This is a genomic window from Veillonella sp. VA139 (assembly GCF_003992005.1).
In the GTDB taxonomy this organism is placed as follows: Bacteria; Bacillota; Negativicutes; order Veillonellales; family Veillonellaceae; genus F0422.
The window spans coordinates 171,153-228,823 of record NZ_RQVL01000001.1; the positions used below are offsets into that span (position 1 = coordinate 171,153).

The following is a 57,671-nucleotide window of genomic DNA, read 5'->3' on the forward strand; positions in this document are numbered from 1 at the left end:
GGTGCCAATGGGTGACTGCGACGTGTTTCTTTATACCGACGAATCAAAGTATCATCGCTAGCTTCCATAAATACAATTTCATAAGGCACATTCATCGCCGTCAAATCTTCTAAGGCACTGTTTACATCATCAAAAAATTCACGACTACGGATATCTACCACTAGTGCTACTTGACTCACTTTAGTACCTGCACTTTGACGACAAATTTCACTAAACTTAGGAATTAACACAGGAGGAATATTGTCGATACAAAAATATCCCATATCTTCCAAAACTTGCATCACTTGTGTTTTACCTGCTCCGGACATACCGGTCACGATGATTAAACGAAACCCTTCCATGAGGCCCTCCTACAAAATTTATAACACATGCGCTTCAATCCATTTAGCGACCCCATCATTTTCATTTGTGTCGCATACTTCTTTGGCAATTGTCTTCACATGATCCTCTGCATTTCCTACTGCCACAGAATGACCCGTCACTTGTAACATAGAAATATCATTCTCCGAATTACCAAAGGATACCATATCTTCTAAGCCGATACCCAATCGTTCGCCCATGAAAGCCAAGGCTTCTCCTTTGGACACGTGAGGCGCTACGATTTCTAAAAAATTTACCTTAGACCGAACTAAATCAACCATATGGCCAACTTCTTTGGAAAGAATAGCAATCACCTCTGTCATGCGTTCAGGTTCTTCCACCACTAATAATTTATTCGTTCCCTTTTGAGGTTCATAGATCGCATCTCCTACGTACACAGCCTTGGCACCTGTAATCTCTTCATAAAGACGAGAAAACTCTGTTTCACTGTGTACTAATAATTCGTCATCAATATATGACTGAATATAGATATTATGCTCTTTCGTGATGGCTAATACTTTACGCGCTACCTCTGGTGGTATAGCTCGTTCCCAAATAAGTTCCTTGCTTTCCACACGTTGGATAACTCCGCCAGAATACAATACCATCGGTACATCACCTAAGCCTAAACGATGTGCTACGGGATATGCCGTTTGGTACATACGACCTGTGGCAATGAGTACCTCAATTCCCTTGTGCTGTGTTTTTTTTAGCACTGCTTTTGTATAATCAGACACGGTATTATCATCACGTAACAGCGTATCATCTAAGTCTATAGCTAACAATTTCATAACATCACTCCTTCATCATATCTTTCATTATACCATATAACAACATATAACTACTGTATTAGTGTCACTAAGATATAAATCGTTCCATCCAAACTGGTACAAAAATAGCTTAACAGTCGCAACTCTAAGATGAGTAGCCACCACATTGGCGAAAAGCAAAAAAAACGACAGGTTATACAATCCAGTATGGTACTGGTATGCAAACCTGTCGCAATTTCATCACTCTATAGTTTAATACCCTATTGATACATTAGGAAAACAGATGATCTATACCATCCATATCCAGAATCGTCCCAATCGTAAATGGACCGAAGATACCAAAACGAGCGCTCACTTCATCAAAACGCATTTCATTGACGATTTTTTTAAACTGAATTGGATCATCACTCATCAAGGTAATGCCCCATTCCCAATCATCCATGCCAAACGCACCTGTAGTAAACTCTTTGATCGTATCCTCATATTTTTTACCAATTTGACCATGAGAACGCATCATGCTACCACGGCTTTGACGATCTAACATATACCAATTATCTGTCAAGTTGCGTTGCTTAGCCATAGGGTAAAAACACATACAAGCTAATCTTGGAATTTTAGGGTATAAACGGGCTTGTACTTTTGGATGGTCTTTCGGAGATTTCACATAATTACTTACTTCAATGACAGATACGAAAGAAGATTCTGGCTGTAATACACTAAAGATTGGTAATTTTTTTAGTGTCAATTCTACTTCGTTCAACTCTTGCAAGCTTGGTTGCAAGAACCAAAACATAATATCTCCCTTGTGACCATTAATTTGGTACATAGCATAGCTACTTGTATGGGCCTCATGAGCTGTTTCTAAATTCCCAATAAACGCTTTGAAAGATTGCAATGCTTCAATTTGTTGCTCACCAGACCAAATTCTCCATTTTTCAAAATTGATGGAATAATTAGCGTGTAAGCTAAACCAACCTTCGTACGTTTCAGGTACTTTTTCTAGTCCTGTTATTTCTGGACGTCCTTCCATAGACACTGCTCCATGATGACCATAATTAGGTTCTAGACGCCCCTCCACTGGACCTGCTCCATGATGTCCGTGGTTAGATTCTGTATGTGTATCCATAGGAACTACCTCCTTAGTTTCTTCTTTCCATGCTTCTACTAATTCATATGCTTGTTTGATGCCATCTGGCATACCTACCCCTTTAAATGGCGTGCCAATCAATGCCAATCCTGGGTAGTTCTGTGCCACATGTTCCATGATTGTTGCGATTCTATCTTTATGACCCACTTCATATTGGGGCATACTTTTTTGTAACCGCACTACTTCCATCCATTCTGGATTTCCTGTAAACTTCAATATATTTCGTATTTCTGAAAGCGCCAATTCACACAGTTCTTCTTCACTATGCGTATCTACCGTAGAGTCTGTAGGTTTTCCTAAAAAGACGCGAAGTACCACCTTGTCTTGTGGTGTCGTTTGCGGCCACTTACTAGAAATGTAAGTACATGCCGTTAATGGTATCTCTGTGCTGCGAGTAATCACAAAGCCTGTGCCTTGCAATGGTTTTGTAAACGCTGACTTCGGCAAACTCATAATCACAATGGCACAAGAAGATTGTTCCATATGGCGCAAGCCTTCAAAATTTGTATCATCTTTGAAAAATCTTTCATAGGCTTTCGGTGGCGTGGTAATCACAAGACGGTCGTAGGAGTCTGTACCGTTTTGTGTTTGCACTACATAGCGCTTATCTGTGTAAGATACGCCTAGCACCTCAGTCGATGTGCGCAAAGAAACGTTCTTCGACATTTGCTCCACTAGAGCATCTACTAAAGATTCTAACCCTCCCGTTAATTGGGCAAATTGTCCTTCGGTAGCCGCCCCAGATTGTTTGCGCATACCTTGCATAGCCATCATACCTTTGACCAAGTTTCCATGCTTTTGTTCTAATTGACGAAACTCTGGGAAAGTCCCTAATAAACTCAATCGTTTCAGGTCTCCGCCGTAGATGCCAGATAATAGAGGTTCAATTAATAAATTGACCAGTTCATCCCCTAAATGATACCGAAAAAAGGCATCGATACTCATATCCTCGTTTCCTGGATATGGTTTCTTAAAAATATCTAATCCAGCACGTACTTTACCAGACCAGCTCAATAAACTGGACATAGCAAAGGGAAGAAATTCTGTAGGGATACCAATGATAGAGCCTCCTGGAATAGGCTTCATTTGACCTTGATGATAAATATAGGATTCTCCCGTAGCATTACGCACCAAGGTGTCACCTAATCCCAATTCCTGCACCAAATCTGTCATAGCTGTTTTTCTTGCTAAGTAGGAATCAGGTCCCACTTCTACCACATAGCCATCGCGGCGTTTTGTTTGCACCTTACCACCCCAACGATTCGAAGATTCCAACACATGAATCTCCCAATCAGGAAATTCCTTACCCATATAATAGGCGGACGATAGTCCTGTTAAACCGCCACCAATAATTGCTACTTTCATATTATCCCTCCTTCCAGAGAGTTGTTACTACACCATGCGCCATAGCTTTCACAAAGAGCGTATCATGATCTGGCATAGGCACTCGCACATACGACATACCTAAGTGATCACATTGTTCACGACGTTCCACGTCTAAATCATAGGACACTTCCATATGGGTGCAAGTAAAGCCGATAGGAATATATACCACATGGGTATAGCCTTCTGCACCCGCTTGTTCTGTCACCGTTTCCACCGTAGGTGTTAACCATTCCCCACGAGTGCCTGCACTTTGCCAAGCTAGGGTAGCATTGGGCAACACCAATTGATCTGCTATAGATTGCATCACCCGTTGTAAGCTATGTACATATCCATCATAGGAAATTCCTTGCATCAGTGGCACACTATGGGCAGTAAAGACATACAGCGGTTTCGCTGTAATAGGCAATGTACGCATAGTCTTTTGTACTCGGTCTGCCCAAGATTGCACTAATGTAGGTCCGTCCGCCCAGTTCTGTACTACCTTCCATCGGTCGTTTATAAACGGTTGTAGTGGTTCTAAATAGGATGCATTTAATATGTCCGTTCCATAGGGGTTCATCATGAGCACCACCACCGTATCATAGTGATTCAATTCTTTGGCTACATCCGCGATGAGTGGTTCTATATATTTATGTGCTTGTACTACCGTTACCTTTGCAATGGGTAATTCATTTTGTAACTCTTCTTGTAATCGTGCTACTTGCCATGCGGTGGACTCCATTAATTGGGATTGTCCACCAATACACTCATACTTATGACGTAATCCTTGTAATTCTTCATCACTTGGTCTATGGCCTCTCCGTATGCGAGTATAATACTCTTCTATATCATTTAAAGAGCGAGGAGAACCATAATCTAACACCAATACACAAACTTCTTGTGTTGTTTTATCCTCTGTCATGTACATACTCCACAATATTTCGCAATACTTTAGGATTCGCATCTGGCACAACACCATGACCTAAGTTGAAAATATGTTTTCCATGGGCAGCACCTTCTTCTAAGATGCGGTCAATTTCACCTTGAATCGTTTTCCAATCTGCGAATAAATAGGCTGGATCTAAATTCCCCTGTAATGTCTGTGTAATCCCCATAGCGCTAGCTTCTGCAATGGAGCATCTCCAATCGCAACCGATTACATCTAAAGGTAACTCTTTCCAAACTGGGAGCAAGTGCTTAGTCCCTACGCCGAACATAGTGATAGGAATATGCGGGTAACGTTCTTTAATGGTCCCAATAATACGTTTCATATAGGGGAATACACCGCTTTCATATTGTTCCATAGAAAGGGCTCCAATCCAAGAATCGAAAATTTGAATCGCATTCACACCTGCCTGAATTTGACCTTCCATATAGGTAATAGACATGGTCGTCAATCGCTCCATCAAAGCATGCCAAATCTCTGGAGTTGCCACTAAACATTGACGAGTTTTCTGGTAATTCTTAGAAGGGCCACCTTCAATCATATAACTAGCTAATGTGAAAGGAGCTCCTGCAAAGCCAATTAAGGGAACTGCAAGCATTTCTTTCGTCAATATTTGGATTGTTTTCACCATAAAATCCAGCGATTCTTCTACTACAATATCACGTAAATTCGCTACATCTTCATGAGAACGTATGGGGTTTGCAATGACAGGTCCTACGCTAGGTTTAATAGTTACATCTACACCCATAGGTACCAAAGGAGTCATAATATCTTTGTACAAAATAGCCGCATCCACATCATATTCATGAACAGGCAGCGCCGTCACTTTTGCACATAATTCCGGTTGATGAGTAATCTCAAATAGGCTATATCGCTCTTTAATCTTGCGATACGCCGCTTGACTTCGCCCCGCTTGACGCATAAACCAAACTGGTCTGCGGGACACTGACTCACCTGCAATCATTTGCAAATAATCTTGTCGTTTTTCCATATGTAATTACACCTTACCTTTAACCAAACCAAACTTGGATTCTATATTCTATTGTAGCATATGATACGTGTAATTACCTATATATTCTATCACTACATATAGAGCATATATTGTTATTCATCTATAAGATAATAATTACCTAAAAATGTCTTACCTTCCACTACTATACCGCTCTTCATTAAAAGTATATTTTGTTATCCATACATGCAAAAAGAGGCGGTAACAACGATGTAAAACGTACATGTTGTTATCGCCCCTGAGTCCTTGTATAGGATATGTCCCTCATGTAATAAGGCACTATTAGATTCTATACCCTTTTGTTATATGTCTTGTATCCTTACATACTCTGACCCTAACATATGCGCAATCTCTTTGGCACGATTCATGCGAACAAAACTAGTATCGGTATCAATGACCGTCGTTTGTATTCCCTGAGTCGCAAGCCATCTACCGATGTCGTCTAGTCCCTGCAGTGCTTGCGAGGTGACCTTCCCATCTGTAATGATTACCACCTTTGCCTGTACATGCCCCATTTGATACATGTCGTTGCCTATCTGTTTGACCGCTTCCTCAATGCCTTTTACAAAGGGTGTTCTCCCCCCAATCCGAGCTGTTTTCAATGCTTTAGGGATGGTCTCGATGTGCCTTGTCAAGGGCACTACATATTGCGCCCCCTGCTTTTGAAATGTGATGAGCGATACATACTGTCGTTTTACATACATCATTTGTACCAATTGTGAAAGTAACTTCTCTGCCCCCTGTAATCGTTGTCTCTGTCCCATAGATCCACTTGTATCAACTACTAAATAGATGGCTTCTTTTGGTATTTCCTGATACATAGCATATCTGACATCTTTCATTGTTAGCTGAATCGGTAATTGCCGACTCCGTACAATCCCTTCTACTATCGTCGGAATCCATGCAATAGTTCTCCCCGTAGTTCCTTGACGATGTACCTTATGGCCTCGACCGTCATCACTGATGTCTATGTGTTTCTTTGCCGACCCAGATTGCAACATTCCATATAGATGTAATACCTGCGTTTCCACTGCTTCTGAAAGTGCAAAGGACTCCTCTACCTTACCTCTATGGGACTCACGTTGGTCCTCTCCGCTCGTATCTTTTTCTTTCGCTATTCCATCATGACTAGTGTCAAGTTCCTCTTCTGTCTGACCTGATTCCAAATCGCGTTCCTCTTTTGATTGTCCATCATGAGATTCATCGCTATCTGTTGTCATCCTCTGAGGCATTCTTCCTATTTGCTCATCACGGTCGTTCTCCCTATCCATCCCTTGTGAGCTATTGTCTTCTTGTTCTCGATTTAAACTCCCCTCTTTCGTTTTTTCTTGTTCCCTTCTTGTCTCATCGGATGGAGTTCGGTCAGAGGAAGCCTCTGCCTCTCCATCTTGCTGTGTTCGAGAGTTCACTAGGTTTTTCATTTTTTGTGGTAATGTCCAAGGGAGTACCGCTTCTACATCCATAGGCTCCACAAACTGATGGCCTGTTTCTCTAGCTAAACCTATGGCAGCTTTTAGTAAAATATATTCCATGCCCATAAAGGAAATGTTAAATCTCTCGACTAGACTGGAAATGTATGTATATATGCTATTATGCACCGTCGGGGTATTAGGTACGTCCCTTACTGTTTCCTCATGACCAATCCGTTCTTCTCTATGGGTTTCCGATGCAACCATTACTTTTCCTTCAGGACCAATCTGTTCTTCTCTGTGGAATCCATATACATCTGCTGATGTTCCCTCGTGAAGAGGTTCTAATCTATTGTAACTTTCATGAGCTTCACCTGTTTCCGCATCGTCTCTATCTGCTAGGACCCGCACTCTAGTGTTCATATCCGGTGATTCTATGGGTATCCACAAATCCATATCATAGACCCATTCTGAAAGCCCTTCTGCTCCTGTATAGGTCCCAATGATTTGTAATGGTCTCCCCACTTCGTATCGCCGATTTTGCTCGTAAAGAATCCGTAGCCACATGGACCGGTCAAAGTGATCTAATCCTTCGCAGATGAGCAAGTCATACCCATCCCAAGGATGTGCTTGTATTACAATTTGAGATGTTTCTAAGGTCCTTTGTATATCCAACACTTCCTGCATAGCACTCACATCTGTGTGTGATGTAATCGTCGTATAGATTCGACCCCCATCATGCAATGCTTGCAACAGCGCATATGTTTTTCCTGTACCCACTTCACCTGAGATAAGCAATGTGCGCAACAAAGGTTCTTGCAAAAAAAAGTGAATACCTGTATTTATTTGTTCACTCATACCATTCACCTCCTTTAACAAAATCTTTGATGATTCTACTACTTCTGTACCCCTTCATAGGTAGTCCATAGATTCTCTAACATACTTTCATCAAATTCACGTTGCTCAAAAGGTTTCCGTTTCATCCGATGGGCCACCACAAGCGGTGTCAACTGTTTCAGATGATCCATGGTCACATAGGGCTCCCCTTGTAAGGCTGCCAAAGCACGGCTGCTATTAAGCAAGGTAATATCCGAACGATGTCCCTCTACGCCTAGGGTAATCGATATATTAGCAATCAATTCTAATACATTCATATCTACCACAATCGCAGGCAACGCTTTACGAGCTGTTTCAATGATTTCACGCAACACTTCATCATCCTTACGGTAGAATTCAATAAAAGCTTGTGGATTATCTTCAAAAGCCAGTCGGCGGCGCAATACTTCCATCCGCAATGCTACATCTGTTTCTGCTTTCACAGTCACAGATAAACCAAAGCGATCTAGTAATTGTGGTCGAATAGCCCCCTCTTCGGGGTTCATGGTGCCCACCAAAATAAATCGTGATGGATGACTATGACTAATACCCTCACGTTCAACCCGATTCACCCCCATGGCCGCCACATCTAACAATGTATCCACTATATAATCCTCTAGTAAATTGACTTCATCCACATAGAGAATATTTTCGTGAGCCTCAAATAAAATGCCTGGAGAAAACTCTTGCTTCCCCTCTTGCAGCATCCGCTCAATATCCAAGGTTCCCACCAATCTGTCTTCCGTGCAATGCAATGGAAGGTCCACCACTTTCATCGGTGTCCCATCACGATGCATAGGCAGCACCTTGGCTAAGCCTCGTACGGCCGTCGATTTTGCCGTTCCCTTATCACCTTGTATCAACACACCACCTACCCGTGGATCTACGGCATTTAGCAACAATGCCAATTTCATTTGATCTTGTCCTACTAAGGCTGTAAAAGGATATATAGTACTCATGTTAATCTCCTTGCCAACGTCCTTTGGTAGGGATAATTTCTATACGCAACTGCCCATACCGTTCATCTCTGAATACATCTGTATCCATATCAAAGGCCCGTTTAATATACTCTGGCTGCAACACTTCTTCTGGCGTACCATCTGCAATGACACGATGTTCCCCAATGAGCAATAATCGTGTACAGTATTTAGCAGCTAATTCTAAATCATGTACAACGGTAATGATGGTTTTTCCTTGCTTGCACAAATGTTGAAAGAATCGGAACATGTCATCACTATGGCCTTTATCGAGGGCAGATGTTGGCTCATCTAAGAGCATAATATCTGTCTCTTGGGCTAGAGATTTGGCTAACAAAATACGCTGTTTTTCTCCACCACTGACCTGTTCCAATCGGTAATCTTTTAAATGTGATACGCCTGTATAGACCATCATCTCTTGCACAATACGACGATCCTCGTCGCTTTCACTATCCCACCAAGATTGGTACGCATAACGACCAGTCATGACGATTTCTTCAGCACTGAAAGCATAGGGAATCTCCACTTGTTGTTGCATATAACTCATCGTTTTAGCAATAAACGTATCCGACTGTTTCGCCAAATCTTGTCCATTTCCATAAATATGCCCCTCATAGGGTAATAGCTGGCGAATCGCTTTTAGCAATGTGGTTTTACCATTTCCATTCGCCCCAATGATACCGATACATTCCCCTTTGTAAAAGTCTTTGGTTACATCTTGAACGATTGGTTGTCCATCACGGTATACAGATACCTGTTCTAAGCGCAATACTACATCACTCATAGAGAACCCCCTTTCACTTTCAAACGATGCAAGAGGAATAAGAAATACGGCGTTCCTAATAAGGCCGTCATAATACCCACTCGTATATCTACAGGATGGAATAAGGTCCGTCCTAATGTATCGCACAACAACACAAAACAAGCGCCCCCTAAAGCAGAGGCAGGTATCACGAGACGATGGTCAGGTCCTACTAAGAGGCGCACCATGTGTGGCACCACGAGACCCACAAAACCAATGCTACCGCCTACGCATACAGAAATAGCCGTCATCATAGCAGACAGCAGCAAGAAGATCATACGATACCGATTGGTATTCATGCCTACAGCTCTCGCCTCTACTTCGCCCATCACTAAAATGTTTAAATGTTTACTCAAGGCTATAATAATCGCTGTTCCTACCGCAATGGCAGGAAGCGCAATGGCTACATGGTCCCATCGGCGATACTCTAAACTACCAACCATCCAGAATAGAAACTCTTTCAAGCGATATTCATTCATCAACGTTAAAATTCCAGATGTCAAAGACCCCAATAGCATGCTGATGGCTACACCTGCTAACAATAAAATGCGAGGGTCCATTCGCCCTTTATACCAACTGAGGAGCATCGTAATCCCCAGAGCTGTCAAGGCGCCGATAAATGCAAAGGATGGCATATAATAGGCACTCACTGAGGACAATCCCAAGGCTACCGCAATCACAGCCCCCGTGGAAGCCCCTGATACAACGCCCATAATGCCAGGATCTGCCAATGGGTTACCAAATACACCTTGGATTACCGCCCCTGCAATGGCCAAGGCCATACCAATAGAAATCGCCACTAAAATTCTAGGCAAGCGTATAAAATATAAAATTCGTTCTTGCTCCTCTGTTAAATGCAAGAAATCACTAGCACTGATGGGAATAATACCCATACACAAGGACACGACAATAAGCACCAACAGCACTATCATCATGCCAACCATATAGAACCACGGTCTATTCATGGGTGCCTTCTCCTTTCTCGCTCTCTCGTACGATACGTAAAATATCTTTCATAGATTCACCAATAAACTGATTCCCAGTATATAAATCCGCTGCTGGCATGGTGACCACTCGACCATCTCGAACGGCTCTAACCGTTTGTAGCCCTGGATTGTCACGGTACAAGGTTTGCCAAGCCATTTCGCTTTTATCGTACACCGGTATGAGAATCACATTCGGGTCCATTTCAATAATACGCTCTTCTGTGAAAGCTGTCCTAGGTGCATATCTTAAATGACTCGGTCCATTCACAAGTCCCATGACACGGGTCATATCATCAAATAAACTCCCTGTCCCCGCATAGCCATCCATAGATGACATAGAAATCACAACTTGCCCTTTTGTTTGTGAGGATAATACTTTTACTTCTTCTATGTCTTGTTTCATTTTAGTGGTCATATTGCGCGCGCTGTCCTCTGCTCCTACCACATGGCCCAATCGTTCTACTAGTTCAATCGTTTCTTGTACTGTTTTAGGACTGCTGATGATAACTACGGGGATTCCCATATGCTCTAGTCCATCTAATACGTCCCTACTTGTATACTCTGGAGCAATCACTAAATCTGGGTGTAAATATACAATTTTTTCCACCGCATAAGAGTATAAAGAGACTTTCACAGATTTTGCCAATTCATAATTCGGTCCATACCCCTTTGTTTTTGATAGAAAGCTCACTGCCCCTAATCGATTAGGTCCTACCATCTCTAATAAGATAGGTTCATAGGCAGAGGTTAAGGAGACGATTCGCTTTGCCTCTACAGGTACTGAGACGGAGCGCCCCCAATCATCAATGACGATACGCTGCGCCCCTTCTACTACACTCGATGCCTCACTATGATTATTCCCTACGATCCAAGGATGATACCCTACAAGGAGTCCTAGCACAAGGAATAGACTGGCTATCCACAAGGTTCCATTACGTTTCATCATAATACCCCTCTAGGTCATCTTCCAAGGACATTGCCACATCGCGCAATCCTTCTTTACGTTCCTCACTGGCCTTCCAAAGTCCTCGTTGTTCTGCTTCTAATAAAGTATGACAAATGGCCCCTAAGGCCCAAGGATTGACTTGGCGCATCCAATCCTGTACGTCCTGATTCATGACATACTCGTCTGTGTAAGCATCATACATCCAATCTTGCACCATATCGCTAGTAGCATCCCATTCGTACGTATGCTGCACATAGGAAGCCATATCAGCAGCCCCCTTGTAGCCGTGTTTCATCATCCCCTCTATAAAAATAGGGTTCATTGGTTCACTGCGGAATTGTCGTTGAATTTCATCTTCTAAAGAACGCACCAAAATATCTTTGCGGTACGTTGTATCACCTATAAAGGATTTCGGCTGTACTCCTTTAATAGATTCTACAGCAGCGATCATCCCACCATGGTAGGCATTGAAATCATCTGTACTCAACAAACTTACTTCTCTATTATCTTCATTTTTCACAGTCACTTCGATAGAGCCTAATCGCTTGCGAAACTGTTGATGGCTAGGGATAATCTCTCCCCGTTCATCATATCCATAACCGCCCCATGTGACATAGGCATTGGCTAAGTCTTCACGAGTCGACCAATTACTTTGTTCTAAAATTTGATTCACTCCTGCCCCATAGGCACCTGGTGCATCGCCAAAGACACGAATCGATGCCGCTTTGATAGCTTCTTCATAGTCCATGCCTTCTTCTACTAATGCAGCTGTATCTAGGTCTATATGTTTTTTCACATAATTTACACTATGATCCTCAGCAAGAGATCCCACCATTTGCACAGCTTTTGCAATCCACATGACACCAGATGGCATCATATCTCGGAATAAGCCACTAATGCGACTTGTCACGTCGATACGTGGTCGCCCTAATTCCTCAAGAGGTATGACTTCTAAATCGGATACACGACTTCCAGTATAAACTGGTCGTACACCCAATAAATAAAATACTTCACCAATACATTGTCCATGAGTACGTTGCGTATTGTCAGCCCACAAGACTATGCCGATTTCCTCTGGATATCGTTGTTCTTCTCGAATATATTCATTGAGCAACACATTGCCTAGTTCACAACCGATGGCATAGGCAGGCACGGTAGGTAACGTCCGTTCATCGATGCCATAAAAATTGCGCCCCATAGGCAGTACATCAATACCACCATTAGTAACAGCACCACCGATATTAGGTGGAATATATTTCCCTTCTAAACCTCGTAACAATTGGTACATTTCTTCTGTGGTTTGGCGCAACCCTGCGAGGTAGGTCTCACACAGCGTTTCTTTCTGTGTATCCTCTGGCACACCATGCATATCTATGAAAGCATCTATATACCCAACCTCTTCCTCTGTGGTTGGATTTTGCCCTAAAATATGCAAGCCACAACGAATATGACGATTTTGGATATCCATCAAATAATTATGAATATCCCCTAACAGTTCTTCTGCCTCATCTGCATGAATAGAGTCAGCTAAGGATCGCCATTCTTCTTCACTGACAGATCTATCTGCCACAAAGTGTACCTGACCGCCCTCTTGATACCAGTCGAAAGTTTCGCACAAGTACTCTAAATGGCAATCTTTCACAGAAGATAAAATATACCCCAGCACCACTTGCTCTTGGTTTGTTTCCTGGACTTTTATATGGTCGTACTCATCAAGGTACCGCTCCAATATTTCATAGTCACCATATAAGCCAGACCGCTTCATAGGTGGCGATAAATAACTAAGTAAGACCGCATGGCTACGCCGTTTTGCTTGGATACCTTCACCGACAATGGTCGTCCAGTACGGATAAAGATTGGGTATGTCTTCGATACCTAACTGAGGATAACAATAGGAACTTAAAGCCGTTCCCTTGCCAGGCAACCATTCTAAGTTACCATGGGTTCCCATATGGATAGCCACATCGGCTTGAAATACAGTACGCACCCAATGATATACTCCCTCATAATGATGCGTAGGAGGAATGTCCGGCGAGTGGTACAGTGCATCTGGATTATCACTAAATCCACGTGGTGGCTGTACTAAGACCCACACATTACCGAAGGCCACTCCGGGAATAATAAGCTCATCCTCTTCTACAAATATCTCCCCTATGGGCTGTCCCCAATGTTGTAGTAGTGATTCTTGGGTAGCACTATCCAGCTTTGAAAACCACGTCCTATACACTTCTTTCGGTAGTTTTGGGGCTTTCTCTACAGCTGAATCGGTCAAACAATCTACGTCATTCGTAGCATGTTTGGTCAATATCGTCATTAGATCTTCACTCGTTTGAGGAATACCATCTACTGTATATCCGTTCTGTTGTAATTCTTGTAACAACCGTAGTACCGATTCTGGAGTATCTAGACCGCATGCATTACCAATGTGCGAATTTTTCGGCGGATAATTATGAAGGAATAGAGCAATCTTTACTTCTGACCTATGTTTCTGTTGCAATGCAATCCATCGTTTGGCTTGGTCTACTAACTTTTGAATCCCCACAGGATATGGTTTGAAATAGTAGCCTCTTTCCTCTGAGTACGTTCTAGTCCCAACAATATGACCGTTTAAAATACCATCTATTTCTGGCAAAGACAGGGAAAAGGATATATCCATCGGCTCTAGCCCTTGTGAACGTGTTTGCCAGCTTTCAAGGGGAGTATAGGTAACAAAGCCCTGCAAGATCGGGATTCCTAACTCAGCCATTTCATCACGACTCGCCCCCTGCAAGCCAATGATGGAGAACTTGCATGTATTAATGATGAGACATATTGTCTCTTTCACTTGATGATCAAACAACGTGTGCCAACAATCGTACCACCGTAATTGTCCACCAGCTTTACTGCTGTATTGACCAAATACTAATACCGGAGATAACCCTTGTTCTAATGCACGATCATACAGTGCATAGGGATAGTCTAATTGTCCTTGCACCCATTCATCTCGATAAAAGAAAATCCCTACCACAGGACCGCTATGACGGTAGTCTGCACAATACGCCTCATAGGATGGATATACTTCCCCTTGTCTACCTAAAATGCCTTGGTATGGTAGTTCTTTCACTGGTTGTACTGGACCTGTATAGCCTTGTAAGGATAGCATATATTGGCACAGTCCATAAAAGTTTTCTGTTCCACCTTGGTGTAAATAAGCCTTAATTTGATCAATGTCCCCATCTGCAATACCATATCGCTGTACATCCGACGCAGAATCATGAAATAGTAATACATAAGTAACTTGTTTCTGTGTCATATATTTATGAATCCCTTTTACCAAAGGCGAATCTAACGTACTGCCTACATGAGTAAATAGAACTGTATCTGCCGTATCAATAGCGTGCTGAACATCTGCTAACTCTATATCGTTGCACGACAGAAAGACTATGCCCAAGGACATAGTCTCATCTGTATACTTCTGTTCTATTTCTTTAGCCCACTGCCAATGTTTTGTCATGGAGGTGATGAGTAAAATAGAATGTTTCATATGGTACCTGCTAGAAATGATAGGAATAGTTTACATAGTAATTACGTGGTAAATCCCAGTATTCCCATTCGCCTTGAGAGATGACATTTTTACGATTTAACAAGTTATTTACATAGAATCCAATTGTTTGTGACTCATTCGGGCTATAGTTTACATGGGCATTTATATTGATAAACTCTGGATTGCGTTGTTTGTCCCGATTATAGGCACGAACTCCCCAATAGGAAGCAGCTAATCCAGCTTGCCATTTATCTTTTTCATAATCTAACGCTAGATTTAACTCTAATTTAGGAGCTGTTTGTACCCAATCTTTTTTATTAACATCTTGTTTTTTAGGATTAGAATAGGATGCACCTAAGGTCATGATTATATCACTAGTTACATACGATTTATACTCTGCTTCAATCCCTGTATTGCGGAATTCTCCACCATTGATACGAATAGTTTTACGATTTCCGTCTAGGGGATTCTCCGCCCAATCAAAGAAATTTTTAAATTTCATGTGATACAGACTAACACGCCAAGAATCTCTCTTATTAGCTTGTTTATACCCAATTTCATAATTCCAACCTTCTTCTGGTTTTAATTTGCCACCTGGTATTTTCATATACTCAGAAGGTTTAATTTTTTTAGGATCTGTTACCCATTTAAAAGCATCATGAATATTCGGCATTGTAAACGCTTTACCTATATTCGTATAGATGGATTTTGAACCATCAATCTTGTACAAGGTTTGCCATTGTGGTGTAAACACTTGTTGATCTTTAATCGGATCATTAATAACTTGGTATCGACCACCAATAGTAGTGCTGAAAGATGGAGTAATCTGGAATTCATAATTACCATATAATGCTACAATATTACGTCCTGCTTTTACCATGTGATTCGCCTCTGATTTACCATGGTATGCTTCATGAATTGCCTGCACCCCTAACACTGCTTTATTTGTATCCTTATGCGCCTTCCAAGTATGCTGTGCCTCTACACCCACTTTATAAGCACCATAATTATAAGGACTTTGTACATACTGAGGCGTTTTCAAAGAATTACTTTCACCGATTAAACGACGTGTATTGAAAAATACACTAGCCTTAGTAATCTCATCATCATATACAATGGATCCATTATTTTTAATATCTCGATAATGCCAATATTTGGTTTCTGTTAAAGCTGATTTTTTCGCGGTCCATTTTGCCTTTGGTATGGTACTAATTTGTCCATATGTAGAATCGCTTTGTTGACGCATATAGTTAATTGTTACATAGTCATGAGGTTTCACATTCACTGCAATATTATGTGCATAGCCATTTTTTCGAGTATTATAATAGTCTTTTCCCGTTCTATCAGGAGATGTTCTAGCTTGTGCTCCATAATACTCTTTCGATGTAGAAATTTCAATTCTATCTGTGCCTACTGTTGTAGCATATTTTTTGTATCCTTCATTGCCGATACGTGTTTCAATAGTAGCATGGTTTTTAGTAGGTGCTTTTGTGATCACATTCACAACACCACCCAATGCTTCGGAACCATATTGTGCAGACGCAGCACCACGAACGATTTCGATGCGTTCCACATTATCCATCATCAAGCCATTTAAACTATTTTTACCATCTAAATTGATAGGTGCACCATTCACTAAAACCAAGGCACTCCTATCTAAGCCACGGATATTTGTACGACTTTCCATACCGCCAAACTCTAATCCTAACGGTCCATAACTAAAAGTTGTTATACCGGTAGCCTGTCCCACTGCGTCAAAAATACTCTTCGCTCCAGAGTTTTTCAAATCTGCTTGATCAATAACTGTAACAGATGCTGGTGTTTCTAAATCTTTTGTCTCAAAACGTTGTGCTGTCACAACCACTGGATTAAGTACAGTCACTGTATCCAAGTCTGTGGCAGATTGCGCACTTACAACACTCACCGTAGAACCTACGATGCCTGCCAGAACTGCTAATCCTAATGCCTTCCCTTTCATCATTACGCTCCTAACTGTAGCACTTGGCTACTAACCACGTGTGTCCACATGCCCATTGTGGAACACAACCTGTTACCTTTTTAGTTAAAGGATTTTACTATACATTTGTTTATACCCATCCATACCTATGAAAGAATATATTTCTAGTTTATCATACTATAGGTTTCATGTGGTAGTAAAATAAATTTTATTTATCAACTATCGCATTGTACAAAAAAGCACCGCCACAAAGGAAGGTGCTTTTCTATCCGCTCACCATGATGATTTTATTCCTTTACAGATAACATCGCTCTAAGAGCTTCGTATCCATAGGTCACCATTGGTATATCTTGTATTAAGTTTTGGTCTGTTATGTCCTCTTCCGATTCCGTTACGACACAGATGTCATTAGCACCCGCTAATCGCAGTAGGCGTACACTTTCACCAATCTGAGACGTATCTAATGCATCATTCATAACCACAACGCCTACTACATTGCGATTAAAGGCTCCTGCCGTAGCTGGTGGATAGGGATTGAATGGTTCCCCTAAGCGGTAGACCAGTACCACGGTATCCACATCGTAGGATGACACTAAAAGAGCAGAAAAATACCAAGGATTTTCAATGTACTCTCCGGGAGTTAGCACACAATTGCCTTCACGATACACCGCCATTGGCCGTGGCAATGTCTTCTTTCTGCCTAAAAGACATTGTACCACAATTTCCACGTGACTATAGGTGCTACCAGCCCACAAAGTACTACGCAAGGTATCCACGGTTAGCTCCTTGTAATAGGAACTACGCTAAACTGTAGCAATTCCGAGAATCCCTGTAATACACTAGAGAGTGATACCTCTACGCTAGAAACATCTCCTGATATTAACACAGCCCCTGAAAATCGATCGATAAATTCGATATGTACATTGGCTGCTTTAGAGGCCATATCTCCTGCAATGATAGCCGCTTCCCCTGGGGTAATCGTCAAAATACCTACAGCACTACGACCTTCGCTATCCAAGCCTAATTTACTGTATAAGTCCCGTTTTGGATTCGCCAACACATGAGCTAATGTGACTTGTTTTCCAGGTACTGACTCTTGAATGATACGTTGTTTATCTAGCATAGGATATAACCCCCTTTCCAATTATAAATGTAAAGTAACATGTAGCCAGTTAAATGCACCCACTGCTAACAACGCGCCAATCGTTGGTCCTACAATTGGTACCCAAGCATAACCCATATTGGCAGTTCCTTTGTTAGGAAGCGGTAAAATTGCATAGGCCAAACGTGGCGTAAAGTCACGAGCAGGGTTCAAGGCAAAGCCTGTAGTTCCACCAAAGGAGAAACCGATACTTGCCACAAGGAAACCGACAATAAGTGGTGCTAAACCGTCAGCCATAGGTCCTAAAAAAAGTACACAAAAGATGAATAAGAAAGTAGCAATCACTTCAGATAGTAAATTCCAAGCGCGTTCATCACAAGCTGGACCTGTAGCAAAAATACATACACAGTTTCCTTCATCTGGACCAGTAATCTTAAAGTGAGGATAATAGTGTAGCATCGTAATGCCTGCGCCTACAAAGCCACCTAACAATTGAGCGATAACGGCTCCCACTACTAACTCTGAAGGAAATAATCCACCTGCTGCGAAAGCAATCGTTAACGCTGGGTTCAAGTGTCCTACGCCACCTAAGTGAACGGCCACATAGACTGCAAATGTAACTGCAAATCCCCAACCAAACATCAAACCAATCCAGTTTGTTTTAATTGCGCTTGTAATTGTATTTTTAAGCAATAATCCTGCATTACAACTACTACCGAAAGCCATTAGAATGGCTGTTCCGATAAATTCACTAACATACACTTGTGTAGCATCCATATGTGTTACCTCATATAATACATGTTAATATACGTGTTAAATCTTCTTTTGTGGCTGCGTATGGGTTACCTGGATAGGTACGATCCACCATTGCCTGTTGCACTAATGTAGTGAAAGATTCCTTAAAGGAAACTTCATCAACACAAAACTCTTTCATTGTTATAATGCAACCCACTCGACGCGCTAAAGATTGTGCACATCGTACTAAAGCAGCAATTTGTGCACTTTCATCATCAGATTCGGTGGTTAAGGAGAGTTTTTGTGCAATCGAAATGTATTTTAATTTAGCCTCATTAGAGTTGGCTGCATTATACATAATGACATAGGGCAATAGCATGGAGTTAGCTAAGCCATGCGGTACATGGAATTGCCCTCCTAATTGATGTGCTAAGGCATGGGTAATACCAAGACCCGCTTGGTTAAATGCAAGACCTGCCATGCAGGATGCTTCATGCATCGCTGCTCGAGCTGCTTCATCTGTTCCACACTCTACACATATTGGTAAGTTTTTAATGACTAATTCTATCGCTTTTTCTGCTAATGCATCTGTAAAATGGTTAGCTTCTGTGGCTACTAATGCTTCCATAGCATGTACCAATACGTCCATTCCACTATAAGCAGTTACCTTGGCTGGCGCAGATTTCACAAAGAATGTTGTCAAAATCGCTTCATCTGGTAATAAGCTTTCATCTACCAAAGGATATTTTATCCCTGTTTTTGTATCTGTGATAACCGCAAAGGATGTAACTTCTGATCCTGTACCACTTGTTGTAGGAATGGCGATAAATTTTTTAACTCCTACACCATAAATAGTTTTACAGAAATAGTTGATTCCTTTCGCTGTATCAATAGCAGAGCCACCACCAATGACAATCATAACTGTGGCTTGTTCTTTATGTAGAACCTCTACTCCTTTGACAATAGAATCAATAGGCGGGTCCGGTACAACATCAGAATACACTACATATGTATTATTAGTATTCACCAAGTCAATTACTGTCTGTAATCCTGGTGTACCTTCTAAAAATGGGTCACAGATGATAAAAATACGTTCTCCTTCTAATATGCGAAGTCTTTCTAAGGCATCTGTTTTAGTGCCATTGGCAGAGTGTTCTGTTTGTCCTGTAAAAATTTGCGTTTTAAATGACCATAATTCCATGATTACGCCCCTTGTATATATGATTGAAAAGCTCGTAGTCCTGCGTTCACTATGAGCACATCTTCTTCTACAGTGCCACCACTAATGCCTAGACCACCGATGAGATGATTTCCTAGCATTAGTGGCTCACCACCTCCAAATAAGACTATGGGTCTTTTCACCATTGTCTCAACACCATAAAGAGGAGTCCCTGGTTGCACTATCTGTCCTAACTTCTCTGTTCCGCATTGAAAAGCGACTGCTGTATAGGCCTTGTTAGGGGCTAGTTCTATGCTCACACCTAAAGCTCGTTCCATACGCCGTTGATACACTAAGGATCCGCTAGCATCCACAATAGCAATCACTACAGGAATCCTCAATCGTTTCGCCTCTTGTTCGCAGGCTTCAACGACAGTATCCACCACGGATTCAACGGTAATTCCTGTATGTCTCGACCACTGTGTTACTCGTCCAATGGGGGCGATTCCCTCTTGTGTAGTGGATGGTACGCGCTCTATGTTTGCAATAATGTCTCGGACTGAATCATATATATCCATGTCCATCCTCCTTACTAAAGGCTATCCTACTATTTGGTCAACAATGTTTCTACATCGTGATGTGGACGAGGAATTACGTGAGTAGATACAACTTGTCCTACGTTACTAGCTGCTACTGCACCAGCTTCTACGGCTGCTTTAACAGCACCAACATCACCACGAACCATAACTGTTACTAAACCAGAACCAATTTTTTCATAACCAGTTAATTCTACATTGGATGCTTTTACCATTGCATCTGCTGCCTCGATAGCTGCTACTAAACCTTTTGTTTCTACCATGCCTAATGCATTATTCATGATAAACCTCCTTATTTTTTAGAACTACTTTTCTTTTTAGTTTTAGTCGATTTTGTTGATTTCTTAGATCCTGTAGCTTTTGGTGCTACTTCTGTTGTAGATGGTGTAGATTCTTCACCAATCACAATGTTTGTTAGCTCAGAAATGGTTTTTGCCATCGCTGTATCTGTTTCTTCCACTGTTTTTGCTGGCTCTGCCACGACAGTTTCCGCCACAGGTTTTGCAACCACCGTGTCTACCACTGGTGTTTCCACTTCTGTGGATGGAGTAGAGGGTGTATCTTCCTTCGCTTCTACTGTAGGTTCTTCTACAACTTCTGCTGTCGGCTCTTCCTTCGCAGGTACCGTTTCTTCTTGCAAGAATACATCGATAACGGTTTGCGATACTCTTGGAATCACTTTAGAACTTACAAAACAACCCAACTCTTTTGCCACCATAGCGCCTGCTTCAACAGCTGATTGTACAGCTCCCACATCGCCTACTACTTTCACTGTAAACCAACCAAAACCATTAGCTCTATCAATATTTACTACATGCACGTTAGATGCTTTTACCATGACATCTGACATGGTAATGGCGCCTAACAAGCCTTTTACTTCTAATAGTCCTAACGATTGATTCATATAAGCCTCACTTATCTCAAGCTAAATGCTTCACTTAATACACAACGACGGATACGACAGAATGATCTTGCACAAGTAATGCCTTCTCCTGTTGGTCCTGCAATGGTAAATGTAGTGTGACCTTCGCCACCTACACCAATACCTGCATAGGATGGAGCATTCTTAACAAAAATTGTAGTTTCTAGTAACCGTGCCATTTTAGATAATTTTTCTAAGTTTTGAGAGTGCATCATTGCTGTGTGACGATTTCCCAATTCTGCGCGGTATGCACATTCGATAGCAATGTCTACATTTGGAACTGCTACGATTGGTAAAATTGGCATCATCATTTCTTCTGTTACTAGGTGATGATGTTCTGATGTACGAGCAATGATTAAACGAATGCTGTCATCTACCACAATACCTACTAATGCTAATAAATCTTTAGCCGATTTACCTACAAAATCTGGATTTGGCTTACCATCTTTCTTAGTTACTTTTTCAACTAATGTATCTAACATAGATATATCAGTAATTTCATAAGCACCATTCTTTTTCATATGGTATACCAATTGATCTGCCACAGATTCCACAACAAATACTTCTTTTTCAGCAATACATGGTACATTGTTATCAAAACTTGCACCACTTACGATATCTTTCGCTGCTTGTTCAATATGTGCTGTTTCATCTACAACTACCGGAGGGTTACCAGCGCCGGCACCAATCGCTTTTTTACCAGATGATAAGACTTGGTTTACAATGCCAGGGCCACCGGTAGCTACTAAAAGTCTTACTTTTGGATGGCTCATCATGCATTGTGTGCTTTCAATTGATGGTTCACGCACCATTGTTACCAAGTTGTTCGGAGCACCTGCCGCTTCTAATGCTTTATTGATCATTTGCACTAAAATGGTAGATACTTTTTTAGCTCTTGGATGTGGGCTGAATACTACTGTATTACCGCCTACGATCATGGAGATAGAATTATTGATAATTGTTTCTGTCGGGTTCGTTGTTGGTGTTATGGCACCAATCACGCCAAATGGACAAAACTCTTCAATTGTCAATCCATCGTGACCTGTCATAGCACGAGTTTCCAGCACCTCTTTACCTGGTGTTTTCACCGCAGCTACTCGGTTTTTAATCAATTTATCACTATATCTACCAATGCCTGTTTCTTCTACTGCCATGAGTGAAATCATTTCTAAATGATCTTTTTGCAACACAGTTTCACGAATGGCATCCACAAATGCATTGCGTTCTTGTAATGAAAAGGATAACAACTCTCTTTGTGCCACTTCACTAGCATCAATCGCGGCCTCCATGGTATCGAACACGCCATATTCATAGGGCGTTGTTTCCATACCTACGCCTTCTTGTTGTAAATCTTTCACTACTTGTTTTACTATACTTTCAATCATTTCTAAGTTCATTTGTATCTCCTCTATGACTTCGATACAATTCCAATATCATTGTTTTTTATGCGTCCTGCATTCGCTTCATCTACATCAATATGCATTTCTAAAGCAAATTTTGGCGATACTCGAATAATCACATTGGAAAATGTCAGTTCTCGTTCTCCATGCACAGTCACTGTCACTCGTTCTTTATCGACCACGCCCATACGTCTTGCATCGTTAGGATGCATATGGATATGTCGATGCGCTACGATCACCCCTTGAGAAATCGTTAATTTCCCTTTCGGTCCAAGTAACGTTATACCTGGAGTTTCCCGTAAATCACCAGATTCACGTATCACGCCTGGTACTCCCAACGTAAATGAATCTGTTAGAGAGATCTCCACTTGTGTATCATTTCTAAAAGGTCCCAAAATACGCACTTTTTCAATACTACCTTTTGGTCCTACTAGAGTTACTGTTTCATTTGCAGCATATTGTCCTGGTTGTTTCAAGTCTACTTTTTTTGTCAGTTCATCTTGTCCAAATAAAACGGTATATGCTTCTTTTGATACATGAACATGACGATTTGAAACACCAATTGGTACGCTACATCTATTCAATTCTTGTAACTTTGCTATAACGCGATCCGTTACTAAATGTAAATACTCAGATTGTTTCATAGGTTTCCACCAATCCATTAATGACTTGATCTCGATATTGTGAGATTGTTTTATGTTCATGTTTTTTGAAAATTTTACAGAAATAGCTCACATCACTATATCCCAATATGTTGGCAATATAGGATCCGCTCTTTTCCGTCCCAAGTATATATTCCTTCGCTAAATTGATTTTTTTCTTGTGGATATACTGCATAATCGTCATATTCAACTTATGTTTGAATATACGACTAATGTAGCCTTGGCTTACATTACAAGAAACAACTATATCTTTTAAGGAAATATCTTCTTGTATATGTGTCTGAATATAGTAGAGAACATTATGCAAAATGTCTTGTTTCCCTTGATTTAGTTTCATAAATAGGAAATCAACCATTTTAAATGTCCATATACCTAGCCCTTCTGCATATTTTGTATGCATAGGTTCCAACGGTATCTTTCCCTTTATCGTATGTATCATAGATGTGTGGGTGTTTAAGACCTTTTGTTGTACCTGATCTACTAGTGCATACAATTTACTGGCTATTGACTGGCTATCACTATGTTCCTGTGTATACTGACATACTTGGTATAATCTGTCATAAGCTACCTCAAAATCACCTTGCTGAAAGCCTTGTACAATTCCGTCCAACAGATCTAGGGATTCCCCTGTGATCTCTTTTTCTTTGGGTATTCCCTTTTCTGGAATCCATTTGTAAAAATCATCCCAGCTAAAAGGTTTATATAAATATCCAATGCCGGAATATTTCATAGTCATTTGGTTAACAGCTTGCGTTTCTTTATTCAACATCATCACAATTCGACATGCTGGATAGGTGTAATACATATGTCGAATAATGTCGCCTGCTTTTTGATGACTAATATCCATTGCTATATAGGCAACAGAAATGTTTTCTTCCTTCGGTAAGGAAAGTACTTCTTGATATGTACTAATGCAGATGACCTCCGCTTGCATATGGAGTGCAATTCGCTTTTGTAGGGCTTTCATATGCAACTTATCGGTATCTACCAAAAGTATCTTCATCACAAAATACCTCCTTGTCTTATTCTACTGGATAGGATAACATCACCTGCATCCCACCCGTTGGCAATGGATAACAATGTACTTTAGCAGAAGTGCCATGGTATTCTATAAACGTTTGTTGTAATTTTAAAATAGCTTGACTCGTTAGAGATACGTTTGATTCTATCGTATCTCCATGTATTAATCGCGTCACATCTTGTAGTAATTTGTGTAGTACAAGTACTTCCTCAGAATGAATCCGCAATGTGTCATCTTCTATGACAATACAGACTTGATCATCTTGGAGCTCTGCATGTAGTTTCACGGAAATCTTCGGATGCCCCTCTTGTTGTGCTCGTTCAGCCACTTGATATACATATTGCCATATACTATAGGACGGTAACATGTAGTGCCACAGACTCTCATCAACATCCATATACCAGCCTATGTGGCAATCTTCACGATAGTTTAAGAGAGCTACTGTAGATTCGATGCGCGAGCATTCTTCTTTGATACTTGTTTCAAATAAACTATCATGATGAAGTGCTAATACATGAATATAATCGAGAATCGCTGTTTCCGTTTTTTCTGCTTCTTCTGCTACAGATAAGCTATCTACTACACTAAGTAATTTACAATTACGCACCGTATCTACATAGCGCTTATACTTTTCTAGCTCACTTCGTAAGCAACAAATCTTATCTTCTGCTTCTAATACTTCTTTTTCTAATTCTTTTATACGATTTAAATTCTTTTGTTTATTTCTACTCGATACAATTTCATGATTTGTGAGTTGATTAATAATAAACTCCACTAGTTTTGCAATGGAAAGCACTTCACTATAGCTATACCGTTTAATATCTGCTAACTCTTCTGGATTCGTAGTTTCAATGTCTTGGTTCACTAATTGTGCTCCACCAGGCACCATATTTTTACTCAACCGGACTATTGTATCTGGTACATCATCACAGAGAATCTGTCCCCCGATAAATCCGCCTAAATAATGACCATCCACGATAATCGGTATAGCAATTTCTAAAAGCCCACAAGGACAAATATAAATGCTCACCTCTTTATTAGTGGCAGCAATAATCGCACCTGATGCATCGGATAACTTACACAATAATGATGCTGTAGGGTTCTCTCTAGTTTTCTTACAATAGTTGCAAAACCGTGTTGTTTCTGTTAATACATCACCTTTATAATCTACTGTCACAAAAGCTATTCCTGTCACGCTGGCAACCGCTTCTTGGATTCCTTCTAATAAATCATGATCTATGACAGTCATAATATCCAGTCGTGATTCTTCGTTTCGATTGTCTTCAAAAGTATTTCGTGGCATTCTTGTTCATTACCTTTCTTATACAATATGTAAAATATCTCTACTTATAGTATTCGACAGTAATTACAAAAATCATGCTTAAAAATATGATTTCCATCATGAAATTTACTCATATCTATCATGTATAAGAACATAGCGTTTCTACATACACACATCGTCTGCGACGAACTAAATCTTTCGCCGTAATAGCCCCTTCACCAGTGATATTGGCAATCGTGAAAGACGTAGCCCCTACGCCACAGATACCAATCCCATCTAAGGAACATCCATTTTTCACAAAGATCGTAGTTCGGAACGCTTTGGCTGCTTGTCGCAACCGTTCCGTGTCGCGCGAATGAATGCCTGCTGTATGGTGATAACCTTGTTCTGCATCGACAGCAATTTGTAGAGCACTTTCAAAGTTACTAGCTTTCACCACTGTAATCAATGGAGCTAATATTTCCTGTGTCACAAAAGGATGGATTTTAACTGTTTCTACAGCAATTAAATCATAAGAACGATTCGTATAAATTCCTGCATCTTTTAAAATCTCATCTGCCGATTTACCGCCATATTGACGATTCACTTCCATATCTTCAGTTAAGAGAATTTTCGATAATTGCAACATTTCTCCCACTGAATCCACATAATACACATTGAGTCTTTCTAAGGTCTCTCGAAATGCTGGCAATACAGATTCCACAATAATGACATTTTTCTCCGATGTACAAGTAATATTGTGATCGAAGGATGCACCTTTGTGAATGCAATACGCTGCCCGATCGATATCAGCCGTTTCATCTACCACAAATGTAGGGTTCGCTGGACCTGCTGAAATGACTTTCTTGCCACAGGCTAATGCACTTCTAGCTGCATCTGATCCACCAGTAGACAAAATTAATTCCACATCAGGATGATTCATTATTTCATTAAGATATGATAAGGAACAAGTATCTGGTGTAGTAATCAAGTTACATATGCCAAATTTATCTAAAATAATTTTGTTCATCACTTTCGTAATATATTTAGATACTTCCATGGCTCTTGGATGTGGACAATGAATCACTACATTTCCCGCTGACAACAAACTAATTGTATTGTTGATCAACGTTTCACAAGGATTGGTACTTGGATGTATGGCACATACAACACCATATGGAAATGGTTCTGTTAAGACAATTCCATTTTCCCCTTGCGTAGTTCCTGTAATCAAGTCTTCTGGACCTGGCGTTTCTTCCAAAGCAAGTTTAATCTTAATCGCCTTATCTTCGGCTTTACCCATACCAGTTTCTTCACAAGCTAATGCGGCAAATTCTAGACAATAGCCTCGCAATCCTTCACGAATGGCTTGAATCAATTGTTTCCGTTCCCGTAGGCTCAACTTTTGATAGATGTGAAATGCTTGTTTTGATGCATGCACAACCTGTGTTACTGAGGAAAATATCCCCCCTTGGGTTCCCATATTTTGCCTCCTTACTAAATAACAACAGAGTCTACAATACCAATGATTGCTAAATCTATGGTAGCCCCTTTTCGGTTCTCTTCCACACGTACTGAAGACCCCGTTCCAACTAGCACATATTCACCTACACCAGCTCCTACAAAATCAGCTGCTACTTGTTCTCTATGAGCTGGCGAAAGCGATGCATCGACAGGCTGTACAATCATCAACTTATATCCTAATAGGGTATCACTTTTTTTCGTTGCTACAACATTACCAATCACTTTTGCTAAATACATGCTTACTCCTATCTCATAGGACTCAATTCATATGACGAATATGGTCTATGTATCGTATCCCTAATTCAAATATTTTTTGATAGTACCCTTGCACCATCTGTTGGTAGGGACCTGGTTCTTTTCCTGATAAAGGCTCTATGGATGTTGGCAGTACATAGATACTAGCACCTGCTGTAAAAGCTTTCTTTACCACTTCCGACAAATCCGATTGACTATAGCCTAACGCAATATGAATGACATCATTTCTTCCTATATAAGGTAATACTATGCAATCGTGTTCTGTGAAAGCTGGTTCCTCTCCATAGGGATATTGCATAAGAAAAGGATGAATTTCTTTCACTCGGCGTTCCATGTCTGGATTACCATTCTTAGGAACAATGGCATGAACTTGTGTGAAGTCACATGTAGTCAGTTGATTCGCTAACGCATAATTTTCATGATGCCACTGTTCATCAAAGACAACATATAATTTTCTTACACTTTGTTCATGAGATTGTTCTGCTAAAATACGTGCCACCATGTCTTCTAGGAGCCTAGATAGGTCTCTATCTTTCATAGTGCCTCCTCTAAAGTAGTGGCATATAAGGACGATGCCTCATATGCCACGCTACATTACGCTTTAAGAGTTGGAATAATACGTTCTGTATCGATGTGAGGACGAGGGATAACGTGTAAGGATACAACTTCACCTACTGCACGAGCTGCTACTGCACCAGCTTCAACAGCTGCTTTTACTGCACCAACATCACCACGAACCATAACTGTTACTAATCCAGAACCAATTTTTTCATAACCTACTAAGTTTACATTAGCAGCTTTTACCATAGCATCTGCTGCTTCAATCGCACTTACTAAACCTTTTGTTTCTACCATTCCTAATGCATCTGAAACCATAATATCCTCCTATGTTTCTATACTAACCTATTAAATGTATGGTGTTGTACTCGATGTAGGTGTATCACCTAAAGCACCAAGCAATTTAATACCCACTTCACGAGCTGCTTTCACAGCTTGACGAACCGCACCAGAGTCTCCAGAGAATGTTAAGATCACTTCGTTAGAGAAACTTGTACCAGATTTAGGGGATGCGTAGGAAACAACTTCTACATTGGCAGATTTCACTGCTGTATCCGCAAGTACGGCACCAATTGCTGCTGGACCTGCACATACCATGCCAAAAGATCTACCTAATGGAGTGTTGAATACGGCTTCTAAACAATAGCTTGCCCGTGCTGTGTATTGGAATTCCAAGTGACCTGCATCATTAGCGTATACATCTCCAAAGTATTTTGGAACAGCTTCTAATGCAATTTCAACAGCTCGACGAGCATCGGATACATCATGAGCACCGATATAGATCAAGGATCCATGACCTGCGCCACCTTTAGTATCGCGAGGCAATTCTACTGTAATAATTTCAGTATTCGTTGCTTTGATAGCATCATCCACAGCCATAATTTGCGGGCCTGCGCCTACACGACCGCCGATAATACCGATGGATTTGAATTTTCCCAATCCCATTGTTTCTGTTAATAATGGATCCACACTGGCAATCACAAGACCAATTGTATCGCCCATTGCAGTACCTACAAATTCAGTAACTCCGATGGATCCTGCTGTTGTGCCTTGCGGCTTTTTAATGCCAAGTTCTTCTGATACTTGACCCATCACTTTTTCTAATAATGCTGTATCCATAGTACCTCCTAACCACCAATAATACAGTTTAAACCATATGATTCTACTATTTTTTTATACGTTTCCATTTCTTCTTCTGGAATCTTTGGTGTATTTTCTAATTCATATTCACGTCCCAATAATTCATATTTCCCTTGCCCATAATTGTGATATGGCAACAAGTGAATATCATGAACATTAGGCATATTTTCCTTCACAAACTCTGCTATGCCACGAATATCTTCTTCGCTCGCATTAAACCCAGGAATCGTAGGAACACGCACTGTTGTATTTGTGATAGACTGTATGACTTTAGCCGACTCTCTGATCCTTGCGTTATCCACACCAGTGAACTTTTTGTGTTGCTCTGGATTGACGCTTTTGATATCTAGTAGAACTAAGTCGATGTACGGCATAATCTCTTCTACAATCTTTGTGTCATAATACCCTTCTGTTTCTATTGCGGTATGCCATCCTTGTGCTTTACAAGCTTTAAAGATTTCTTTAGCAAACTTTGGTTGTGTCAATGCCTCTCCACCAGATAAGGTGATGCCGCCATTAGAGCGGAAATACTGCGTTGCATCTTTTTTCAATTCCCGCACCACTTGTTCAACGGTCATCAACTTACCTTTCATGGAAAGTGCACTGGTAGGACAGACCATGGTACACTCTGAACAGTTGTCGCAGAGTGTACGGTCGATCCAGTACGGGTTGCCATCGGCAATGGCCTGTTTAGGGCAAACTGCCTGACAAGCTTTACAACCAATACAGAGTTGTTTTCGATACACTACTTCAGGATAATACTGCTGTGATTCTGGATTAGAACACCATTTACATCGTAATGGACAGCCTTTCAAAAAAACGATTGTCCGAATTCCTGGTCCATCGTGAATGGAAAAGCGTTGAATATCAAATACAGTGCCTTGTACACTATAATCTACTGATTCCATACGAACTTATCCTTTATATTATGTACCTACATTTCATGTTCTGTACGATTAATGATATCGTCTTGTACTTCTTTAGCCAATGTTACGAAGTGCGCACTGTAACCTGCTACACGAACGATCAAGTCTTGATTATCTTCCGGATGTTCTTGTGCATCTAACAATGTTTGTTTATCTACAACGTTGAATTGAACATGGCTACCTTTTTTATCGAAGAAGCTCTTAATGATAGATACGAAGTTTTTCAAACCTTGTTCGCCACCTACCGCAGCTGGTGTGAATTTTTGGTTGTACAATGTACCATTAGATGCTTGCGCATGGTCTAATTTTGCTACGGAGTTGGAAGCCGCTGTAGGACCGTTTACGTCGTTACCTTGACGAGGGGATACACCGTCAGCCAATGGTTCAGTTGCTAAACGCCCATCAGGTAATGCAGCTACGTCTTTACCAAACAATACGTTAGCGGATACTGGATAGATACCAGCTTGGAATTGACCGCCACGAGGGTTCATGTATTTATCCACTTCATTACAGTAGATTTTACCGCAACGATATGCGAATTGGTCTACTTCTTCAATATCATTACCGAAAGAATCAGTGTTTTTCAAGATATTGCGGATCGTTGCATATTTGCTTGGATCAGCTTGTGATTTGCATCCACAGCTTGTGCCTGTGCCAGTACCTTGTTTCAAATGAGATTCCAATGTAGCAATGTCGATAGATCCTGTGGAGGATAAGATTTTCTTAACTGCTTCATAGATTTGAGCTTCATCTAATGTAGATTCTGGAATAGAAGGAGTGCAAATTGGAGCTGCGCTATCGCTATAACCGAAGTTAGCTTCTAATGCTTCACGCAATTCAGTTAATGTAAAGCGTTTGTCTTCGAAAATATTTTTTTGGATTGCATATAAGGAGTCACCTGCGTCAGCAACACCGAATGCTTGAGGTCCTGTGAAGTTGTAGATTGCGCCACCTTCTTGGCAAGATTTACCGCGTTTGATACAATCGTCAACCATAGCAGACATGAATGGCAATGGAGCGCGTTCCATGTGAGCGTAGTCAACAGCGTTGTCAGCTTTTGCTAAGTGACGAACGAAGTATTCCATTTGTTGTTGGTATGCTGCCAACAATTTATCCATAGTATCTAATTCTTCTAACTCGCCAGTTTTAGGTCCCAATTGTTTGCCTTTACAACGTCCGTTGTTAAGAGTAATTTCAAGAACTTTTGCGATATTGAAGAACGCCGCATCATGCCAACCTTCTGTACGATGGCCCGCTTGTGGTTCAACACAACCGATGATACAGTAGTCACGAGCATCTTTTAATGCTACGCCACGAGAAACAAGAGCCAAGATAATTACTTCATCATTGTAGAATGCTGGAACACCATAGCCTAAACGGGATACTTCACAAGCGCGATATAAGAATTCCATCGGAGCATTTTGATGTACACGTACAGAGAAGGATGGAGCTGGTAAGCGAACGTGCGCTACTGCTTCCATACACATGTAAGATACTTCGTTTGTTGCATCTTTACCTTCAGAATCTTGACCACCTACGCAAAGGTTTTGGAATACTGCATAACCGGCGAATGCTTGTGCAGAGATTTCATCACGAGTTTTGTTGATATCGTTCAATTTAACCCAGATGCAGTCTACTAATTCTTGTGCTTTTACGCGATCAATTGGATCATCTTTTAAGTATGGATACATGTATTGGTCGAAACGGCCTGGGGAGATGGAGTGACCATTGGACTCAATTTGAACCATGATTTGTAAGAACCAGAAAGATTGACATGCTTCCCAGAAGTTACGAGCGCCGAATTCAGGTACGCGATCACAGTTAGCAGCGATTTGTTGTAATTCTGCTTTACGAGTTGGGCAAGATGTTTGACTTGCTAACTCACGAGCTTTTTCAGCATAGCGATGTGCGAATCGGATAGCTGCATTGTAGGAGATAATAACTGCATTGTAGAATTGTTTTTTCTTAATGCTGCTAGGATCATCTTCGTCTAGTGCATGTAATGCTGTAATAGTTTCTTCTAATACGCCGCGGAAACCTTTTTCTAAGATTTTACCGTAGTCTACGTTTACGTGGCCTACACCACCGAAGAAGTAGTTACCTACTGTGAATACACCATTAGCGATACAGTCTTTTGTATCTGGTTCCATATAGGAATCTGCTAAGGAGTTAGTTGTTTTACCTTCCCAATATTTGAAAGCTTCATGCAATTCATGTTGTACTTTTTCAGAAATTTCGAATGGATCGGCCATACGTTTATGCATAGTATGGAATTCTTTTTCTACCCAATCGTAGGAGAACTCTGGGCAAATTTCTGTGGAGCGTGGGTTGATTGTGATAGAACCAACTACAAGTTCATTATCACGGATTGTAACTGGCAACTCGTTAAAGATTTTTTCAACAGCTTTGGCACGACGGATAATCGTAGGTTGACCTTCGGTTTCCTTGTAAGATTCTGTAATTAAAACTGCACGTTCTGATTCGACCTGTGGTACAGCATCAATAATTACTTTTCTTAACTTTTCAATTCGTTCTGTTGGTTTACTAAATCCTCGTTCTAGCATGTGTTAACCTCCTTACAACGTATAAAAAATCTCATGCCTCCGTCCCAATTATGCGCAAATGGAATACTGTGCATGCTTGTTAAGAAAATGGTACCACATTTCAGAGTCTAACTGATAAGAATTTACAATCCAAATATTTGTAAAATTCAAACCTCTAGTCATATGTATAATGTATGCCGCTATCATCTTTAATTCTAAAATTATCATACTTCCTATGTGTTTTCATCATGACTTGGTAATATTCAAACTTAACCACGGTACTATAGACACCTCTTCTCTTTCGTCTATTGATGTCCCTTATATTTCTCTTTATACTGAAAGCAATTATATGCAGGAGGTGATTACCATGACATCGCACACGGCTATATGTCTTTGGGAAACCAATCGTATCGCAGCTGGATTTGCTCTTTTAGATCGGTTATTGAAAGACTATCCCATCTCCTTTGTCAAACATTACCGTATATGTCCTGGCAAAGCTTTCTTTGTACTGATTGCAGATACCGATGTGATACAACAGATCGAACTCATCTTAGAATCTGAAAAACAGATTCAGTATAAAACTATTACGGGACTCCACCCCGATGTGCTCTCCACATTTCAGCACAAACAAAAAATACCTAGCGTCTCTCACCTAGGTATCTATGAATGTAACACATCAGTAGCTGTCTTTCATCTAGCTAATCACATAGCTTGGCATCATCTGGTGCAATTACTAAGTCTTCAAATTGGAATCGGTTTATGTGGTAAAAGTATTCTTACCATCTCTGCTTCCTATAGTGATTTAAAAGCCATTGAAGAGGAACTTTCACAATTGTATCCAAAAGAAATTGTCAGCTACGCCCATATTTCAGACCCTTCATCAGAATTACTCACCTTGTTATAGGAGGTTCTATGGAATCAATTCAATCTCTACTGAAACAAGCGCATACATTATGGCGCCAAGGCAATGAGCAAGGCATGATCGACTATCTAGAAAAGGCCATTCATCTCTGCCGTGTTCAAAACAATCATAAAAAATTGATTGAGATCTTAAATGAATATAGTGGGTCCCTACGCAATGTAGGTAGATATGACGATGCTATTGCTGCCATTGATGAATCCTTACGAATCTATGAACAGAGTGACACCTATACGCCACAAACGTATGCTACGATTTTAATCAATTTAGGAAATACCTATCGTGAAAAGAAGTCCTATTTCGAGGCAGAAACACATCTGTTAAAAGCCAAAGAGATTTTCCAATCTGTTGGGGATACATCCTATGCTTATATTGGCTTGCTTAACAATTTATCTCTCCTCTATCGTGATACTAACAACTACGAAACAGCTCATGAATTGCAATTGGAAGCTGTCCGCCTATTGGAGCCTACGGAGTATCAAGTTCCCCTAGCCATCAGCTACAATAATTTGTATGAAATCAGCAAACACATCAAGGGAACACGAGAACTTTCTCCTCAAGTCTATCTAGATAAGGCTGCCTACATTTTGCGCCGAGAAGTCGGTACGGAACATCCTATGTATGCTGCGGTCCTAAATAATCGGGCCGATTACGAAATGGAACAGCATCACTACGATGTGGCCCTCAATTTATATCGAGAAGCTCTACCGATTGTAAAACACAATTACGGTGTAGAAAGCCAAGCCTATCAATCAGTGTTGCACAATCTTGACTATGTAAAAGACCTCATCAAAACACTGCAACAAGAGACACCCTGTCATCGCCAAACAGGATTAGAACTAGGGAGAGAACTAGCTCATCAAGTAGCACAGGATATAGAACTCAATCTACCTGACCTAGTACCTCATATATGCTTAGCTCTTGTGGGCACTGGATCAGAATGCTTAGGCTTTGATGATACCATCTCTGAAGACCATGACTTTACAAAACGATGCCAGCTATTCTTACCTGCCGACACCTATACAGCTCACAAAGATCGTCTTCAAACATATTTCAAAAACTATGCCTATGGCACAGTACAAATTGAAAATATATCTGACTTTTATCGGCGCTATACACTGTACCCTGAAGGACCGCAATGTGAAAAAGAATTTCGCCGCATCCCTCAAGATTTACTCTGCACCGCTACCAATGGGGAAGTATTTCTAGACAATTTCGGTTCTTTCACACATATTCGTCAGCACTTATTGGCTTACTATCCAGAGGACATTCGACTCCGTAAAATCGCCTATGAATTAAACCAACTAGCACAGTCTGGTCAGTATAATTTACCTCGCATGTTACAGCGTGGTGACACTATTGCCGCAAGCTTAGCATTGCATCAATTTGTCCACCATTACATGCTACTCGTGCATCTATTGAACAAATCCTATGCACCATTCTACAAATGGCTCTATCGTCACAGCTGTACCCTTCCTATCTTAGGAAATACTGTGAAACATGGAATTCCTGAATTACTAGACGCACCGATTCGAGATACCAAACCTCACATCGATCGCTTATGCACTGCCATTATCCAAGAACTACAACGCAATGGTCTCAGTACAAGTCCCATTGATTTCTTAACCTATCAAGCTAAAGAAGTCATTCAACGCATTCAAGACCCACTTCTCCGTGGAGAAGATTCTTGGGTAGAATAGGAGCTCTATTATGAAAGACGATTTAATTATTTCCATCATTCAACAAGAATGGCCTCTCTTTACGAGTACACAAAATGTGGGCCATCGCTCTCCTTGCCAAGATCAAATGGCTAACTTCATCGTATCGCGCCATGCCTATTGGTCTATGTATTCCACACCAGTGTTACAATCCTATTTACACGATTTAGAAGTAGCCCGTATGAAAGGGCATAACTTGGTGACATTCAAATACGGATATATGATGGAAGCCACTCATCCCGATGAATTTTTAGCTATAAAGGATAAATTGCCACCTATGTCCTCCACTAAAGTTTCTTTAGTGACAGCCATTATGGCACTGTACATGAAGTGGGAATTAGCCATCCAAGCTGAAACACCAGGCTATGATACACATCACAGACCGATTCAATCCAAGGATAATTCCATGACCCATACATCTGTGGAAACATACATGACTGGTGAATTACAATCCTATTCCGAAGAAACACTGCAATGTATCCTAGCCCATTTTCTACAATGCAGTAAAAATGATATCAACCCTGTCAAAGGCTATTTACAAGCCTTACAAGAAGGGGGCAACAAATAATAAACTACTCTAAAATAGATCCTTCTAACTAACAGGAGCTGTCACAAAACGGCTCCCAACAAAAAAGAGGAAAACTGATGCGAATCAACTTTCCTCTTTTTATATGATTTTTATAGGCTTTCTCTACGCCATATCTATGAACTACAACATCAATCGTTCAATGACGGAGTAGATATTCAATCCAGCACACCAACCATCGCTGATAGTCTTGCCTGCAGTGATTACATACCGTGGGTCATCAAAATAGGTCCATTTATAATGTTTCCCTTTTCCAGTCACTTGGAATCCGATGCTACGCAAATAGGATTCGAAACTAGAGTCCATTTTACGGTATGTACGGATTTTATTTTTCAATTCTTCACGGCGTTTACGGATGGAGTTGTTAAAATGATTCGCCTCTAACAAATCTTGAATGACATGCTCACGGCGAGAGTTGGGAGCGCATAATTTCTTATAATCTGCCAACATATCTAACACTAAATCACGCACTTCATGAGGATATAAATCTTTCTCTTCCCCGCGTAGCAAGATAAATTTCCCTTCTTGCATATCATCATCCAGTTCATCACCTTCAAACAATCGTCCCACTTTAGACATATACAAATTGCCTTGCTCATCTGTGTACGCCACGCCATGCGGTGTTTGTACTGTGTCTGGGGTATCTGGGTCCGTATGGTCTTCCAAATCTTCCAACAAACGGTCATAATCGATGCGAAGTTGTTTATTCTCCTTGTGCAACTCATTGTTTTCCGCCAACAACTCTTCATTTTTATCTTCCAATGATGTGTAAGCCTCTCGTAAGGACTCATTTTCCTCTTCTAACTCTTTCAACTTCGCCAACAATACTTTGACTTCCGCTGGTGAAAGTTCACAGGCTTTTTCCTGTGCTTCAAGTTCCGCTTTTCGTTGTGCTTCCTCACGATCTCGTTGAATTTGGGCTTTCCGTTCTTCTTCTAAGCGTAATTGCTCTTGTCGCTCTTCCTCTTCACGGATGCAATCTGCTTCTAACTTCGCCATTTGTTCATCTAACAACACTAATTTTGCCACACTTCTCGCATAAGAGGTATACACGGAAACAGGCATTCCCTCTCGTAAGGCTTGAGCCACGTCAAAGACAGATGGTGCTTCCATGGAGACTAGAGATTCAAACTGCACTGTATTCCAAGGGAACACGCTATCTTCTCCGCAAATAGCCCGTAATGGAATTAACTCGCCATCCACCAAGTCGTACGCATCTTGGTGTACCCAAATAATACCCCATCGCTCCATGACAGCATTCACTTTTTCCATCATCTCCACGGAGCCAACTTTTGTATACCGAGTCCCTTTAATCATACCTCGTTTCAATATGGGTGTCGTTTCAAATACACGATCATGCACTTCTTTATGATGCATGTGAAGTAAGCGCATCAATGTCATTCCTGCTGAAATTTGTAACATCTGTGGCACGTCGAATAGACCTTCCTTACATCCTTCTTTCACCAATTGTGCCAGCATTTCTCCACAAGCCCCACTACGGTGCTCCACATTGGCTGTTTCTAAGGCAGCACTCATTGTATCGGTAGGAATGACATCTGCCACTTCCTCCATTGTTTCTTCTTCTAAAACCGTACTTTCAGACTCAGATGCCTCTTCAGTGTCTATCTCCGTAACAGTACTAGATTCATTTACATCTGGACAATCTTCCACTTCTTTTACTTCATCAACAAATTCAAGGTGCATTTCTCCATCTGACACGGAAATGGTTTCAGAAGTTAATTGTGACATTTTATATTCTAATCCAGCAATAGTCACTCCATCCCAAGTCTGTAAGGAGTCCATTGGTCGTAAACGGGAATAATATTGTAAGGCAGTCACACAAGATTCAATGGCATGATGTCCCTGTTTATCAATAGAAATGAGCTGTGGTTCCTTTTTACCATATGCGTCAGCAGGGAAAAAGAGGATTACATGTTTCATTCGTTCTTTATTAGTGCCCCATTGTGCTAAACTTTCATTGATTTTACCATTGTCACTAGGTACGACGATGACATGTGCCAACCCTAAGGTGCTCATCGCCAAATCATCCACATCTAAAGGAGCTTCCCCTGATTTTGAAAGAGTCACCATTAAGATAGGCATCTTACATTGCTTGTCACCATCTAATACCTTTTGAATATGACGAGCAGGATTATCTACATAACGTGGCGTACCCAGCATGCGTAGATTGTTATCAATACCACCTTTTCCAGCATCAATTAAAAATCGACAAAATGAACTTGCTAAGACTGGTAAGAAATGTTCCTTATCCACTGGTTTACCTTCTCCATGGACATTCATAGTCACATAGTTCTCATCCCCATTATATACAAGATCTATCATGTATTTCCCAACTTGAATAGTGATACTCAGCCTTGTAGCTACTACCTGATTAACACGTTGTATAGAAAAGTTAAATACTTCATTATGCCATGAGGTAAAATCTGCCATGGGAATCCATACCATAGGATCAAATTTTTCATATTCCTCACCTACTATATGGCTATATATCCGTGCCACCTGTTCCGACTGCACCCAGTCTATGACAACTTGTCCAAACGCTTCCTCTGAAAACCCTTTGGCTACTGGCATTTGCGTTGCGTATAATAACATGTTTCTTTCCTCCTATACAAAATATAACCTACATGAACCTATATATAAAAGGTCATATCTTATTACTATTCGACAACAACCATAAAACTCCTACTTCAATATGTCACAAATAGAATGCCCTCATGCCTACTAACCTATCTTCTTTCTCTCGCACATACAAAGGGGCTGTCACAAAATGCACTTTTTTTACATTTTTGTTACAGCCCTTTTTTGTTTAATTAGCTATCATAAGTCAACCAAAAGCACCCTATGAGAGCAACATAGGGTGCTTTAGCCTTGCACAACTTTCTAAACGAAATGAAGGAATATTAAATCATAAATTTCAATCCACCATTAATATTCCACGATGCACGATCTCCACTTCCAAATATTTTATCATAATCAATATACACATTAGTACCGTTAGCAACTTGGTAACTAGCACCAAGATTGATTTGAGCCCAAGTTGTTTTTCCCTTATATTGGGTTGTTTTATTGCCACCATCATCAGCTGTATAGGAAGTATTAATATCGCCATTAAATTCATGGAATAGACCTAATGAGCCATAAACACGTCCATGATGAAATGCTTTTGTTGCACTGACCATACCACCTAGAACAAGACTCGTATAATCATTTTGGTGTACAGATAGCACTTTCTTATCTTTTACTGCTGAATACGTACTTCCAGGGATTTTACTAGCACTAGCAAGGACAGATCTATAAACTGTCCAACCATTAACTGTACTTTCATGCGTGTATGTAACAGCTGTTCCCACTGCATTTGTTGTATACGTACCAGAAGTTAATTTACCCAATCTATCCACCGATTTCAGTGTATGCTCGATACGGCCTATCCCTAGAGCAAGCCCGATAGAGTCATGTGGTGTAAGTTGATAGTTTCCTTGTACGTTTCCTGTATACACTTTATCTTTGCTTTCAGAGTCATTATTTCCAGATAGATGGCTAACAGAACCCATCACATCCACTTTTGGAGTTACTTGTTTACCATAACTTAATTCCACTTCATTATAGTTTGTATGGTATCCATCATCTAATGTACGTTCTCCATATGACATGCGGACATTAAATTCATTATCGCCTACGAATTGGTGCCTATTTCTAAAACGATCCGCCCAAAGTATATTAATCGCAGTTCTTCCTAATCGCTCATCTTTCATGACCTTTGTTTCATAGTCCCCATTTTGTATAGAATTAAAGGCGGAACTAGATACATAAGAACCTAAGTGGTCATCAGTATACGTTAATGCACCTTGTAGCAATGTTGCAGATGATGAGGTAAGACCTTCCGTTATACCGACTTTACCTGTTAAACGTTTCGCATTAGAAGCAGAATCTTCGTATTTTAATTTTTTACCTAAAGCCATTAAAGCTTTTTCTACAGATGCTCTATCTTTCATATTAATATTATTTGCATCTGTTAAGAGGGTAACACTAGAGTTTTCTTTTGCTTGTTTTACAATGAAGGTTCCCCCTGTATAATCACTATCCTCGGTTCCTTGATTAGCATGGGAATACATGACATTCATAGCCCCAGATAATGTATCTACCGTAATTGGTTTCGTATCATTTTGTAAAATCGTTCCCGCTGTATCAGCAGTCGATCCCCCTATCAAAGTTTTAATTTTTGAGCCTGTAAAATTACCGACTCCATTATAACCTTCAAATGGTCTACCATAGTTCACATTATTCCATGTAGCTTTATTTTCTAACAGTAAATTCATACCTGTATTTTTTCTAATCTCAGCTTTATCAGGATTAGGGTTCGTTCTATCTACTTCTGCATAATGATTGATTACAACCCCCTTCATAGAAGAGTCTGGTGTAGACAGAGCAAGATTTATCTTCGTTGGTGTCTTTCCATACGTTAAGGTATCACGGTCAGCTTCACGATTAAATAAACCGATATTACCTAATATTTCTACTTTATGACCATTTGATTGCGTTAAATTACCATGTTCATCTACTTTAGAGTTCATATTTACCGTAGATTCTTCGGCAACGATAGCATAATGCTCAAAATCTACTGTATCTTTTGTAGCAATTCGTCCGCCACCATCAATGGTAATATTGGATCTAGAATTAGCTTGTACCCCAGTTCCATCTCCATCAATATCTACATCGCCTGTAATATGTACTCTAGGTCCTTGTTTCTCACCTATATAATTAAGTCCCGCATAGATACCATTCACAAAGTAATGTCCCACAAAGTAATATGTTCCTCGTACTCCTTGATTGGGAATTTCTACGTGAATTTTTGCATTACCGTCAATAGTCACATCTGCATCATTGACCGCAACAATACCTCCTGTAACAGTTTCACGTGCTTTTGTACTATCTGTCCAATAATTATTCTTTACATTAAAATCCACATCACCTTTTATGTTTACTTTCACTGTGGTGTCATCTTTACGATGAGAGGATGCAGCTAAAGCCGCTGTATCTACATTACTACTTTTAGCAGTTTTATCTACGTTTACAGTGAGTTTCTTAACTGTAATATTAATATTTCCTTTTGGTTGGGCTACCTTGTCTGCTTTCCATTCCCGCCATCCTCTACTGGATTCAGATCCCTTAATCGCACGAATCGGCATGTTACTTTTAACATGGTTAAATGTCAATTCAGCACCTTCTGCCTTAATCGTTACATCTGCATCCTTGGATTCAATACCTTTGAATCTATTACTGAAAGTACTATTCTTACTAAAGTTATATGTTTTAGTAGCACTATCCCATATCCCACCTTTTTTTAGATCATCTCTAAAACCAGGAGGATTACCATTCATAATCTCTGTTTTCGCAAACTCTGTAATCGTTTGCTCAGCCATAACACCTGATGTCATAGAGACCAGCGCACTAATACTTAAACATATTGCAGTAGACAGTTTTAACTTTCTAGAACTCATATTATACCCCTTTTACGATTCAAAATTATTATAGTGAAAAATAATGCCCTTATAATTAAAGCTACACTATTTTCAACTTTTAACAAAATGAATATGTGTTATACCCATGCAAACTAGTAGACATTATATCGTATTATGTATCCTCAAAAAACGCATCAGCAACGTTTAGTAGAAGTTTTCACCAATTTCACAGTTTTACACAAAATTGAGATATATACATGTACGCCTATTTCCATATGATTCAAACCGTATGACATGTGTAAAATCAGTTTATTCTCATCATACTATACAAATTACTATCTTATCAATCCCTATCTATACAGCTACTCCATCAGCACTAAAAAGAAAAAACGGGGCTGTAACTAAAATGTAAAAAAGTACATTTTGTTACAGCCCCGATAAGTCTTAACCTATATAATTAGTCAATTTTAATACCATGGATTTCTTCAGCTAAACGTTTCAACGCTTCTACTGTACGAACGCCTGGTGTAATTTCAGATAATTTTACACGGATGAAATGATTTTCTTGTACCGCTTTAATTGTTTGTAATTGAGGGTCAGCTTTAATTTTAGCTACTTTTTCTTGGAAATCATCATCGTTGCGGATGGAATTACCATAATCAGGAATGATGATGTAATCAGGGTTTTGTTGTACAACTGTTTCCCAAGAACCTTTTGCCCAAGTTTTATCTACCCCTAAACCGCTCATTACATTATCAGCACCGATTAAACGCAATACATTCGTCGTATAACCTTCAAATACTGTGAATGGTTGTCCATCTTGGGAGTCATATACGAATACACGTTTATGTGGAAGGTCTTTCAATTTAGCTTGTACTTTTTCTAAGATTGCACGTTGACCTTTTACCCATTCTTCTGCTTTTGCTTTCACGCCGAAGATTTCGCCCAATTTAATCATATCTTTGAAATTAGTTTCTAAATCAGCTTCTGTAGATAAAGCAGACTCTGGAATCCAAATGTTTACTTTCTGAGCAATCATTTTATCTGCAGGGATACCTTCTTTGCTGAAAGAATCTTCCCAACCTGTAGCGAAGTCAGGTTTTACAGACATAAACACTTCATAAGAAGGCCATTTTTCAGCTAACACTTTTACTTTGCCATAGGCTTCTTGTAATGGTGGATAGATTTCTTCTTCTTGGAAAGCTGTACCCACCATTTTATCTTCCAAGCCTAATTGTAACATCATTTCTGTTGTAAATTGAGACATGGATACGGCATGTTTAGGAGATTCTTTCACAGCAAATTCTGTTTGTTTACCTTCAAATGTTTGGCTCCAAGTTACCTCTGTACCAGTTTTTGCTTGTTCTTTTTCAGAACCACAGCCTGCCACAGCCAAAGCGCCACATACTAAAGCTGTTAATACAAAGCCTTTAGATTTTTTCCAATTACTTAACATATTCTTCCCTTTCTTACTACGATTAGTAATATAAATGATACACGCCATCTTCCATGGACACATGGAATGGCACTTCAAAAATAGGCTCTAGCAACTCCGGTGTCAATACCTCTTGAGGCGTTCCCGTTTGCAACACTTTGCCATCTTTCATCAATACGATGTGATCACAATAGCGCGCCGCTAGATTCAGGTCATGGAGAACAACAATACTTGTACCCGAAAAGTTTTGCAATTCTTTCATGAGCGCCACCTTGTATTTCATGTCTAGATGATTCGTTGGTTCATCTAACAGTAATACCTCTGTTTGTTGTGTCAATGCTTTTGCAATGAACACCCGTTGCCGTTCACCGCCCGACAAATGTCCCATTTCTTCTTCTGCCAAGTGAGACACCCCCACTTGATCCATATAAGATTGGGCAATGGCAACATCTTCCGCTGTATAATTTCCAAAATGACTTTTATAAGGATATCGTCCCATGAGGACAATATCTTTCACTAAAAAATCATCAATCATAGCATCATGCATTTGTGCTAGGACCGCCACCTTCCGTGAAAAGGTGGGGCCATCAATAGTTTGTAAAGGCACGCCATCCAATGTAATCGCATCGGTGGGGTGCAATTGACTCAAATGTCCAAGGAGTGTCGATTTACCACAACCATTAGGTCCAATGATAGCCGTCATTTTATGTTTAGGAAAGCTGAGCTTCACATCATCTAAAATTAGTCGTTTTCCATAGGAAAAGGACAAAGAATTTACCTCGTACATAGTCCCTACTTTCTACCCCTGATGGCGGTATCTGGTCATAATAATCCAAATAAATAGCGGTGCCCCTAGTAAGGATGTCAATACGCCGATAGGAATTTCTTCGGGGCTATACATAGCCCGTGAAAGTACATCCGCCCAGATCATCACAATACTGCCAATGAGTGGCGCAAAAATAAGTAATCGTCCATGTTTAGGTCCCCCAACCATGCGCGCCAAGTGCGGAATAATAAGGCCCATAAAGCCCACAACACCCACTTTTGCCACCAAGGTAGCAATGGCCACTGAGGATACAATCACCATAGATAATTGCAAGGATTTCACAGATAAGCCCATTTGTTTTGCTTCTTGTTGTCCTAATAAAAGGACGTCAAAATCCTGTTTATACATATACATGTAGAGCATCAACAAACCAATGATGATAGCTGTTAATGGTAAATCTCTCCACTGGATGCCTGCAAAACTACCCAGCAACCAGAACATGGCACTCCGCACTTGTGCTTCATGCTTTGCTCCATAAATAATCATCATCGTAATGGATGAGAAAATACCAGTCATGCCCATGCCGATTAAGATTAATTTCACTGGACTTTGGCTACGACCTACGCAGAGAAGTACGAGCAAAATAGATATGCCTGCTCCTAATGCAGCAAAGAATGGCACATTATAGGATGCCAAGAATGGCAAGCCCCCCATAATGATGGCAAAGACTGCCCCTGTACTAGCCCCTGACGAGACACCTAGTACATAGGGATCGGCTAGTGCATTGCGTGTTACCGTTTGCATCAGAACTCCTACCAAAGATAATCCAATCCCTGTCAGTACCGAATATAACAACCGTGGCAAACGAATATCTTGCACAATAGTGCTCAACATGTTCATCTCATCTGTTGGCACTGGACTGGTAAACGCTTGGTACATATCCCACACGGGAATGAAAGAAGCTCCAAATTGAGGGGCTATTACGAGTGAAATGACCAGTAAGATCAATAATCCTACGATTTTTAATTTCATGTTATACGCCCTTTAACTATACCCAATATACGCTTAGGAGTTTCCCTCACGAAACCGTGCCTCCTACAGTAAAAAAAGAGCAACCTATGATGGGCGCTCTTTTGTCTATGTTCATTATACTATGATTTTCGATATAGTGTAAAGGTTTTACTTGGTTTTAACGCATTGTAATTTCTATAAAAAATTATTTTATCAGGCCTTTTCCTAGTAATATGTGTCGTATTGTCATGATAGGATGTCTCCACAACATACGGGGACCACTATAGCGCATAACTTCTTTAATTCGTTCCCGGTAGGTCGGTGCATAGCAATGTGTCTTGCACATGGCGCAAAAGGTTTTTACTTCCATATGCGGGCACCGCTCCACCCTTGCTTCTGCATAATGCATCAACTCTGCACAACTTTCACAGAGGTCCCCAGACTTATATCGGTGCTGCCCTTTGCAGTAGATTTCTATCATTTTGCGCACTGTCTTTAATTCTTTCATACGTTTATCTTCTATAGTTCTTTGTTTCTTACTCTCTCGATCCACTACTAACACCTCTTCTATCGTTTTTTCTTATGGCTCTATCAACTTCGGATAACTAGTAATATGTTAAAGCGTTCAATTTCTACTTGCCAGTTAAACAACTAGTATTTTTATCGATTGTACCATACCCTTTTAGATAGGTACAACGTACTTTCTCACATTTGTACAATAAAAAAACGCCATACTGACCATGTCAGCGGCGAATTTTATTTTGTAGTATTCATTTAATCACGTAGTACGCGGTAGAATACCATACCTGCGCCTATTAGCATTCCTAAACCATACATACTAACACCTCCTTTTCTCATTTCAAACATATGTGGGCAGGTGCCCACAGCCTTAGTCGGACAAAGCCCGAACTGCTTCAGCTGCTGGCACTGCGACTATAACGCCTTCTACTACCCCTGCAACAAACAACTCTAAAGCTGATGCTGCAACTGGGAGCGCAAACAACAATGGCATACGTTTCACCTCCTTTTACTATACATACAAACTATGCCACCAAGATATGGGCTCTTTTCTTTCAATCAATGGCTCATCTCGGTATAACCGTAGTATAGACTATCCTTCAGAGTTTGTATTACAAAAGTCCCGATAGTTAAAAAATAGAGGAAAGCGAATATCCTGTACTCAACCTTCCTCTATGGTGAAATATATATCTAGATTGCCATGTATAATGCTGTACTCAACGTCCCTATAAGATGTGAGGTCTATCCATAGATCCTTATACATCTATAGGGAAATTGGCAAAAATGTTAACAACATAGCAATAAAAATTGCCGGCAACAAATTCGCCACTCGAATCTTATTGGGCCACAATACATTAATGCCCACACAGAAAATTAAGATAGATCCCACATAGGATAAATTATCAATCGCCTCTGGAGTCATAAGCGGTGCCGCTAAATGGGCTAAGCCCGTGATGATTCCTTGGGTAATCCCCACCGGTAAAAAGGAGAACAAAGCCCCTTTGCCCATGGAGGATGCCATGACCATCACGATAATACCGTCTAGAATACTTTTGACAACCATCGTACTGTAATCGCCAGTCAAACCATCTTGAATAGACCCAATGACACCCATAGCACCAACTGTAAAGGTCATGGAGGCCGTAATAAAAGCATTAGTAAACTGTGGGTCCCGACTGTTACCTGTTTTCAACTTTAGCCATTCTCCAATGGCAGTAATACGTCGATCAAAGTCAATGAGTTCTCCAATAATAGCCCCCAGCACCATAGAGATAATCATCATCATAGGTCCCGTTGTATGAAGGCTATCACTGACGATCACTAGCATATATTGCATCGTTCCACTCATGCCTAATAGAAGGATAATGATACCACACACCATCATGAGCGTTTCTTTTAAATTATCTTTCATTCGATGTCGAATAAAGAGCCCTAATAGGCTACCACAAATGATCAACACCACATTAAGGATGGTTCCCATACCATGCATTGGTTGTTCCTCATCTTTCTAAAAAATGACTACACTATCATCCCCATCCACTTCGTGCACATGAACTTTCACCGTTTCCAAGTGGGATGTAGGGATATTTTTTCCTACATAATCTGCCCGTATAGGCAATTCACGATGACCACGATCTACTAAGACCGCCAATTGAATGGCACTCGGTCTGCCCGCATCCATCAAAGCATTTAAGGCGGAACGAATCGTTCTACCAGTGAATAATACATCATCCACTAAAATTACGATCTTACCAGTCGTATCCATCGTAAACGGCAGTCCTTCTTTGGGTTGATGACCACGGTCATCACGATATAAAGACACATCCATTGTTGCCACATCTACTTGAATCCCTTCAATAGCCTCAATTTGAGCTTGTAATCGTTTTGCTAGATGTACACCACGGCGCTCAATACCAATAATTAAGGCATTGGATAATCCTTTATTGCGCTCCAATATTTCATGCCCAATACGACGAATGGCACGCATCATACCAGCTTCATCTATTAAGATACGTTGTTCCATAGTATCACTCCTTATCGATTATGCTCTTTCGCATACTCAATACATGCCAAGAAATCTTCCGGCAATGGCGCTTCAAAATGTAATGCTTCCCCTGTCATAGGATGTTTCACAGATAATGTTTTAGAATGTAATGCCTGCCCTACAATAGGAAAATCCATTTTACGGAAGCCATAGAACGGATCATTCACCACAGGATGTCCAATATAGGCTAAATGTATACGAATTTGGTGAGTCCTACCCGTTTCTAGTTGGCATTCGATTAATGTATGCTTACCATATCGTTCTAGTACACGGAAATGGGTCACTGCTTCTTTACTATTTTCAAAGACCACCGCCATTTTCATACGATCTTTAGGATGGCGACCAATAGGAGCCTTGATAGTCCCTTTTTCTTCTGCAATATTGCCTTGTACTAATGCATAATAGGTTCTGGTAGCACTATGTTCTTTCACTTGCTCCGCTAATCCCAAATGTGCTTCATTATTTTTTGCTGCCATCATAACACCAGATGTATCTTTGTCTAAGCGGTGCACGATGCCTGGACGAATTTCCCCATTGATACCAGATAAATCTTTACAATGAAAGAGGAGTGCATTCACCAAGGTACCCGAATGGTTCCCCACCGCTGGGTGGACCACCATGCCACGAGCTTTATTGATGACAATCATATGAGAATCTTCAAAGAGAATATCCAGTGGAATGTCCTCTGGTTCTACCTCTACTTCTTGGACCTCTGGAATGGTCACAAGAATTTCGCTAGATGATGATAGTTTCAAATTCGATTTTCCTGTTTTGCCGTTCACTTGTACATGCCCCTCTTTCACTAAGGATTGCACATAGCTACGTGACTGACCCAGCGCTTTCGTGAGGTACACATCTAATCGTGTACCCTCATCTTGAGCCTCTACTATATATTGTTTTGTTTCCATTATTTACCTCTCTGTTTTTGGCTTTCATAGGACCAAAAATATAGAATCAACAAAGGTACACCAATGCAAATACCAATATCTGCAATATTAAAGATAGGCCATACTCGGAAATCAAAGAAATCCACTACCCCACCTAAGTACAAACGATCCCAGGCATTGCCCAAGGCACCACCCAAGAGCGTACCCGTCCCAATTCGTGCATATAACGGTGCCATAGCTAATTTCTTACGACCTACGTACATAGCGCCTAACAAAAGTACCACCACCAACAACAATATCCATCGTTGGTGCATCAACATACCAAAGGCTGCTCCATGGTTTACAATATAGGTCCAATGAAATACATCAGGTACAACTGGCACAGATTCACCTAATCGAAAGTGGCTTTGTACATACCATTTTGCTACTTGATCAAGGGCAAAAGTCAATATACTTATGATATAAATCATCGTTTACGTCCTCCACGGTCAGCCCATTGTTGTAATAAAGCCCCTAAGTCCTGCTCTTTTTCTCGACGGGTTCCACCATTGCCTTTATTTCTATCGCGCATAGGACTACCTTTTGAGTTTTTAGGATTTCGCCCCTGTTGTCTTTCGCCTTTTTGTTGTTCACCAGTTTTATGTTGTGTATCTCGACGAGTGTTTCCAGCGCCATTACGTCTATGACCTTGGCGGTTTGGATCTTTTGGCTTTTCTCGTTTCATAGATAAACCGATACGGTTCCGTTTTGCATCAACAGAAATAATCTCTACTTCGATAATATCTCCTACTGCCAATACATCAGATGGATGTTCATGGTAAGCGCAAAACTCACTTTTATGCAGCAATCCATTGATTTTTACACCAAAGTCTACAAAGGCCCCAAAGTCCACCACATTATGTACGGTTCCTTTAACTACAGTGCCTACTTGCATATCTTCCAAGCTAGCTATTTGTTTTCGTGTCATCGGTGCTGGTAAGTCTTCCCGTGGGTCACGACCTGGTTTTTGCAAGGCTTCTACAATATCTCGCACTGTAGGTACACCAGCTTCCAACTGTTTCGCCAACTCTTCCACATCCACAGCTTGCAGTTTTGCCTTGGCCCTTTCCAACGTCGCTTTATCTCGTAAATCTTCTAGAGACATCCCCAATTGTGTCAATACGCCTTGAGCCACTTCATACGATTCTGGATGCACTGGTGTCGCATCCAATGGGTTCTCCCCTTGTCCAATACGCAAGAATCCTGCACATTGCGTAAAAGCTGCAGGGCCTAAACGAGCTACTTTCAATAATTGTTTACGATTTGTAAAAGCACCATGTTCCTTACGGTAAGCAATAATATTATTCGCCACTGTGCTAGAGATACCAGACACATGTTTCAATATCGCTGGAGATGCTGTATTGAGCTCTACCCCTACATGGTTGACCACAGTTTCTACCACTTGATCTAAGGTGGCGCCCAATTGTTTTTGATTCACATCATGTTGGTATTGACCGACACCGATTGATTTTGGGTCAATCTTCACAGATTCCGCCAATGGATCTTGTACACGGCGTGCAATAGATACGGCACCACGGATAGATACATCTAAATCTGGCAATTCTTCAATGGCTAATTTAGATGCAGAATATACAGATGCACCTGCTTCATTGGTAATAATATAATGGCAATCTAAGCCTTCTTCAGCAATCATAGCAGATGTAAATTGCTCTGTTTCATAAGAAGCAGTACCATTGCCGATAGAAATCAAAGTAACACCATATTGGCGAATCTTTTTAGCCAATTCTTGTTTGGCACGATCTGCTTGTTTATCACTCATCGTAAGATAGTAAGCCCCATAATCTAGGACATTACCTTCCCTGTCAATGATGGCCATTTTACAGCCCGTACAATATCCTGGGTCTAAGCCCATAATGACATGCCCAGATAAAGGTGCTTGGAGCAATAGATTGCGCAAGTTCGTACCAAATACTTTGATAGCCTGCTCTTCTGCTTGCTCTGTCATAGTGTTGCGAGTTTCTCTCTCCAAAGATGGGTAAATCAATCGTTTGTAGGAATCTACGATGGCATTGCGCACAAAACAATGTTCTAAATTTTGAGTTCCTTCTACTACGTCAAACATATAGTGCACAAAGGTATCATCGGGCACCACAAATCCAACTTTTAAGGCCCCTAATGTTTCTCCACGATTCATGGCTAATACACGATGGGAAGGCACTTGACGAATCGATTCATTGTATTCTTCATTATATTGCAAGAATCCCTGATTGACTTCTTCTTCGCCTACAAGTTCCGTTTTCATATGCCCTGTTTCCCACATGGCTTTGCGCAAGTATTGGCGAATATCTGCTCGTTCGCTCACATCTTCCGCCACAATATCCATGGCCCCTTGTAAGGCATCTTCCACTGTTGGCACTTCTTCGGTAATATACTCCGCAGCTACTTGGCGTAACTCCTCTTCCGTTTTCATCGTGAAGAAGGCCTGTGACAATGGCTCCAAACCTCTGTCTCTCGCCATGGACGCACGAGTTCGTTTTTTCGGACGGAACGGCAAATATAAATCTTCTAACTCTTGCAACTTCATAGCCTTAGCAATAGAAGCGGACAATTCTTCCGTCAATTTTCCCTGTTCTTCGATAGATTTTGTTACTTCTTCTTTACGTTGTAACAAATTGCGCAAATACTTCACTCGTTCTTCGATGTCACGCAATTGTTCATCTTTTAACTCACCAGTCACTTCTTTTCGATACCGTGCAATAAATGGTACTGTATTGCCCTCATCTAATAAAGTAATGGCCGCTTCAACTTGATGTGGCTTTACCCCTAACTCTTGGGCTATCACTACATGTATTTCCATTCTATTTCCGCCTTTCATAGGTTACAAAATCATAGGTCAAGTCCTCTTGCCCAGCGCCCGGTGTACGCTCTATCTCTATCCATTCTGGCTTGGTATGCTCCATAAACGTCACATCTCCAGTGAAAGCTCGGTGTAACTCCGTCACATACAAACGATCTGCATAAGGCGCCATACTTACATACACCTGCGCCCCGCCAATGCAATACGCTAACTCTAGGTCTTGCGCCGCTTGTGCCGCTTCCTCTGGACTATGGAATACTTTCACACCTTCATAAGGTGGTATGTAATCCAATTGGGACGTAATAACCCAATGTTCACGATTAGGCAATAAAAACGGCAAAGACTCTAATGTCTTTCGTCCCATAATAATCACATGTCCTGTAGTGCGCTTTTTAAAATATTGTAAATCCTCTGGAATACGCCAGATTAATTGATTATCTTTACCGATGACTCCATTTTCAGCCACCGCTACAATCATTGCTAACAAAGAGCCCTCCTATATATCATAGGACATACTAAACTATATCCTACCTATCACAACGTTAAATACGCCCAATACATCCGTGACATATTCCTAGAGTCAACCAATGCCCTCTATCCTATACACACTATAGAGTTTACCTAGATAAACTCTATGTTTGCATACTTAAACCGCCACGGTCATAGATAATTTTCCTAGATGCTCATACCCCTCTAAAATAATATCTTCAGCTTTGAAATCATAAAAATCAGTCACATCTGGATTAATTCGCAATATGGGTGCTGGCAAAGCTTTCTCACGGCGCTCTAATTGGGTACGCAAAGCTTCTACATGGTTCTCATAAATGTGAGCATTATTGATAACATGCGTGAATTGTCCCGCCTGCAATCCAGATACTTGGGCAATCATATGAACCAACGCTGCATACTGTGCTGTATTAAAAGGCACGCCTAATCCCATATCCCCACTGCGTTGGACAAGCATACAATTTAAGCGACCATCAGTGACATCCCATAATGTTTCATAGGCGCATGGTTGCAATGCCATATCTGGCAAGTCTTCAATATTCCACAAAGTCACAATCATACGTCGACTTTGCGGGTCCTTTTGGAGCATATCCAATAAATTATCTAACTGTTTATATTTGGCAATTTGATATCCATAGGCCTTACCAATGGTGCCATCTTCACGCATCCATTCATCCCAAACTTTTACATTCATGGCCTGCAACTGGCGCACATCATTAGATTGCAATTGCCAAATCCAAAGCAACTCTTTTATGGCTGTTTTGAAAGCCACAAATTTTGTGGTTAAAATCGGAAATTCTTCTGCTAAATTGAATTGCATCACTTGATGCGGTAATTTATAGGTCGCAATGCCTGTGCGATTGTTGGCATAATACCCATGGTCTAAAATATTCTCTATAATCTGTAAATACTGCGTATCTGCTACACTCATTTATGCCTCCTTATATACGAAACTATGCTAAACTGTATCAGCATATAGTATGTATATCTACATTTGCATCTATATTTATATCTATCCTATTTTTAAATCTATAGAAATATGTATATTAATAATCACAGTAATATCTGTATTGATTTTTACAGTGATCTCTAAGCTAACTTTTACATTTCCATCTATCGCTATATGTTGCCCTTAAACTCGGCTATGACCTTCAAAAATTCATTCCCATATTTGCGCAATTTCATATCTCCTACGCCTTTCACATTCGCCATATCTCCTAAGGTCAACGGTTCTTTTGCTACCATATCCAATAAGGTAGCATCTGAAAAGATCATGAACGGTTTGACCCCTTCTATTTTTGAAAGTTCCAAACGATGCACACGCAGAGCCTCAAATAAGGAGTTATTCTTAGTGGCTTTTGCTAGAGCATTTGATTTAGAACGACCCTGCATAGGACGATGTTCCCCTACCTCAATAGGCACATCTTTCACAGTGACCCGTCCCGCTAATACTTCATGACCTTGTTCTGTAAGGGATAAAATAGGATATTGTCCTCCCGAAGACGTCACATACCCCATCGCCATTAAGCGCTTAATAAAACCTTTTACATCTTTATCTGCCCAACGATTTAATTTGCCAAATACAGACAATCGGTGTAAGCGAAACTTCTCAATACGCTCCGTCCGATTCCCACATAGGATATCCGTAATCATGGTCACACCATATCGTTCTTCGGTATTCCAAATCGTATGCAATACGGCGCTCGCCTCGGCTGTTACATCCACTGCCACTCGTGGTTCATCACAGGTACTGCAATGATGACATTGATCCCAAGGCACTTGTTCACCAAAATAAGACAACATGAATTTACGTAGACACATAGGTGTATGACAATAATCGATCATAGCTTGTAGCATATTCCGCTCGATCCGTTGTCGTTCTGGTGGCAAATCACTTTGGCTCAAAATATATTGATGTACTGCCACATCTTGCCCATTGTAGAGCAAAATACAATCTGCATCGGCTCCATCTCGTCCAGCACGACCTGCCTCTTGGTAATAACTCTCCATATTTCGTGGCATTTGGTAATGAATCACATAGCGCACATTGCTTTTATCAATGCCCATACCAAATGCATTAGTAGCAACCATGACTTGTACTTCATCAAAGGCGTAACGATTCTGCTGGTACTTACGTTCTTCATCAGATAAACCGCCATGGTAGTAACCTGCTTTCACGCCGTATCGCAATAGCTCTCGATAAACCTTTTCCACATTCGCCCTAGTGGCGCAATAGATAATCCCCACATCATTTGGGTTGTGTAGCACATAATCCCGTACATATTCCATGCGCTTGCTTTCGTGAATCACAGAAAACGCTAAATTAGGACGATCAAATCCCGTAATATGCACACGAGCATTCTCCAATCCTAAGAGCTGTTTCATATCACGTTCTACTTCTTCCGTAGCGCTGGCTGTGAAAGCCCCTACCACAGGTCTATGCGGCAAGCTCTTAATAAAAGGTCCTATGGCCGTGAAAGAAGGCCTAAAATCATGGCCCCATTGTGACACGCAATGGGCTTCATCAATAATCACTTGACTGATCGGCAGCCCTCTCAGAAACTCACAAAACCCTTCGGACTCTAATTTTTCTGGCGCCAAATATAATAATTTGATACGCCCTTCACGCAAGAAATAGAGTATTTTATTTTGTTCCTCTCGGCTGAGGGTGCTATTCATATACGCTGCTGGCATACCTTGCTCTTTCAAGGTATCCACCTGATCTTGCATCAAGGAAATCAACGGAGAAAATACAATGGTAATGCCCGCCTTTAGCATAGCAGGAATTTGAAAGCAAATCGATTTACCTGCCCCAGTAGGCATGATGCCTAGCACATCTTGGTTCTCCAACAACGCTGTCACTGGCACCTCTTGAGCGGGGCGAAAACTAGAATATCCATAAAAATGTTGCAATGCTCGTAAAGCTCTAGCATCCATATGTCTTTCCTCCTCTCTAACTGTACACTCATCGAATCGTATTTATTCATTATACCATTTTTATGGGTTAGTATAAACCGTGTGCGCTAGAACTATCCTATCCTTTCCATAGTCATTGCCTATATCGTTATATGCACCTTACAGTTTTTTATACTATTCACCTAGTACAACTATTTCCTTCATCATGAACTAGCAGACATACCTATCTTGTTACACGTTCCCCTTAAGACAGTACCTTTCTTACCGCACGTTATAACTTTCTAACAAGACCTACTAGGACTTATAGTTGTATCCATACATATTGGTAAAAAAATATGCTAATTCATACAGACCCCAATGATTACTAAATGTGTGCTTTATAAGCGCATCATCTATAAGTATCTTCTACAAAAAAAATGTTGGCACTACTCCCGAAGGACTAGCCCCAACATTTCGTTTACAATGTGTATGTAATTATAAAATATGCATTTGTTCTGATGCATCGAACTCCGCTTGGATTTCTTTGCTTGGCTCATGATCCAACAAGCTTACTACAAAGATAGCAATGGCAGACAAGATGAAACCTGGTACGATTTCATACAAGCCGAACCAACCAAATTGTTTCCATACAAGAACGGTAATACCACCTACTAAGATACCAGCAATACAGCCTTTCAGAGTCATACGTTTCCAAGTCAACGAGATTAAAATAGCTGGACCAAAGGCAGCGCCGAACCCTGCCCATGCATAGGCCACCATCGTCAAGATATAGCTTTGTGGATTCACAGCCATCACGATAGCAATGGCAGATACAATCAATACAGTAGCACGGCTAACCATAACTAATTCACGGTCTCCTGCATCACGAGCAAACACGTTACGGTACAAGTCTTGTGACACAGAAGAGGCTGTCACTAGTAATTGCGCAGAGGCTGTACTCATGATCGCTGCCAATACGGCGGACCAAATTAAGCCTGCCACAAATGGGTTAAATAAATGCTCGCTCATCACAAGGAATACTGTTTCTGCATCAGCATCTACTAGAGGTGTTGTTAAATATACTTTACCAACAAGACCAACTGCCACCGCAGCCAACAAGGAGATCACAACCCAAATCATGGCAATATTCGTAGCTTTTTTCAACTCTTTCGCATCGGAAATCGCCATGAAACGCACTAAGATATGAGGTTGGCCAAAGTAACCAAGCCCCCATCCTAAGCTAGAAATAATACCTACTGCCAAGGTGAAAGTATCTTGTTCCGGTCCCCAAATGGATAACCCTGCAGGGAACTCCGTTGCAATTAAATGAACCGTTTCTGCAGGACCACCTAAATACATAGCTGCCGTTACAGGCACCAACAAGATGGCGAAGAACATCATGGTTCCTTGAATGCAGTCTGTTAAACTAACGGCTAAGAATCCACCTAAAAATGTGTAGAAAATAACTACTCCCGCTGTAATAAAGAGGGATGTCATATAATCTAATCCAAAAATGGTATTAAATAATTTACCACCTGCTACAAATCCAGAAGACGTGTAAATTAAGAAGAATATAACGATGAAGATAGCAGACACAACCGGCACAATTCTTGATGTATCATGAAAACGGTTTTTCAAATAATCCGGTATAGTCAAACTATTATTCGCTACCTCTGTATAATTGCGCAATCGTTTCGATACGAATACCCAGTTCAGCCACGTTCCCAAAGCTAAACCAATGGCAATCCATAACGCCGATATCCCAGTTGAGTAGGCAAATCCAGGTAAACCCATCAACATCCATCCACTCATGTCAGAGGCTTCCGCACTCATGGACGTGATCCAAGGGCCTAGCTGGCGACCTCCTAAAATATAGTCGTCTAAGCTATTAGACTTGCGGTAATAATATACCCCGATGTACATCATGAGGCCTAAATACAAAGCAAATGCCCCAATCACTTCAAAATTATTGTACACCCTACTCCTCCTTTCCTAATCCTTTCACCTTCACTTATAATTCTATAGAATGCATTTAGCATTAATCTTTTCTATTATATCACAGATTATATATATCGTCTTTCACAGATTTTATACAAAAAGGACCCCGCAGGGTCCTTTTTTATTTTCATATATCCTTATCGTTTGATATTATAAAACACATCGCTACCACGGTATTGCGCCGTTTCTGCCAACATGTCTTCAATGCGAAGTAATTGATTGTATTTCGCTACGCGTTCGGAACGAGCTGGGGCACCAGTTTTAATTTGGCCAGCGTTCACTGCCACAGCGATATCGGCAATTGTGGAATCTTCTGTTTCACCAGAACGGTGCGAGATAACTGCTGTATAGCCTGCACGTTTTGCCATTTCGATAGCATCGAATGTTTCTGTCAACGTACCAATTTGGTTCACTTTGATCAAGATCGCATTTGCTGTATCTTCTTTGATACCACGAGACAAGCGTTCTGTGTTCGTTACAAATAAATCGTCACCTACTAATTGAACAGTTTTGCCAAGGCGATCTGTCAACAGTTTCCAGCCTTCCCAATCTTCTTCTGCTAAGCCATCTTCGATGGAGTAGATTGGATATTTTTCGCAAAGCTCTGCATAGTATTCTACCATTTCAGCAGCTGTTTTTACTTTGCCTTCACCAGCTAAGTAATACTTACCATCTTTGTAGAACTCAGAAGATGCTGCATCAATAGCAAATACAATATCTTTACCTACTACAAGACCAGCTTTTTCAATAGCTTCTGTAATCACTTGTAATGCTTCTTCATTAGAACCTAAGTTAGGGGCAAATCCCCCTTCGTCACCTACACCAGTTGCCAATCCTTTTGCTTTCAATACACCTTTCAATGTATGGTATACTTCTGCACAATAACGCAACGCTTCCATAAAGCTAGTAGCACCGATTGGCATAATCATGAACTCTTGAATATCCACGTTATTATCTGCATGAGCACCACCATTTAAAATGTTCATCATTGGCACTGGCAATTCTTTTGCATTCGTACCGCCAAGGTATTGGAACAATGGTAAATCATAGGATTCTGCTGCCGCACGAGCTACCGCCATAGACACACCTAAAATAGCATTGGCACCTAATTTTGCTTTATTAGGCGTACCGTCCAATTCAATCATAATGCGGTCAATCGCCACTTGCTCAGA

The 57,671-nt window shown here is 40.7% G+C and carries 50 protein-coding genes (2 of these 50 cut by a window edge); 3 read left to right on the plus strand and 47 right to left on the minus strand.

Translation table 11 applies throughout. The annotated features are described in order from the left end of the window. The 30 genes from rapZ to EO125_RS01070 all read right to left on the minus strand — a co-directional run. Positions 1-341 carry the 5' portion of an RNase adapter RapZ gene (gene rapZ, locus EO125_RS00920; RefSeq protein WP_127147232.1) on the minus strand. Its footprint begins 574 nt before the window's first position, so only the first 341 of its 915 coding nucleotides appear in the window; it begins with the start codon at positions 339-341; the stop codon falls past the left edge of the window. Between the two features lie 18 nt (positions 342-359). Further along, positions 360-1,151 (minus strand): Cof-type HAD-IIB family hydrolase, encoded by a 792-nt coding sequence (locus tag EO125_RS00925; RefSeq protein ID WP_127147233.1) that lies wholly within the window; start codon positions 1,149-1,151, stop codon positions 360-362. 250 nt (positions 1,152-1,401) lie between these two features. Further along, positions 1,402-3,642, minus strand: a complete 2,241-nt coding sequence (gene hemG / locus EO125_RS10005) for a protoporphyrinogen oxidase (RefSeq protein WP_240630405.1) — start codon at positions 3,640-3,642, stop codon at positions 1,402-1,404. 1 nt (position 3,643) lies between these two features. Beyond that, a complete protein-coding gene (hemH, locus tag EO125_RS00940; RefSeq protein ID WP_164726405.1) occupies positions 3,644-4,564 on the minus strand; it encodes a ferrochelatase in 921 nt (306 codons plus the stop codon). Beyond that, positions 4,551-5,579, minus strand: coding sequence for a uroporphyrinogen decarboxylase (gene hemE, locus EO125_RS00945; protein ID WP_127147235.1), 1,029 nt, complete (start codon positions 5,577-5,579; stop codon positions 4,551-4,553). Before hemE ends, hemH begins: the two co-directional genes overlap by 14 nt. Positions 5,580-5,899: 320 nt before the next feature. Next, positions 5,900-7,864 (minus strand): VWA domain-containing protein, encoded by a 1,965-nt coding sequence (locus EO125_RS00950; RefSeq protein WP_127147236.1) that lies wholly within the window; start codon positions 7,862-7,864, stop codon positions 5,900-5,902. A 38-nt stretch (positions 7,865-7,902) separates the two neighbouring features. Continuing rightward, positions 7,903-8,841 (minus strand): ATP-binding protein, encoded by a 939-nt coding sequence (locus tag EO125_RS00955; RefSeq protein WP_127147237.1) that lies wholly within the window; start codon positions 8,839-8,841, stop codon positions 7,903-7,905. Between the two features lies 1 nt (position 8,842). Next, positions 8,843-9,643, minus strand: coding sequence for an ABC transporter ATP-binding protein (locus tag EO125_RS00960; RefSeq protein WP_127147238.1), 801 nt, complete (start codon positions 9,641-9,643; stop codon positions 8,843-8,845). Beyond that, on the minus strand, positions 9,640-10,626 hold the full coding sequence (locus EO125_RS00965) for an iron ABC transporter permease (RefSeq protein ID WP_127147239.1): 987 nt from the start codon (positions 10,624-10,626) through the stop codon (positions 9,640-9,642). Before EO125_RS00965 ends, EO125_RS00960 begins: the two co-directional genes overlap by 4 nt. Further along, a complete protein-coding gene (locus tag EO125_RS00970; RefSeq protein WP_127147240.1) occupies positions 10,619-11,593 on the minus strand; it encodes an ABC transporter substrate-binding protein in 975 nt (324 codons plus the stop codon). Before EO125_RS00970 ends, EO125_RS00965 begins: the two co-directional genes overlap by 8 nt. Continuing rightward, positions 11,580-15,116 (minus strand): cobaltochelatase subunit CobN, encoded by a 3,537-nt coding sequence (locus EO125_RS00975; protein ID WP_127147241.1) that lies wholly within the window; start codon positions 15,114-15,116, stop codon positions 11,580-11,582. Before EO125_RS00975 ends, EO125_RS00970 begins: the two co-directional genes overlap by 14 nt. Before the next feature lie 10 nt (positions 15,117-15,126). Further along, positions 15,127-17,097, minus strand: coding sequence for a TonB-dependent siderophore receptor (locus EO125_RS00980; RefSeq protein ID WP_127147242.1), 1,971 nt, complete (start codon positions 17,095-17,097; stop codon positions 15,127-15,129). 263 nt (positions 17,098-17,360) lie between these two features. Beyond that, positions 17,361-17,849 (minus strand): EutP/PduV family microcompartment system protein, encoded by a 489-nt coding sequence (locus tag EO125_RS00985; protein ID WP_127147243.1) that lies wholly within the window; start codon positions 17,847-17,849, stop codon positions 17,361-17,363. 2 nt (positions 17,850-17,851) lie between these two features. Further along, a complete protein-coding gene (gene eutS / locus EO125_RS00990) occupies positions 17,852-18,196 on the minus strand; it encodes an ethanolamine utilization microcompartment protein EutS (RefSeq protein WP_127147244.1) in 345 nt (114 codons plus the stop codon). Between the two features lie 21 nt (positions 18,197-18,217). Continuing rightward, positions 18,218-18,952: an MIP/aquaporin family protein gene (locus tag EO125_RS00995; protein WP_127147245.1), complete on the minus strand. Its 735-nt coding sequence runs from the start codon at positions 18,950-18,952 to the stop codon at positions 18,218-18,220. A 10-nt stretch (positions 18,953-18,962) separates the two neighbouring features. Then, positions 18,963-20,111: a 1-propanol dehydrogenase PduQ gene (locus tag EO125_RS01000; RefSeq protein ID WP_127147246.1), complete on the minus strand. Its 1,149-nt coding sequence runs from the start codon at positions 20,109-20,111 to the stop codon at positions 18,963-18,965. A 2-nt stretch (positions 20,112-20,113) separates the two neighbouring features. Beyond that, entirely contained in the window at positions 20,114-20,647 is a 534-nt protein-coding gene (locus EO125_RS01005) for a heme-binding protein (protein ID WP_127147247.1), read from the minus strand. 29 nt (positions 20,648-20,676) lie between these two features. Then, on the minus strand, positions 20,677-20,949 hold the full coding sequence (locus EO125_RS01010; protein ID WP_304481411.1) for a BMC domain-containing protein: 273 nt from the start codon (positions 20,947-20,949) through the stop codon (positions 20,677-20,679). Between the two features lie 8 nt (positions 20,950-20,957). Beyond that, on the minus strand, positions 20,958-21,569 hold the full coding sequence (locus tag EO125_RS10145; RefSeq protein WP_127147249.1) for a BMC domain-containing protein: 612 nt from the start codon (positions 21,567-21,569) through the stop codon (positions 20,958-20,960). Between the two features lie 11 nt (positions 21,570-21,580). Continuing rightward, positions 21,581-22,984, minus strand: coding sequence for an aldehyde dehydrogenase family protein (locus EO125_RS01020; protein ID WP_127147250.1), 1,404 nt, complete (start codon positions 22,982-22,984; stop codon positions 21,581-21,583). Between the two features lie 11 nt (positions 22,985-22,995). Further along, a complete protein-coding gene (locus tag EO125_RS01025) occupies positions 22,996-23,631 on the minus strand; it encodes a phosphate propanoyltransferase (RefSeq protein WP_127147251.1) in 636 nt (211 codons plus the stop codon). Beyond that, a complete protein-coding gene (locus tag EO125_RS01030; RefSeq protein WP_240630406.1) occupies positions 23,618-24,652 on the minus strand; it encodes an AraC family transcriptional regulator in 1,035 nt (344 codons plus the stop codon). Before EO125_RS01030 ends, EO125_RS01025 begins: the two co-directional genes overlap by 14 nt. A gap of 19 nt (positions 24,653-24,671) precedes the next feature. Beyond that, entirely contained in the window at positions 24,672-25,973 is a 1,302-nt protein-coding gene (locus EO125_RS01035) for a PocR ligand-binding domain-containing protein (RefSeq protein ID WP_127147253.1), read from the minus strand. Positions 25,974-26,091: 118 nt separating this feature from the next. After that, on the minus strand, positions 26,092-27,414 hold the full coding sequence (locus EO125_RS01040) for an aldehyde dehydrogenase (RefSeq protein ID WP_127147254.1): 1,323 nt from the start codon (positions 27,412-27,414) through the stop codon (positions 26,092-26,094). Positions 27,415-27,428: 14 nt separating this feature from the next. Beyond that, the gene (locus EO125_RS01045) at positions 27,429-27,692 is read right to left on the minus strand and encodes a EutN/CcmL family microcompartment protein (protein WP_126937825.1); all 264 of its coding nucleotides are present in this window, start codon (positions 27,690-27,692) and stop codon (positions 27,429-27,431) included. Positions 27,693-27,714: 22 nt separating this feature from the next. Beyond that, the gene (locus tag EO125_RS01050) at positions 27,715-28,248 is read right to left on the minus strand and encodes a hypothetical protein (RefSeq protein WP_127147255.1); all 534 of its coding nucleotides are present in this window, start codon (positions 28,246-28,248) and stop codon (positions 27,715-27,717) included. 56 nt (positions 28,249-28,304) lie between these two features. Further along, the gene (locus tag EO125_RS01055; protein ID WP_009353643.1) at positions 28,305-28,586 is read right to left on the minus strand and encodes a BMC domain-containing protein; all 282 of its coding nucleotides are present in this window, start codon (positions 28,584-28,586) and stop codon (positions 28,305-28,307) included. 30 nt (positions 28,587-28,616) lie between these two features. Next, positions 28,617-29,387: a propanediol utilization microcompartment protein PduB gene (pduB, locus tag EO125_RS01060; protein ID WP_009353719.1), complete on the minus strand. Its 771-nt coding sequence runs from the start codon at positions 29,385-29,387 to the stop codon at positions 28,617-28,619. An 8-nt stretch (positions 29,388-29,395) separates the two neighbouring features. Continuing rightward, the gene (locus EO125_RS01065; RefSeq protein ID WP_127147256.1) at positions 29,396-30,316 is read right to left on the minus strand and encodes a glycyl-radical enzyme activating protein; all 921 of its coding nucleotides are present in this window, start codon (positions 30,314-30,316) and stop codon (positions 29,396-29,398) included. A 26-nt stretch (positions 30,317-30,342) separates the two neighbouring features. Beyond that, positions 30,343-32,898 (minus strand): glycyl radical protein, encoded by a 2,556-nt coding sequence (locus EO125_RS01070; RefSeq protein WP_127147257.1) that lies wholly within the window; start codon positions 32,896-32,898, stop codon positions 30,343-30,345. A gap of 346 nt (positions 32,899-33,244) precedes the next feature. On the opposite strand from EO125_RS01070, the gene EO125_RS01075 reads away from it, so the two are divergent. The 3 genes from EO125_RS01075 to EO125_RS01085 are packed head-to-tail and all read left to right on the plus strand — an operon-like array spanning position 33,245 to position 36,082. Beyond that, on the plus strand, positions 33,245-33,781 hold the full coding sequence (locus EO125_RS01075; RefSeq protein WP_127147258.1) for a hypothetical protein: 537 nt from the start codon (positions 33,245-33,247) through the stop codon (positions 33,779-33,781). Positions 33,782-33,789: 8 nt separating this feature from the next. Next, positions 33,790-35,496, plus strand: coding sequence for a DUF4037 domain-containing protein (locus EO125_RS01080; protein WP_127147259.1), 1,707 nt, complete (start codon positions 33,790-33,792; stop codon positions 35,494-35,496). 10 nt (positions 35,497-35,506) lie between these two features. Next, on the plus strand, positions 35,507-36,082 hold the full coding sequence (locus tag EO125_RS01085; protein ID WP_127147260.1) for a DUF4125 family protein: 576 nt from the start codon (positions 35,507-35,509) through the stop codon (positions 36,080-36,082). 141 nt (positions 36,083-36,223) lie between these two features. Here EO125_RS01085 and EO125_RS01090 read toward each other — a convergent pair whose 3' ends face one another. The 17 genes from EO125_RS01090 to eno form a co-directional block, all read right to left on the minus strand. Continuing rightward, on the minus strand, positions 36,224-38,713 hold the full coding sequence (locus EO125_RS01090; protein ID WP_127147261.1) for a hypothetical protein: 2,490 nt from the start codon (positions 38,711-38,713) through the stop codon (positions 36,224-36,226). Between the two features lie 308 nt (positions 38,714-39,021). Then, complete coding sequence (locus tag EO125_RS01095; protein ID WP_127147262.1) at positions 39,022-41,619, minus strand: autotransporter outer membrane beta-barrel domain-containing protein; 2,598 nt, start codon at positions 41,617-41,619, stop codon at positions 39,022-39,024. 418 nt (positions 41,620-42,037) lie between these two features. Continuing rightward, entirely contained in the window at positions 42,038-43,036 is a 999-nt protein-coding gene (locus EO125_RS01100; protein ID WP_127147263.1) for an ABC transporter substrate-binding protein, read from the minus strand. A 22-nt stretch (positions 43,037-43,058) separates the two neighbouring features. Beyond that, positions 43,059-43,802: an ABC transporter ATP-binding protein gene (locus tag EO125_RS01105; protein WP_127147264.1), complete on the minus strand. Its 744-nt coding sequence runs from the start codon at positions 43,800-43,802 to the stop codon at positions 43,059-43,061. A gap of 12 nt (positions 43,803-43,814) precedes the next feature. Next, positions 43,815-44,813: an iron ABC transporter permease gene (locus EO125_RS01110; RefSeq protein ID WP_127147265.1), complete on the minus strand. Its 999-nt coding sequence runs from the start codon at positions 44,811-44,813 to the stop codon at positions 43,815-43,817. Positions 44,814-44,997: 184 nt separating this feature from the next. After that, a complete protein-coding gene (locus tag EO125_RS01115) occupies positions 44,998-45,345 on the minus strand; it encodes a nitrous oxide-stimulated promoter family protein (RefSeq protein WP_255416556.1) in 348 nt (115 codons plus the stop codon). A 336-nt stretch (positions 45,346-45,681) separates the two neighbouring features. Beyond that, positions 45,682-45,804 (minus strand): hypothetical protein, encoded by a 123-nt coding sequence (locus EO125_RS10080; protein ID WP_255416557.1) that lies wholly within the window; start codon positions 45,802-45,804, stop codon positions 45,682-45,684. A gap of 270 nt (positions 45,805-46,074) precedes the next feature. Further along, the gene (locus EO125_RS01120) at positions 46,075-46,800 is read right to left on the minus strand and encodes a DUF554 domain-containing protein (RefSeq protein WP_127147266.1); all 726 of its coding nucleotides are present in this window, start codon (positions 46,798-46,800) and stop codon (positions 46,075-46,077) included. An 18-nt stretch (positions 46,801-46,818) separates the two neighbouring features. Further along, positions 46,819-47,334 (minus strand): bifunctional pyr operon transcriptional regulator/uracil phosphoribosyltransferase PyrR, encoded by a 516-nt coding sequence (pyrR, locus tag EO125_RS01125; RefSeq protein WP_127147267.1) that lies wholly within the window; start codon positions 47,332-47,334, stop codon positions 46,819-46,821. 11 nt (positions 47,335-47,345) lie between these two features. Then, positions 47,346-48,263, minus strand: a complete 918-nt coding sequence (locus EO125_RS01130; protein ID WP_127147268.1) for an RluA family pseudouridine synthase — start codon at positions 48,261-48,263, stop codon at positions 47,346-47,348. Next, positions 48,263-48,712: a signal peptidase II gene (gene lspA / locus EO125_RS01135; protein WP_127147269.1), complete on the minus strand. Its 450-nt coding sequence runs from the start codon at positions 48,710-48,712 to the stop codon at positions 48,263-48,265. The genes EO125_RS01130 and lspA overlap by 1 nt, the downstream gene beginning before the upstream one ends. Then, positions 48,709-51,099, minus strand: a complete 2,391-nt coding sequence (locus EO125_RS01140; RefSeq protein ID WP_127147270.1) for a Tex family protein — start codon at positions 51,097-51,099, stop codon at positions 48,709-48,711. The genes lspA and EO125_RS01140 overlap by 4 nt, the downstream gene beginning before the upstream one ends. Position 51,100: 1 nt before the next feature. Further along, complete coding sequence (locus EO125_RS01145; RefSeq protein ID WP_127147271.1) at positions 51,101-51,586, minus strand: dihydrofolate reductase; 486 nt, start codon at positions 51,584-51,586, stop codon at positions 51,101-51,103. 159 nt (positions 51,587-51,745) lie between these two features. Further along, a complete protein-coding gene (locus tag EO125_RS01150; RefSeq protein ID WP_127147272.1) occupies positions 51,746-52,537 on the minus strand; it encodes a thymidylate synthase in 792 nt (263 codons plus the stop codon). A 188-nt stretch (positions 52,538-52,725) separates the two neighbouring features. Further along, the gene (recQ, locus tag EO125_RS01155) at positions 52,726-54,543 is read right to left on the minus strand and encodes a DNA helicase RecQ (protein ID WP_127147273.1); all 1,818 of its coding nucleotides are present in this window, start codon (positions 54,541-54,543) and stop codon (positions 52,726-52,728) included. Positions 54,544-54,996: 453 nt separating this feature from the next. Next, a complete protein-coding gene (gene putP / locus EO125_RS01160; RefSeq protein ID WP_240630408.1) occupies positions 54,997-56,427 on the minus strand; it encodes a sodium/proline symporter PutP in 1,431 nt (476 codons plus the stop codon). 209 nt (positions 56,428-56,636) lie between these two features. Continuing rightward, a protein-coding gene (gene eno / locus EO125_RS01165) for a phosphopyruvate hydratase (protein ID WP_127147275.1) crosses the window boundary here: on the minus strand, positions 56,637-57,671 show its 3' portion. It continues 252 nt past the right edge of the window; 1,035 of the gene's 1,287 nt are visible here — the last part of the coding sequence; its start codon lies beyond the right edge, outside the window — the gene reads right to left on this strand; it ends in the stop codon at positions 56,637-56,639.

Excerpts from the sequence above, each read along its gene's own strand:
- EO125_RS01130 (WP_127147268.1), bottom strand. The coding sequence starts at position 48,263 with ATGGAAACAAAACAATATATAGTAGAGGCTCAAGATGAGGGTACACGA.
- EO125_RS01045 (WP_126937825.1), bottom strand. The coding sequence starts at position 27,692 with ATGTATTTAGCAAAAGTGATTGGTAATGTTGTAGCAACGAAAAAAAGT.
- EO125_RS01075 (WP_127147258.1), top strand. The coding sequence starts at position 33,245 with ATGACATCGCACACGGCTATATGTCTTTGGGAAACCAATCGTATCGCA.
- EO125_RS00980 (WP_127147242.1), bottom strand. The coding sequence starts at position 17,097 with ATGATGAAAGGGAAGGCATTAGGATTAGCAGTTCTGGCAGGCATCGTA.
- EO125_RS00955 (WP_127147237.1), bottom strand. The coding sequence starts at position 8,841 with ATGAGTACTATATATCCTTTTACAGCCTTAGTAGGACAAGATCAAATG.
- EO125_RS01055 (WP_009353643.1), bottom strand. The coding sequence starts at position 28,586 with ATGGTTTCAGATGCATTAGGAATGGTAGAAACAAAAGGTTTAGTAAGT.
- EO125_RS01040 (WP_127147254.1), bottom strand. The coding sequence starts at position 27,414 with ATGGGAACCCAAGGGGGGATATTTTCCTCAGTAACACAGGTTGTGCAT.
- hemG (WP_240630405.1), bottom strand. The coding sequence starts at position 3,642 with ATGAAAGTAGCAATTATTGGTGGCGGTTTAACAGGACTATCGTCCGCC.
- EO125_RS01030 (WP_240630406.1), bottom strand. The coding sequence starts at position 24,652 with ATGAAGATACTTTTGGTAGATACCGATAAGTTGCATATGAAAGCCCTA.
- EO125_RS01065 (WP_127147256.1), bottom strand. The coding sequence starts at position 30,316 with ATGGAATCAGTAGATTATAGTGTACAAGGCACTGTATTTGATATTCAA.
- EO125_RS01020 (WP_127147250.1), bottom strand. The coding sequence starts at position 22,984 with ATGAACTTAGAAATGATTGAAAGTATAGTAAAACAAGTAGTGAAAGAT.
- hemH (WP_164726405.1), bottom strand. The coding sequence starts at position 4,564 with ATGACAGAGGATAAAACAACACAAGAAGTTTGTGTATTGGTGTTAGAT.
- EO125_RS01100 (WP_127147263.1), bottom strand. The coding sequence starts at position 43,036 with ATGTTAAGTAATTGGAAAAAATCTAAAGGCTTTGTATTAACAGCTTTA.
- eutS (WP_127147244.1), bottom strand. The coding sequence starts at position 18,196 with ATGCTAGATAAACAACGTATCATTCAAGAGTCAGTACCTGGAAAACAA.
- EO125_RS01095 (WP_127147262.1), bottom strand. The coding sequence starts at position 41,619 with ATGAGTTCTAGAAAGTTAAAACTGTCTACTGCAATATGTTTAAGTATT.
- EO125_RS01025 (WP_127147251.1), bottom strand. The coding sequence starts at position 23,631 with ATGAAACAATCTGAGTATTTACATTTAGTAACGGATCGCGTTATAGCA.
- EO125_RS01140 (WP_127147270.1), bottom strand. The coding sequence starts at position 51,099 with ATGGAAATACATGTAGTGATAGCCCAAGAGTTAGGGGTAAAGCCACAT.
- putP (WP_240630408.1), bottom strand. The coding sequence starts at position 56,427 with ATGATGTACATCGGGGTATATTATTACCGCAAGTCTAATAGCTTAGAC.
- EO125_RS00965 (WP_127147239.1), bottom strand. The coding sequence starts at position 10,626 with ATGAATAGACCGTGGTTCTATATGGTTGGCATGATGATAGTGCTGTTG.
- EO125_RS01150 (WP_127147272.1), bottom strand. The coding sequence starts at position 52,537 with ATGAGTGTAGCAGATACGCAGTATTTACAGATTATAGAGAATATTTTA.
- EO125_RS00960 (WP_127147238.1), bottom strand. The coding sequence starts at position 9,643 with ATGAGTGATGTAGTATTGCGCTTAGAACAGGTATCTGTATACCGTGAT.
- EO125_RS00995 (WP_127147245.1), bottom strand. The coding sequence starts at position 18,952 with ATGGATGCTACACAAGTGTATGTTAGTGAATTTATCGGAACAGCCATT.
- EO125_RS01085 (WP_127147260.1), top strand. The coding sequence starts at position 35,507 with ATGAAAGACGATTTAATTATTTCCATCATTCAACAAGAATGGCCTCTC.
- EO125_RS01105 (WP_127147264.1), bottom strand. The coding sequence starts at position 43,802 with ATGTACGAGGTAAATTCTTTGTCCTTTTCCTATGGAAAACGACTAATT.
- EO125_RS00975 (WP_127147241.1), bottom strand. The coding sequence starts at position 15,116 with ATGAAACATTCTATTTTACTCATCACCTCCATGACAAAACATTGGCAG.
- EO125_RS01070 (WP_127147257.1), bottom strand. The coding sequence starts at position 32,898 with ATGCTAGAACGAGGATTTAGTAAACCAACAGAACGAATTGAAAAGTTA.
- EO125_RS10145 (WP_127147249.1), bottom strand. The coding sequence starts at position 21,569 with ATGAATCAATCGTTAGGACTATTAGAAGTAAAAGGCTTGTTAGGCGCC.
- EO125_RS01050 (WP_127147255.1), bottom strand. The coding sequence starts at position 28,248 with ATGAAAGATAGAGACCTATCTAGGCTCCTAGAAGACATGGTGGCACGT.
- EO125_RS01035 (WP_127147253.1), bottom strand. The coding sequence starts at position 25,973 with ATGCCACGAAATACTTTTGAAGACAATCGAAACGAAGAATCACGACTG.
- EO125_RS01090 (WP_127147261.1), bottom strand. The coding sequence starts at position 38,713 with ATGTTATTATACGCAACGCAAATGCCAGTAGCCAAAGGGTTTTCAGAG.
- EO125_RS10080 (WP_255416557.1), bottom strand. The coding sequence starts at position 45,804 with ATGCCATTGTTGTTTGCGCTCCCAGTTGCAGCATCAGCTTTAGAGTTG.
- lspA (WP_127147269.1), bottom strand. The coding sequence starts at position 48,712 with ATGATTTATATCATAAGTATATTGACTTTTGCCCTTGATCAAGTAGCA.
- EO125_RS01120 (WP_127147266.1), bottom strand. The coding sequence starts at position 46,800 with ATGCATGGTATGGGAACCATCCTTAATGTGGTGTTGATCATTTGTGGT.
- EO125_RS01110 (WP_127147265.1), bottom strand. The coding sequence starts at position 44,813 with ATGAAATTAAAAATCGTAGGATTATTGATCTTACTGGTCATTTCACTC.
- pduB (WP_009353719.1), bottom strand. The coding sequence starts at position 29,387 with ATGGATACAGCATTATTAGAAAAAGTGATGGGTCAAGTATCAGAAGAA.
- EO125_RS00950 (WP_127147236.1), bottom strand. The coding sequence starts at position 7,864 with ATGAGTGAACAAATAAATACAGGTATTCACTTTTTTTTGCAAGAACCT.
- EO125_RS01005 (WP_127147247.1), bottom strand. The coding sequence starts at position 20,647 with ATGGATATATATGATTCAGTCCGAGACATTATTGCAAACATAGAGCGC.
- recQ (WP_127147273.1), bottom strand. The coding sequence starts at position 54,543 with ATGGATGCTAGAGCTTTACGAGCATTGCAACATTTTTATGGATATTCT.
- pyrR (WP_127147267.1), bottom strand. The coding sequence starts at position 47,334 with ATGGAACAACGTATCTTAATAGATGAAGCTGGTATGATGCGTGCCATT.
- EO125_RS01080 (WP_127147259.1), top strand. The coding sequence starts at position 33,790 with ATGGAATCAATTCAATCTCTACTGAAACAAGCGCATACATTATGGCGC.
- EO125_RS00970 (WP_127147240.1), bottom strand. The coding sequence starts at position 11,593 with ATGATGAAACGTAATGGAACCTTGTGGATAGCCAGTCTATTCCTTGTG.
- hemE (WP_127147235.1), bottom strand. The coding sequence starts at position 5,579 with ATGGAAAAACGACAAGATTATTTGCAAATGATTGCAGGTGAGTCAGTG.
- EO125_RS01000 (WP_127147246.1), bottom strand. The coding sequence starts at position 20,111 with ATGGAATTATGGTCATTTAAAACGCAAATTTTTACAGGACAAACAGAA.
- EO125_RS00925 (WP_127147233.1), bottom strand. The coding sequence starts at position 1,151 with ATGAAATTGTTAGCTATAGACTTAGATGATACGCTGTTACGTGATGAT.